Annotated in this window: 54 protein-coding genes and 1 tRNA gene (2 of these 55 only partly in view); 30 read left to right on the top strand and 25 right to left on the bottom strand. The window is 62.4% G+C overall.

The window, feature by feature from the left end:
• Together ACGYLI_RS01925 and ACGYLI_RS01930 are read right to left on the bottom strand one after the other, a co-directional pair.
• Window positions 1-1,220, bottom strand: the 5' portion of a protein-coding gene (locus ACGYLI_RS01925) for a TolC family outer membrane protein (protein ID WP_394416676.1). The gene continues 217 nt to the left of window position 1, outside the view; the window shows 1,220 of its 1,437 coding nt (coding positions 1-1,220); its start codon is at window positions 1,218-1,220; the stop codon falls past the left edge of the window.
• Window positions 1,221-1,341: 121 nt separating this feature from the next.
• Window positions 1,342-1,995 (bottom strand): methyltransferase domain-containing protein, encoded by a 654-nt coding sequence (locus ACGYLI_RS01930; RefSeq protein ID WP_322328189.1) that lies wholly within the window; start codon window positions 1,993-1,995, stop codon window positions 1,342-1,344.
• A 143-nt stretch (window positions 1,996-2,138) separates the two neighbouring features.
• Between ACGYLI_RS01930 and ACGYLI_RS01935 the strand changes: the two genes are divergently transcribed.
• Window positions 2,139-2,212: transfer RNA gene (locus tag ACGYLI_RS01935), tRNA-Cys, on the top strand.
• A 570-nt stretch (window positions 2,213-2,782) separates the two neighbouring features.
• Window positions 2,783-3,565, top strand: a complete 783-nt coding sequence (locus ACGYLI_RS01940; RefSeq protein ID WP_394416679.1) for a hypothetical protein — start codon at window positions 2,783-2,785, stop codon at window positions 3,563-3,565.
• Between the two features lie 25 nt (window positions 3,566-3,590).
• Here ACGYLI_RS01940 and ACGYLI_RS01945 read toward each other — a convergent pair whose 3' ends face one another.
• Together ACGYLI_RS01945 and ACGYLI_RS01950 are read right to left on the bottom strand one after the other, a co-directional pair.
• Window positions 3,591-4,310, bottom strand: coding sequence for a hypothetical protein (locus ACGYLI_RS01945; protein ID WP_394416681.1), 720 nt, complete (start codon window positions 4,308-4,310; stop codon window positions 3,591-3,593).
• Window positions 4,311-4,521: 211 nt separating this feature from the next.
• Window positions 4,522-6,150 (bottom strand): alkaline phosphatase family protein, encoded by a 1,629-nt coding sequence (locus ACGYLI_RS01950; RefSeq protein WP_394416683.1) that lies wholly within the window; start codon window positions 6,148-6,150, stop codon window positions 4,522-4,524.
• A 197-nt stretch (window positions 6,151-6,347) separates the two neighbouring features.
• Between ACGYLI_RS01950 and ACGYLI_RS01955 the strand changes: the two genes are divergently transcribed.
• Window positions 6,348-7,370: an NAD-dependent epimerase/dehydratase family protein gene (locus tag ACGYLI_RS01955; protein WP_394416685.1), complete on the top strand. Its 1,023-nt coding sequence runs from the start codon at window positions 6,348-6,350 to the stop codon at window positions 7,368-7,370.
• Window positions 7,371-7,379: 9 nt separating this feature from the next.
• Here the strand turns inward: ACGYLI_RS01955 and ptsP are convergent, their stop codons facing one another.
• The 5 genes from ptsP to ACGYLI_RS01980 form a co-directional block, all read right to left on the bottom strand.
• Window positions 7,380-9,623, bottom strand: a complete 2,244-nt coding sequence (gene ptsP, locus ACGYLI_RS01960; RefSeq protein ID WP_067263814.1) for a phosphoenolpyruvate--protein phosphotransferase — start codon at window positions 9,621-9,623, stop codon at window positions 7,380-7,382.
• 161 nt (window positions 9,624-9,784) lie between these two features.
• On the bottom strand, window positions 9,785-11,023 hold the full coding sequence (locus ACGYLI_RS01965) for an aspartate kinase (protein ID WP_394416687.1): 1,239 nt from the start codon (window positions 11,021-11,023) through the stop codon (window positions 9,785-9,787).
• An 87-nt stretch (window positions 11,024-11,110) separates the two neighbouring features.
• Window positions 11,111-11,755, bottom strand: a complete 645-nt coding sequence (locus ACGYLI_RS01970) for an SDR family NAD(P)-dependent oxidoreductase (RefSeq protein ID WP_394416689.1) — start codon at window positions 11,753-11,755, stop codon at window positions 11,111-11,113.
• A 26-nt stretch (window positions 11,756-11,781) separates the two neighbouring features.
• The gene (locus tag ACGYLI_RS01975; protein WP_394416691.1) at window positions 11,782-12,249 is read right to left on the bottom strand and encodes a DUF1178 family protein; all 468 of its coding nucleotides are present in this window, start codon (window positions 12,247-12,249) and stop codon (window positions 11,782-11,784) included.
• 94 nt (window positions 12,250-12,343) lie between these two features.
• Window positions 12,344-12,811 (bottom strand): NUDIX hydrolase, encoded by a 468-nt coding sequence (locus ACGYLI_RS01980; RefSeq protein ID WP_067267814.1) that lies wholly within the window; start codon window positions 12,809-12,811, stop codon window positions 12,344-12,346.
• A gap of 110 nt (window positions 12,812-12,921) precedes the next feature.
• Here ACGYLI_RS01980 and modA point away from each other — a divergent pair, with 110 nt between their 5' ends.
• Genes modA through modC form a run of 3 tightly spaced genes read left to right on the top strand, consistent with a single transcriptional unit; the run spans window position 12,922 to window position 15,426 of the window.
• Window positions 12,922-13,659, top strand: coding sequence for a molybdate ABC transporter substrate-binding protein (modA, locus tag ACGYLI_RS01985; protein ID WP_394416693.1), 738 nt, complete (start codon window positions 12,922-12,924; stop codon window positions 13,657-13,659).
• A complete protein-coding gene (modB, locus tag ACGYLI_RS01990) occupies window positions 13,649-14,341 on the top strand; it encodes a molybdate ABC transporter permease subunit (protein WP_394417127.1) in 693 nt (230 codons plus the stop codon). The genes modA and modB overlap by 11 nt, the downstream gene beginning before the upstream one ends.
• Window positions 14,341-15,426: a molybdenum ABC transporter ATP-binding protein gene (modC, locus tag ACGYLI_RS01995; protein WP_394416695.1), complete on the top strand. Its 1,086-nt coding sequence runs from the start codon at window positions 14,341-14,343 to the stop codon at window positions 15,424-15,426. Before modB ends, modC begins: the two co-directional genes overlap by 1 nt.
• On the opposite strand, the gene ACGYLI_RS02000 is transcribed toward modC, so the two are convergent.
• Together ACGYLI_RS02000 and ACGYLI_RS02005 are read right to left on the bottom strand one after the other, a co-directional pair.
• Window positions 15,427-16,194: an EcsC family protein gene (locus ACGYLI_RS02000; RefSeq protein WP_394416697.1), complete on the bottom strand. Its 768-nt coding sequence runs from the start codon at window positions 16,192-16,194 to the stop codon at window positions 15,427-15,429.
• A gap of 51 nt (window positions 16,195-16,245) precedes the next feature.
• Window positions 16,246-16,725, bottom strand: coding sequence for a GNAT family N-acetyltransferase (locus ACGYLI_RS02005; RefSeq protein ID WP_209219127.1), 480 nt, complete (start codon window positions 16,723-16,725; stop codon window positions 16,246-16,248).
• Window positions 16,726-16,830: 105 nt separating this feature from the next.
• On the opposite strand from ACGYLI_RS02005, the gene ACGYLI_RS02010 reads away from it, so the two are divergent.
• Complete coding sequence (locus ACGYLI_RS02010) at window positions 16,831-17,436, top strand: flavin reductase family protein (protein WP_394416699.1); 606 nt, start codon at window positions 16,831-16,833, stop codon at window positions 17,434-17,436.
• 247 nt (window positions 17,437-17,683) lie between these two features.
• On the opposite strand, the gene ACGYLI_RS02015 is transcribed toward ACGYLI_RS02010, so the two are convergent.
• On the bottom strand, window positions 17,684-19,315 hold the full coding sequence (locus ACGYLI_RS02015; protein ID WP_394416701.1) for a SulP family inorganic anion transporter: 1,632 nt from the start codon (window positions 19,313-19,315) through the stop codon (window positions 17,684-17,686).
• Window positions 19,316-19,581: 266 nt separating this feature from the next.
• On the opposite strand from ACGYLI_RS02015, the gene ACGYLI_RS02020 reads away from it, so the two are divergent.
• Both ACGYLI_RS02020 and ACGYLI_RS02025 read left to right on the top strand, forming a co-directional pair.
• Complete coding sequence (locus ACGYLI_RS02020; protein WP_394416703.1) at window positions 19,582-20,454, top strand: S-methyl-5'-thioadenosine phosphorylase; 873 nt, start codon at window positions 19,582-19,584, stop codon at window positions 20,452-20,454.
• Between the two features lie 167 nt (window positions 20,455-20,621).
• Window positions 20,622-21,152, top strand: a complete 531-nt coding sequence (locus ACGYLI_RS02025) for an adenine phosphoribosyltransferase (RefSeq protein ID WP_271693186.1) — start codon at window positions 20,622-20,624, stop codon at window positions 21,150-21,152.
• On the opposite strand, the gene ACGYLI_RS02030 is transcribed toward ACGYLI_RS02025, so the two are convergent.
• The 10 genes from ACGYLI_RS02030 to coxB all read right to left on the bottom strand — a co-directional run bounded on the left by ACGYLI_RS02030 (window position 21,149) and on the right by coxB (window position 30,212).
• A complete protein-coding gene (locus tag ACGYLI_RS02030) occupies window positions 21,149-22,564 on the bottom strand; it encodes an FAD-binding oxidoreductase (RefSeq protein ID WP_394416705.1) in 1,416 nt (471 codons plus the stop codon). The genes ACGYLI_RS02025 and ACGYLI_RS02030 overlap by 4 nt on opposite strands.
• A gap of 135 nt (window positions 22,565-22,699) precedes the next feature.
• Entirely contained in the window at window positions 22,700-23,284 is a 585-nt protein-coding gene (locus tag ACGYLI_RS02035) for a GNAT family N-acetyltransferase (protein ID WP_067267819.1), read from the bottom strand.
• Window positions 23,281-24,543 carry a pitrilysin family protein gene (locus ACGYLI_RS02040; protein ID WP_271693184.1) on the bottom strand — a complete coding sequence of 421 codons (1,263 nt, stop codon included), beginning with the start codon at window positions 24,541-24,543 and terminating at the stop codon, window positions 23,281-23,283. Before ACGYLI_RS02040 ends, ACGYLI_RS02035 begins: the two co-directional genes overlap by 4 nt.
• On the bottom strand, window positions 24,540-25,928 hold the full coding sequence (thrC, locus tag ACGYLI_RS02045; RefSeq protein WP_394416707.1) for a threonine synthase: 1,389 nt from the start codon (window positions 25,926-25,928) through the stop codon (window positions 24,540-24,542). Before thrC ends, ACGYLI_RS02040 begins: the two co-directional genes overlap by 4 nt.
• A gap of 4 nt (window positions 25,929-25,932) precedes the next feature.
• Complete coding sequence (locus ACGYLI_RS02050) at window positions 25,933-26,619, bottom strand: SURF1 family protein (RefSeq protein WP_394416709.1); 687 nt, start codon at window positions 26,617-26,619, stop codon at window positions 25,933-25,935.
• 95 nt (window positions 26,620-26,714) lie between these two features.
• The gene (locus tag ACGYLI_RS02055; RefSeq protein ID WP_394416711.1) at window positions 26,715-27,521 is read right to left on the bottom strand and encodes a cytochrome c oxidase subunit 3; all 807 of its coding nucleotides are present in this window, start codon (window positions 27,519-27,521) and stop codon (window positions 26,715-26,717) included.
• Between the two features lie 35 nt (window positions 27,522-27,556).
• Window positions 27,557-28,132, bottom strand: a complete 576-nt coding sequence (locus tag ACGYLI_RS02060; RefSeq protein ID WP_394416713.1) for a cytochrome c oxidase assembly protein — start codon at window positions 28,130-28,132, stop codon at window positions 27,557-27,559.
• Window positions 28,132-28,299, bottom strand: coding sequence for a cytochrome C oxidase assembly protein (locus ACGYLI_RS02065; RefSeq protein WP_271688021.1), 168 nt, complete (start codon window positions 28,297-28,299; stop codon window positions 28,132-28,134). The genes ACGYLI_RS02060 and ACGYLI_RS02065 overlap by 1 nt, the downstream gene beginning before the upstream one ends.
• Window positions 28,299-29,234 carry a heme o synthase gene (gene cyoE, locus ACGYLI_RS02070; protein WP_209219111.1) on the bottom strand — a complete coding sequence of 312 codons (936 nt, stop codon included), beginning with the start codon at window positions 29,232-29,234 and terminating at the stop codon, window positions 28,299-28,301. The genes ACGYLI_RS02065 and cyoE overlap by 1 nt, the downstream gene beginning before the upstream one ends.
• Before the next feature lie 60 nt (window positions 29,235-29,294).
• Complete coding sequence (coxB, locus tag ACGYLI_RS02075) at window positions 29,295-30,212, bottom strand: cytochrome c oxidase subunit II (RefSeq protein ID WP_276153844.1); 918 nt, start codon at window positions 30,210-30,212, stop codon at window positions 29,295-29,297.
• 179 nt (window positions 30,213-30,391) lie between these two features.
• Here coxB and tldD point away from each other — a divergent pair, with 179 nt between their 5' ends.
• The 6 genes from tldD (at window position 30,392) to ACGYLI_RS02105 (ending at window position 38,139) form a co-directional block, all read left to right on the top strand.
• A complete protein-coding gene (gene tldD, locus ACGYLI_RS02080; protein ID WP_394416716.1) occupies window positions 30,392-31,813 on the top strand; it encodes a metalloprotease TldD in 1,422 nt (473 codons plus the stop codon).
• Between the two features lie 96 nt (window positions 31,814-31,909).
• Window positions 31,910-33,064 (top strand): DNA-processing protein DprA, encoded by a 1,155-nt coding sequence (dprA, locus tag ACGYLI_RS02085; protein WP_394416718.1) that lies wholly within the window; start codon window positions 31,910-31,912, stop codon window positions 33,062-33,064.
• 243 nt (window positions 33,065-33,307) lie between these two features.
• A complete protein-coding gene (gene topA / locus ACGYLI_RS02090) occupies window positions 33,308-35,977 on the top strand; it encodes a type I DNA topoisomerase (RefSeq protein WP_394417129.1) in 2,670 nt (889 codons plus the stop codon).
• Between the two features lie 151 nt (window positions 35,978-36,128).
• Window positions 36,129-36,716 (top strand): L,D-transpeptidase, encoded by a 588-nt coding sequence (locus ACGYLI_RS02095; RefSeq protein WP_394416720.1) that lies wholly within the window; start codon window positions 36,129-36,131, stop codon window positions 36,714-36,716.
• 95 nt (window positions 36,717-36,811) lie between these two features.
• A complete protein-coding gene (locus ACGYLI_RS02100; protein WP_394416722.1) occupies window positions 36,812-37,516 on the top strand; it encodes a CoA transferase subunit A in 705 nt (234 codons plus the stop codon).
• Window positions 37,516-38,139, top strand: coding sequence for a CoA transferase subunit B (locus ACGYLI_RS02105; RefSeq protein ID WP_394416724.1), 624 nt, complete (start codon window positions 37,516-37,518; stop codon window positions 38,137-38,139). Before ACGYLI_RS02100 ends, ACGYLI_RS02105 begins: the two co-directional genes overlap by 1 nt.
• A 43-nt stretch (window positions 38,140-38,182) precedes the next feature.
• On the opposite strand, the gene ACGYLI_RS02110 is transcribed toward ACGYLI_RS02105, so the two are convergent.
• On the bottom strand, window positions 38,183-38,998 hold the full coding sequence (locus ACGYLI_RS02110; protein ID WP_394416726.1) for a lytic transglycosylase domain-containing protein: 816 nt from the start codon (window positions 38,996-38,998) through the stop codon (window positions 38,183-38,185).
• Window positions 38,999-39,357: 359 nt separating this feature from the next.
• Here ACGYLI_RS02110 and ACGYLI_RS02115 point away from each other — a divergent pair, with 359 nt between their 5' ends.
• From ACGYLI_RS02115 to ACGYLI_RS02185, 15 genes are all read left to right on the top strand, one after another.
• Window positions 39,358-39,558 carry a Flp family type IVb pilin gene (locus tag ACGYLI_RS02115; RefSeq protein ID WP_394416728.1) on the top strand — a complete coding sequence of 67 codons (201 nt, stop codon included), beginning with the start codon at window positions 39,358-39,360 and terminating at the stop codon, window positions 39,556-39,558.
• A gap of 434 nt (window positions 39,559-39,992) precedes the next feature.
• The gene (gene cpaB / locus ACGYLI_RS02120; RefSeq protein WP_067267253.1) at window positions 39,993-40,853 is read left to right on the top strand and encodes a Flp pilus assembly protein CpaB; all 861 of its coding nucleotides are present in this window, start codon (window positions 39,993-39,995) and stop codon (window positions 40,851-40,853) included.
• Window positions 40,854-41,057: 204 nt separating this feature from the next.
• A complete protein-coding gene (locus tag ACGYLI_RS02125) occupies window positions 41,058-42,485 on the top strand; it encodes a type II and III secretion system protein family protein (protein WP_067267251.1) in 1,428 nt (475 codons plus the stop codon).
• A gap of 4 nt (window positions 42,486-42,489) precedes the next feature.
• Window positions 42,490-43,167 carry an OmpA family protein gene (locus ACGYLI_RS02130; protein ID WP_394416730.1) on the top strand — a complete coding sequence of 226 codons (678 nt, stop codon included), beginning with the start codon at window positions 42,490-42,492 and terminating at the stop codon, window positions 43,165-43,167.
• Between the two features lie 289 nt (window positions 43,168-43,456).
• Window positions 43,457-44,701 carry a CpaE family protein gene (locus ACGYLI_RS02135; protein ID WP_394416732.1) on the top strand — a complete coding sequence of 415 codons (1,245 nt, stop codon included), beginning with the start codon at window positions 43,457-43,459 and terminating at the stop codon, window positions 44,699-44,701.
• A 24-nt stretch (window positions 44,702-44,725) separates the two neighbouring features.
• Window positions 44,726-46,195 carry a CpaF family protein gene (locus ACGYLI_RS02140; protein ID WP_394416734.1) on the top strand — a complete coding sequence of 490 codons (1,470 nt, stop codon included), beginning with the start codon at window positions 44,726-44,728 and terminating at the stop codon, window positions 46,193-46,195.
• Between the two features lie 11 nt (window positions 46,196-46,206).
• Entirely contained in the window at window positions 46,207-47,169 is a 963-nt protein-coding gene (locus ACGYLI_RS02145; RefSeq protein ID WP_271693166.1) for a type II secretion system F family protein, read from the top strand.
• Between the two features lie 10 nt (window positions 47,170-47,179).
• Window positions 47,180-48,157 (top strand): type II secretion system F family protein, encoded by a 978-nt coding sequence (locus tag ACGYLI_RS02150; protein WP_271688038.1) that lies wholly within the window; start codon window positions 47,180-47,182, stop codon window positions 48,155-48,157.
• The gene (locus tag ACGYLI_RS02155) at window positions 48,157-48,756 is read left to right on the top strand and encodes a tetratricopeptide repeat protein (protein WP_394416736.1); all 600 of its coding nucleotides are present in this window, start codon (window positions 48,157-48,159) and stop codon (window positions 48,754-48,756) included. Before ACGYLI_RS02150 ends, ACGYLI_RS02155 begins: the two co-directional genes overlap by 1 nt.
• Before the next feature lie 27 nt (window positions 48,757-48,783).
• Window positions 48,784-49,635: a tetratricopeptide repeat protein gene (locus ACGYLI_RS02160; RefSeq protein ID WP_394416738.1), complete on the top strand. Its 852-nt coding sequence runs from the start codon at window positions 48,784-48,786 to the stop codon at window positions 49,633-49,635.
• A gap of 3 nt (window positions 49,636-49,638) precedes the next feature.
• Complete coding sequence (locus ACGYLI_RS02165) at window positions 49,639-50,133, top strand: prepilin peptidase (protein ID WP_394416740.1); 495 nt, start codon at window positions 49,639-49,641, stop codon at window positions 50,131-50,133.
• A gap of 129 nt (window positions 50,134-50,262) precedes the next feature.
• Complete coding sequence (locus ACGYLI_RS02170; RefSeq protein WP_394416742.1) at window positions 50,263-51,570, top strand: ATPase; 1,308 nt, start codon at window positions 50,263-50,265, stop codon at window positions 51,568-51,570.
• Window positions 51,571-51,614: 44 nt separating this feature from the next.
• The gene (locus tag ACGYLI_RS02175; protein ID WP_394416744.1) at window positions 51,615-54,068 is read left to right on the top strand and encodes a ligase-associated DNA damage response DEXH box helicase; all 2,454 of its coding nucleotides are present in this window, start codon (window positions 51,615-51,617) and stop codon (window positions 54,066-54,068) included.
• A 286-nt stretch (window positions 54,069-54,354) separates the two neighbouring features.
• Window positions 54,355-55,026, top strand: coding sequence for a ligase-associated DNA damage response endonuclease PdeM (gene pdeM / locus ACGYLI_RS02180; protein WP_394416746.1), 672 nt, complete (start codon window positions 54,355-54,357; stop codon window positions 55,024-55,026).
• Window positions 55,026-55,448: a PaaI family thioesterase gene (locus tag ACGYLI_RS02185; protein WP_394416748.1), complete on the top strand. Its 423-nt coding sequence runs from the start codon at window positions 55,026-55,028 to the stop codon at window positions 55,446-55,448. Before pdeM ends, ACGYLI_RS02185 begins: the two co-directional genes overlap by 1 nt.
• Here ACGYLI_RS02185 and folD read toward each other — a convergent pair.
• On the bottom strand, window positions 55,445-56,335 hold the full coding sequence (gene folD, locus ACGYLI_RS02190) for a bifunctional methylenetetrahydrofolate dehydrogenase/methenyltetrahydrofolate cyclohydrolase FolD (RefSeq protein WP_394416750.1): 891 nt from the start codon (window positions 56,333-56,335) through the stop codon (window positions 55,445-55,447). The genes ACGYLI_RS02185 and folD overlap by 4 nt on opposite strands.
• Window positions 56,336-56,409: 74 nt before the next feature.
• On the bottom strand, window positions 56,410-56,735 hold the 3' portion of the coding sequence (locus tag ACGYLI_RS02195) for a formate--tetrahydrofolate ligase (RefSeq protein WP_394416752.1). 1,351 nt of this gene lie beyond the right edge of the window; only the last 326 of its 1,677 coding nucleotides appear in the window; its start codon lies beyond the right edge, outside the window — the gene reads right to left on this strand; its stop codon occupies window positions 56,410-56,412.

Below are 56,735 nucleotides of genomic sequence, written 5' to 3' on the forward strand. Positions count from 1 at the left end.
TCCAGCAGCGATTGCTCTGCATCCAGCACGTCCAAGGTGGTGCGCGCGCCGAGGGTGGCTTCCTCGCGGACGCCGCGGAAGGCGATACGCGCAGCCCTAATCTGCCGGTCGGAGGCTTCCAACTGCGCCCGCGCCGAGGCCAGCGCGGCATAGGCGTTGCCCACTTCCTGCTCGACATCTTGGCGCACCACATGCAAATTCGCGCGCTGCGCGTCTCGCTGCGCCATCGCGCTGCGCACGGCCGAGGACAGCGCCCCGCCCTGATAGATGGTCTGACCGACCTCGACCCCAACGCTGCCGCTGCGGGTATAGGCTTCGCTGTCGAAAGTCTCGTTCAGACCATATTGCCCGTTCAGCGTAATCCGCGGGGCCATGGCGGCCTCATTGGCTTCGACGCTGAGATCGGCTGCCGCCACCTGATGCTGTGCGGCGATGATCGACGGGTGAGTGCGCACAGCCAAAGCCTTGGCCGAGGCGAGGTTGCCGCCGACATTCGGCAGGCTCGGCGGTTGGCTAAGGTTGCCCGGGGCATGGCCCACGGCATTGCGATATTCCTCGACCGCGCGCAGCAGCACGCCTTCGGCGCCCGCCAGCCCGCTGCGGGCATTGGCAAGCTGCGCTTCGGCCAAGGCCACATCGGTACGGGTAACTTCGCCCACGTCGAAACGATCCCGCGCGGCGCGCAATTCCTGCGTCAGCAGCCGCAGGTTATTGTTGCGCAGCTCGACCGTTTCCGAGGCTTCGATCACGCCCATATAGGCCGCAACCGCGCGCAGCAGGACTTGTTGTTCTAGGTTGACCAAGGCCTGACGGGTGGCCAGCACGGTCTCTTTTGCCGCCTCCACCCGATAGGCGCTTGCCCCGAAATCATAGAGCAAAAGCTCGCCAATCAGGCTAATCGACGCTTTTAGGCTTTCCGTCGACTGCGCCGGCAGAAGAGAGGAACTGCGCGTGGTGCCAAAGCTCTGCGTCAGCGCGGCGGCCCACCGCAGCACGGGTTTCAGCGCCGATTTCGCCGCGGCCACATCCTCATCGGCGGCACGCAAAAGCGCGCGGTTCTGCTCCAGCAGACCGGAATGCTCATAGGCCCCCACCAGCGCATCGGCCAATGTCTCGGCGGCAGCCACACGCGGCAGGGCAGCGCCACTGGCGAGGACAAGGCTCACCGGCACGGCGATGGCAAAACGTTTGAGGGATTTCGTAAAACTGTTCGCGCTCATGGCTCAATGCCCCTGAATGGCTTTTTTAGACCTTTGGACCGGCCCGTAGGCCGATCGGGGCGGGTGCCCCTCCCCTGAAGGCGAAGTGGCGCGCGGTATGATCGGCGCGCCATCCTGTCGCTTACAGCTGGAATTCTGCCTGACGTTCAAAGCCACGCAGCACCGGCGCACCGGCGTTGAATTCGGGCCGCCAAGACACCTGACCGCCGCGTTTATAGCCCACGCGCACCTCGCCCAGACCCCGATCCATAAAGAGACAAGCGATCCGCCCGCCCTCTTTCACCTGTTCCACCAGCGCTTCGGGCAGCTCACCTACCGCACCCTGGACGATGACTACATCATAGGGCCCATGCTGCGGCGCGCCTTCGGTCAGCGGGGCGACATGGACGATCACATTGTCCGCGCCCGCCTGCGCCAGCGCCTCTTGCGCCTCGGCGGCCATGGCTTCGTCTTCCTCAACGGCGACGACGGCCTCAGCCATATGCGCGATCACGGCACTGGAATAGCCCATGGCGCAGCCGATATCGAGCACGAGTTCCTCATTGGTGATGTCGAGGTGATCGAGCATCTTGGCCAATGTCCGCGGGTCGAGCAGCACCCGGTCCTGCCCCAGATCGAGGTTTTCACCCAGATAGGCAGCCTCGCGCTGTGCCGCCGGCACGAAGTCTTCGCGCTGCACGGTCAGCATCGCGTCGATGATTGGAAACTTGGTCACATCCGAAGGACGAACCTGCGTATCTACCATGGTTACGCGGCGGGCGGCGAAATCACTCATCAGCTAAACTCATTCGTTCAGGGTGTCTGAAGAGTGATGTGCCACATTGCCGGGCCAGCGGCAACGCCCTGACCGCATTTTCGCGCGCATATGGGACTTGCGGCCTCCTTCGTGATCCGTTAGCAGTGCGCCAACCACCGGTCGGCGAGTTGGCGGAGTGGTTACGCAGCGGATTGCAAATCCGTGTACACCGGTTCGATTCCGGTACTCGCCTCCATTTCTCTTCTAGCACTTAGCCTTTTTTGCGCACGCTAGTTGCGTATAAATTTCCATTAGAAATTTGGGGATTGCCCCATAAACCCTTGAGGAACCGAGGTAAGCCCAGGAAAAAGGGGGCGATGACAAACTTTCGTCGTGCTTATAGATATAATCACGCGAATACAGAAGATATCAATTACTGAAGCTCAACAAGCGGTGATAGAAGTGGTCAGGCATCTTATATGAAGCCTTGACGAAGTCATTCTGACGGTGGACATGAACAATCGAAACGAATAGGCCTTCCCCTCGCCGGGGGAGCCAAAACTCACTCACTAGTTCGGTGTGCGCGTGCAAACTGCCTCAAAAGGCACATAGACATTATTGAGGCTAACTTGGGCTGTCGAACTAGAGATGGCAAGACAGGCCCTATCCTTTCCCACCTCTTCTGGCATAACGAGCAAGCTATTCACCCCTTACGAGATAGAAACGACAAAGGCAAAGTTTTATGGGGCTATTGAGACTACCTTTCTATTGCAGAAAAGGCCCGATCCGCATGCTATCTCGGAATAAGGTCCTTCATCAATTGGGCTTGGATATCTTGGAGGGCTTATCGGATAGCGATTTACAGAACCTACCAAACACCATCGTTATAGTGGGGTGCCACCATTCATTCAGTCATTCACTTATTCGCGTTCTAGCGCGCAAATCAAATTTTGTTGTAGCCATTCAGACGGAACAGTTTTTTGATGCGAATCAAAGGCCGTTATGGGGTTCTCCGACATCTAAAAATGCTACCGATACCCTTTTGCAAAACCTTAGATTTGTAGATACTTTATTAGATCTAAGCGAAAACAATAAGAAATGGTATGAAGATTTAGGGTTATCTCAAAGCGAATTAAAAAAATTACATTTTGGACCCTTCGTCTTTCCCACGGAGAAGAGAAGTATATCCAGCGGGTCAAGAGGGAAGCATATCTTCTTCGGTAATCTGAACGAAAGGCGGCGTCAGTTCCTAAACAAACTTGGCGATGGGAAGATTGCGATCGTGCAGGACGGCACGTACGGCGACCGGCTTGCGGACGAGCTAGCCAAATCGAAAGGTGTGCTAAACTTACACTATTCGGAAGGGGTGTATACCGAAGTGCCAAGGCTGCTAACTGCCTATCTTTCTCGGAAACCAGTCGTATCAGAAAAACTTGCAACTCCGTTTGTGGCAGGGGTCCACTATATTGATGTTAATGAAAAGTGGGCTGACATCGATAGACACGTTTATGATAACTTTAGCGACCTAGTGACAAAACAGTTTTCGTTTGCGGCATTCCTGAGAGCCGCGGTTCGCGAGAACCGGCGGCGAAGCTCGTTCTATATATAGCTACCTGAACCCCCTCGATACTCCTTTACTGCAGCTTGTGTCGCTGGAAAGCTGATACGCCCAAATGCAGCGCCAAAGCGCTCGGCCCGAACTGAGGGTCGCGGTAGTGGCGGGTCATGAGTTGTAGGGCTCGTTCGATGATCTGCCCACAGGCATCCAAGGTCTGGCTGCGCCGCTCGTGGAAATAGGCACCCATCAGACCATAAAAGGCTTCGCTTAACTGCGTGCCCGCGTCGGGCGGAGCATGCATCATCTTGTAGAGCCCGGCGCGCAGCGCAAGCCACAGCGGATCATTGCGGTCAATCGCGACCCCGCCATCACAAACGCCGCCGAACCTCCCGATCATCTCGTCTCTGGGGAGGTGCACGGAAATCTGATGCGCCAACTGCCCCTCATATACGAATTTCGAGGGACGGGTCGCGTCCACGATGAACATGTCGCCGGGCCGCAACAAAGCGGATGCGCCGCTTTGTTGCACCACGCATTCGCCGACATCCTGCACCAGCATAAAGAAATATTCGCCCGGATCGCGCCGAATGCAGGCCTGCGTACGGATCGCTTCCTGCGCATCGAGCGAGACCAGCGCCGCGTCGAATCCCCCCATCTCCCGCTTGCGCGCCCGACCGTGCGACAGCCCCTCCCGGCGCGCTGGCTCCACCTCGAAAGCGCCGCAGATTTGCAGGATGTCGTTGCGCAGAACTTCGATGGGGGTGGATTTCGTGGAAATACGGCTCAGTGCTTTCACGATTTCATACCCCCCATCCATTTGCATGCATCAAGCGTGCTGCGGCCTTGAGGACGGGGGGCGCTTCGGGTCGCGCAGGTCCGCGCGGCCAACGAGGCGCCCGCGCGCAAACGCACCGTAGACGCGTTACAATAGATCTTTGAACACCCCGAAAAGCTCACGTTGCGATGAAATCCCGCCCTGCGCGGAGGTCAGTCCGAAGGACCAATCCTCAACCCCCACCACTTTTCCCCGCCGCCGCCAAAACCTCGCGCAACTCATCCTCATTCCGGTAGCCGATCAGAATACCCGCCGTCGCCTCGCCCATCGTGGCATCGCTCGCTCCGATCTTGGCGTCGGAGATGGTGGTGCGCTGAGCGGTGCGGCGCGTCCAGCGGAACAACAGTTGCTTCAGCCGGGCGCGCTCAGGCGCATGAGCGGGGTCGCCCCCCAGATCGTCCAACTCGTCGGGGTCGCTCTCAAGGTCGAACAGCATCGGGCCGAACCCTTCGGCAAAAACGTATTTCCACCGCCCGTCGAAGAGCATCGTCAGCTTGGCGTCCTTCACCTCGACCCCCAAGCGTTTGCGCACGTCGCGCTGCGCGTAGTCGTATTCCGAGACCACGAAATCGCGCAACCGCTCGGCCTTGCCATGTAACAGCGGCAAGAGGGATCGGCCTTCGATGATATGCGGCACGGCGGTGCCGCCGAAATAATCAAGGATGGTGGGCACCACGTCGATCGCCTCGACCAGTGCCGAGGATTTTGCGCCGCGGGTCGCATCGGCCTCGGGGCGGGGATCAACGACGATCATCGGGATGCGCGCGGAGGGGTCGTGAAAGAGCTCTTTCTCGCCCATCCAGTGGTCGCCAAGGTAATCGCCGTGATCCGAGGTGAAGACGATCATCGTATCATCCGCGACCCCCTCTTCGGTCAGGAACGCCATCAGCCGACCGATCTGGTCGTCAAGCTGTTTGATCAGCCCCATATAGGCAGTCAGAACCCGGCCTCGGGTCGCGTCATCGGAAAAGGCTTGCGAGACGCGCTCCTGCATGAATGCGCCATAGACGGGATGCGGGTCGCGCTTCTCCGCCGCGCTGCGCACCGGGTCCAGATGGCTCTCGGGCCCATAGAGATCATGGTAGGGTGCGGGGACGATATAGGGCCAATGCGGTTTGATATAGCTCAGGTGCAGACACCACGGCTGATCGCCGGCATCGCGGATGAAATCCATGGCGCGGCCCGTGATATAGGGCGTCTCGCTCTCCTCATCCGCCGCGCGGGCCGGTTTGTCGGCATGGTCCAAAAACCAGCCGCTCAGGATATTGCCCTCTGCGTCCTCGGCGCTGTTGGCGACGGAATGCCAAGGGTTCTCATCCTGCCACCCGCGGTCCTTCATATGCGCGTCATAGGCGGGGTTGCGGGCGTAGGGTCCGCCGTCGGGGTGCAACCCGTCGTCCCGCTCATAGGGCTCGAACCCGCATTCCGAGATCAGCACGCCAATCTCGCTGTCGGGCGACAGGCCAAGGCGGCGCAGCCCTTCGATATCGGCGGCCATATGGGTCTTGCCGCAAAGCGCTGTGCGCACGCCCAAGGGGCGCAGATGGTCGCCCAGTGTCATCTCCCCCACCTTCAGGGGGATGCCATTCCAAGTCGACCCATGCGAACTGACATAGCGGCCCGTGTAGAACGACATGCGCGAGGGGCCGCAGATCGGAGACTGCACATAGGCGCGGTCAAAAAGCACCCCGCGCGCGGCCAACGCATCGATATGCGGCGTGTGCAGATGCGGATGGCCGGTGCAGGAAAGGTAATCCCAGCGAAGCTGGTCACACATGATGAAAAGAACGTTCTTGGGCATGAGCCGCTTTCCCTGTGATGGTCCTTCGCGCGCCCTGCCCGCGAAGCGTTTCGTCGTGCCGCGACTCGATTTTGGCCCGCCTGACAGTGCTTTGCAGTTTCCGGCCCAAATTTAACCAAATTTTTAGCATTCACGGCCCAACCTTCACCAGGACGATGGGAAAGGCAACTCAAGCCGCGCAAAGCGAGGATGCCAGAATGGACAGCACGCAAAGGATACTTGTCACCGGCACGGGCGGTTTCATCGGCTTTCACCTTGCCCGGCTGTTGCTGGCCGAAGGCGCGCGGGTGCAGGGCTATGATGGGATGACCGATTACTACGATGTCGCCCTGAAACAACGCCGCCACGCGATGCTGCTGCAGCATGAGCATTTCACCACCAAAGAAGCCCTGCTGGAAGACCGCGAGACCTTTGACGCGCTGGTCGATGACTTTGCCCCCGACATGATCGTGCACCTTGCCGCACAAGCGGGTGTGCGTCACAGCATCGACCACCCCCGCGCCTTTCTGGAGGCGAATATCACTGGCACCTTCAACGTGATGGAGGCTGCTCGGCGGTTGGAGGTGAAACACCTGCTCATGGCCTCCTCCTCGTCAATCTACGGCGCCAATACCGATATGCCTTTCGCCGAGGCCGGGGCCACCGACCGGCCCCTGTCGATCTACGCCGCCACGAAAAAGGCGAATGAGGGGATGGCCCATGCCTATGCCCATCTGTGGAATCTGCCGACGACGATGTTTCGGTTTTTCACCGTCTACGGGCCTTGGGGTCGGCCCGACCTTGCGCTGAGCAAATTCGTCGACGCGATCCTCGATGGCCGTCCGATCGACATCTACAACCACGGCGAGATGTACCGCGATTTCACCTGTGTCGACGATCTGGTGCGCGCCATTCGGCTGCTGATGGATTGCGTTCCGCCGCAACCGGGCACGGCGCCACCGCCGCCGGACTGGGATTCGCTCTCCCCCGCGGCCCCCTACCGTGTGGTGAATATCGGCAATTCCGAAAAGGTGCGCCTGCTGGATTTCGTCGAGGCGATCGAAGCCGCTCTCGGCAAGCGGGCGGTCCGCAATTACATGGGGATGCAGATGGGTGATGCCCCCGCCACATGGGCCGATGCGACCCTGCTACATAGGCTCACCGGCTACCGCCCACAGACCGACATTCACGAAGGCATCGCGCGTTTCGTCGCTTGGTTTCGGGATTATCACGGCAGATAGCCGCAGCGCTTAGTGCTGGTGTTGCTGGCGGACGTAGTCCATCACCGCGCCCCTGACCGACATCTCGCCCTGCTCTCGTGCGGCATGGATGACCGCGCGCACGTCATCGAGATTGCAGCGCCGCAGCAGGCTTTTGACCGGCCCGATCGACGCCGGGCGCATCGACAGGGTCTTGAGCCCGATGGCCGCGAAACACAGCGCCTCGACCGGGCGGCCCGCATCCTCCCCGCAGAAAGACAGCGCAGTATCTGTTTCGGCGCAACGTTCTACGATGCCCTCAAGGAAGGTCAGGAAAGAGACGTTTAGCGTGTCATAACGCCGCCGCACCCGCTCATTCTCACGGTCGGCGGCGAAAAAGAACTGCTTTAGGTCATTGCCCCCGATCGACAGGAACTCGACCTCTTCAAAGAATTTCTTCGGCGCGAAGGCGAGACTGGGCGTCTCTAGCATAGCGCCAACCTCTAGCTTTTCGGGCAGGACATGGCCTAGAATACGCTCACGCTCCATCGCCTTGTCGACCTCGGCGCGCGCGGCGCGGAATTCTTCGAACTGGGCGATAAAGGGAAACATTACCGCCAGCGGGCGGCCCGCGGCGGCGCGGATCAGGGCCTGCAACTGCATCCTCATGACACCGGGCTTGTCCAGCCCCACCCGGATCGCGCGCCAGCCCAAAGCCGGGTTCGGCTCATCATGGGGCTTCATATAGGGCAGCACCTTGTCCGACCCGATGTCGAGCGTGCGAAAGACCACGCGGCGGCCATGGGCGGCATCGAGCACGCGGGCATAAAGCGCGGCAAGCTCGGTCCGGCGGGGCATCTGGTTGCGCACCAGAAACTGCAATTCGGTGCGGAAGAGCCCGACCCCTTCGGCGCCAGACCCTTCGAGCGAGGGCAGATCGGCCATCAGCCCGGCGTTCATCTGTAGGCTGATGATCCGCCCGCATTTCGTCTCAGCCGGTTTGTCGCGGATCGAGGCATAGCGTTCCTGCGCCGCCGCCTGCATCGCGATCTTGTCACGAAAGGCCGTGGCCACGGTATCGTCCGGGCGAAGATGCACCACGCCCTGCTCACCGTCGACCATGATGTGATCGCCGTTCAGCGCATCATTGGTCACGCGGCTGGCATGGACGATCAGCGGAATCGCCAGTGCCCGCGCGACGACAGCGGCATGCGAGCCGACCGAGCCGCCCTCTAACACAATGCCGCGCAACGACCGCCCGTAATCCAGCAGTTCCGCCGGGCCGATGTTGCGCGCCACAAGGATCGGATCGACCGGCATCTCGGCCCCGGTATCGCTGCCCTGCCCCGTCAGATTGCGCAGCAAGCGGTTCGACAGATCATCCAGATCCGACAACCGCTCGCGCAGGTAGGCATCATTGACCTGCCCCAGACGGGCGCGGGCCATAGATTGCTCTTTCTCGACCGCGGCCTCAGCACTCAGCCCGCTTTGAATATCCTCCACCATGCGCCGCATCCAGCCTTTGGAATTGGCGAACATGCGGTAGGCTTCGAGCACCTTCTGCTGCTCTTTGTCGGCGGTAAGGCTTAACAATTGGTCAACGCTGAGCCGCAATTGCTCAACCGCTTCGGTCAGCCGCTCCGTCTCGCGTTCAGGGTCATCGGCAATGGGGTTTGAGACCACCACCCGCGGCTCATGCAGCCAGACGTGCCCCTCGGCCACGCCCTCCTGCCCTACGGTACCGCGCAGCAGCACCGGCTGGCTATGCCGGGCCGACATCGCAGCCCCCTCGCCGACAAAGGCGCCAAGCTCGGCCATTTCGGCCAGCACCATCGCGACGACCTCAAGCGCATAGACCTCATCGGCGGAGAACTCCCGCGCGACCTTGGACTGCACCACCAGCACGCCCAGCGTCTCACCCAGACGTTGCACCGGCACCCCAAGGAAGGAGGAATAAATCTCCTCCCCCGTCTCGGGCATGAAGCGGAAACCGGCGGCTTGGGGCGCATCGGGCGTGTTGATGACCGTGCGCCTCTTGGCGACCCGACCGACCAGACCTTCGCCCAGTTTCATGCGCGTTTCATGCACCGCCGCTTCGTTCAGACCTTCGGTGGCACAAAGCTCAAGCGTGTCTTCGTCGCGGAACAGATAGATCGAGCAGACTTCGCAGCCCATGGAATTGGCGATCAACTGGGTGATCTTGTCCAGCCGCGCTTGGCCCGCCACATCGCTGGCCATCGCATCACGCAGCCGCCCCAGCAGCTTGCGGCTTTCTGTCTCAACCCGTTCGGCCATATGCTCCGGTCCCTGTCCCTCTGGAGCAGGGTTTAGCGCACTCGCGCAAGGATAGAAATGCTATTCGCGCCATACCCTACATCCTCGACCAGCATATCGGCGGGATGCTGCAGATTTACGCAAGGGGTCACCTTGCGTAAAACCCGTGTCATCGGAAGTGTTTAGGCCGCTTTATCAAGCCCGAAAGCGTCGTGCAGGGCTTGCACGGCCAATTCCATATACTTGCGGTCAATCAACACGCTGATCTTGATCTCGGAGGTGGTGATCACTTTGATGTTGATCCCCTCGTCCGAGAGCACCTTAAACATCTTGGCGGCCACGCCGGTGTGGCTGCGCATGCCGATCCCCACCACGGAAACCTTGGCCACAGCCTTGTCGGCGATCAACTCCTGATAGTTGATGATCCCCTCTTCATGGGCCTTTTCCATCGCCTTTTCTGCGCGGATCACCTGGTCGACGGGGCAGGACCACGTCATATCGGTGCGCCCCTCTTCCGAGATGTTCTGAACGATCATATCAACGTTCACGCCGCCCTCGCTGAGCGCGGTAAAGATCGTCGCCGCGATGCCGGGGCGGTCCGCCACGGACACCAAGGTCATCTTTGCCTCATCACGGGAAAACGCGACCCCGGCCACCACATTGCTTTCCATGATTTCCTCCTCATCGCAGACGAGCGTCCCGGCGTCGTCAGATTGTTCTTCGAAACTGCTCAGCACCCGCAGTTTAACCTTGTAGCGCATCGCCAGTTCGACCGAACGGGTCTGCAAAACCTTCGCCCCGAGAGAGGCCAGTTCCAGCATCTCTTCAAAGGAAATCTTGTCAAGTTTGCGGGCCTTGGATTCGACCCGCGGGTCGGTGGTGTAGACACCATCGACGTCGGTATAGATATCGCAACGCTCCGCGCCAAAGGCGGCGGCAAAGGCGACGGCGGTCGTATCAGACCCGCCCCGGCCCAGCGTGGTGATCCGGCCCTGCGGGCTGATGCCCTGAAAACCTGCGACCACGGCCACCTTCATGCCTTCGCCGAACTTGGCATTGATGTTGTCGGTGGGGATCTCTTCGATCCGCGCGGCGGAATGGGCATCGGTGGTGCGCACCGGCACCTGCCAGCCCTGCCAAGACCGCGCGGGCACGTCCATTTCCTGCAAAGTAAGCGCCATGAGGCCGGCGGTGACATTCTCCCCGCTCGACACGATGGCGTCATATTCGCGCGCATCATAGAGTGGCGAAGTCTCATTGACGAAGCCCACCAGCTTGTTCGTCTCACCCGACATGGCGGATACGATGACGATCACGTCATAGCCCTTGGCCACCTCGACGCCGACGCGCTTTGCCGCGCGGCGGATACGGTCCAAAGTGGCAACCGAAGTCCCACCGAATTTCATAACCAGAACAGGCATATTGTCCCCCGCGCAACAGTCCAGCGCGGTCTAAGCCCACGGCACGGCAAGGGCAAGCCTATTTAACATGACGTTATGTAGCGCCGCTTAGAACGGATGCGCGCGGCCATCCCATGTTTCGAAACAACCCGTCTGGGCGATGTCCAGCGCGGCGATCCGCCCAGCGAGCCCCTGCGCCGAATCCTCAACGCTGATCTCGCCCTGATCGCCGCCCATATCGGTGCGCACCCAGCCGGGGTGGTAAATGCCCACCGCGATGCCCTCTGACTTCAGGTCCACCGCCAGATTGCGCCCCAGATTGATCGCCGCCGCTTTGGAAGCGCGGTAGATATAGCTGCCCCCCGGCGCCCGCGTTTGCGACCCCATCTGCGAGGCGATGATCGCGATTTTCGCCCCCTGCGCCGCACGCAGGTTGGGCAGCAGGGATTGCACGGTGAGGAAAACCCCGGTCACATTGGTCGCAAAGCTCTGCGCCCAGAGGTCGGGGCCAAAGCCGGTATCCAAGTCATCGCCCTTGTCGAGATACACACCCGCATTGCAGATCAGCAGGTCCAGCGGGCGGTCTTGCAGGCTTGCGGCGAAGGACGCGTGGCTTGCCGGGTCGGTCACCTCCAGCACGGCCTGCGCGCCTGCGCCGCGTGCGGTGCCGATCACCTCTTCGCCCGCGTCTTCATACTGGCGGGCCAGCGCCGCGCCAATGCCGCGGCTGGCGCCTGTGATAACGATGGTCATGGGCGATCCTTTATGAAAATGGGCCTTTAGGAAAGTTGGCGTTTGGGTTTGAACGGAAGCGGCATCAGGGGCACACCCTCTGCCACCAATTCCCGCGCTTGATCCAGCCGCGCTTCGCCATAGATCGGGCGCTCGGGGCTGCGCCCTGCGTGCATGTCCCGCGCCTCGCGCACGAAATTCTTGCCGACGTAATCGGAGGTGGATTCGACCTTTTTGCGCAGGGCGGTCAGGGCCTTTTCCACATCACTTGCCGGATTGGACAGGGCCGGGGCGGGTGTCTCGGCAGGTTGCGGTTTTTCTGCTGCGTCCGGTACAGCCGGGGCGCTGCCGCCCGAGGTGACCCGCGGGGCCATCAGCGATTTACTCACCTCCGTCGATCCGCAGACCGCACAGCTCAGATGGCCTGCACGGGCAAGGCTGTCAAAGGCTGCCGCGGATTGGAACCAACTTTCGAAACCATGCCCGGCCTCGCATTTCAGTGCATAACGGATCATTCGCCCGGTCCTCAAACTCTCTGCTTTAAATGGGCTGCGGCGCGAAAGAGGTCAAGACAAGCGCGGGCGCGGCGCGGATCGCAACGCGGCGCGGTCAGCCCGCCAAACCACCGCTGCGCGGATCGAAATCACGGATCAGCCGCGCCAGATCGGGGGCCTCCACCAGCCGGGCGGCCTTGCGGCGCGAACACCACATCCGCTTGCGCTGTCCCTTCTCGGGGAAGTGTTTGGCCAGCGCCTTGACCTTTACCGGGTAGAGCATCGCCAGACAGGGCAAGGTCCCATCCGCGCCGGTTTTGGCATAGCTGTAGACGCCCAGACATTGCCCCCGCGCCTGCCCCACGACGCCGCCTTCCTCCCAAGCCTCGACCAAGGCCGAGGCGGCGGGGGTCTTACCCTCCATCGGCCAGCCCTTGGGAATGATCCAACGTTTGCTCCCGCGCGAAGTGATCAGCAGGATCTGCAACTTGCCCCGTTTACGACGCCAGCAAAGCGCCGCGAATTGAATGCGCAGCTCATCCTTCTGTCCGCCGTTCAAGGATATCGGAGCCTGTTTCACCATCCGTTGCAGCTGCGCCCCTTGGCAGGTTGTTTCCCCTTGACCCTAGCGCGGCGATCCCCGTCTGGCCATATCCCCTTGCCCCCTTTCATCGCATCAAAGATACTACCAAAATGATAAGATTTTCCGCTCTTCTGACAGTGCTTTGCAGCCTTGCCCTGCCCCTTCGGGCCGAAGCACCCGTGACGGTCTTTGCCGCCGCCAGCCTGCGTGGCGCGTTGGAGGAGGTCACGGCGGATTTCCCCGCGCCGGTGGTGCTGTCTTACGGCGGGTCGGGCACGATGGCGCGGCAGGTCGCCTCCGGGGCGCCCGCCGATGTGGTCTTGCTTGCCAATAGCGACTGGATGACATGGCTCGCGGACAAAGGCGTTGAGGGGGCCGGGAATGCGCAGATCATCGCCCGCAACCAGCTCGTGCTGATTGCCCCCGCCGACAGCGCCCCACTTGCCGATCCCGCCGAGCTGCCCGCCCGGCTTGGCCCCGAGGGGCGGCTCGCCATGGGGCAACGCGATGCCGTTCCCGCAGGCAGCTATGCCCTTGCATGGCTCACCCATGCAGGGCTTTGGCAGCAGCTGCAAACCCAATTGGCCGAGACCGACAATGTCCGCGCCGCACTGGCGCTGGTCGCGCGGGGCGATGCGCCACTTGGCGTGGTCTATGCCAGCGATGCGCAGGCCGAGCCGGAGGTGCAGACCATCTACGAGGTCCCTGCCGAGGCCCATGCCCCGATTACCTATCCTGCCGCGGCGCTGACGGCCAAGGGCAAGGCACTGGTCGATTTTCTGACCACCGACGCGGCTCAGGCGATCCTTGTTGACCACGGGTTCCTTCGGGCCGATCATGGATCTTGACGCCGCCGCTTGGGCCGCGCTCTTGCTGTCGCTGCGGGTGGCGAGCGTGGCGATGCTTTGTTCGCTGCCGCTGGCGCTCTGGGTCGCGTGGATTCTCGCCCGGAAAGAGTTTCGCGGCAAAGGCGTGCTGAGCGCGCTGGTCCATCTACCGCTGGTGCTGCCGCCCGTGGTGACGGGCTATCTGCTGCTGCTCGGCTTTGGCCGCAATGCCCCTTTGGGCCGCCTGTTGGAGAGCCTGGGCATCGGTCTTGCCTTTCACTGGACGGGCGCGGTGCTGGCGGCGCTTATCATGGGGTTCCCGCTGATGGTCCGCGCCATGCGATTGGCGATCGAAGCGGTAGACCCGCGGATCGAGGAGGCCGCCGCCACCCTCGGCGCGCCGCGCCTGAGCGTATTTTGCCGCGTCACCCTGCCGCTGATCTTTCCTGGCATCCTCGCCGGGGCGGTGATGGGCTTTGCCAAGGCGATGGGCGAATTCGGCGCCACGATCACCTTTGTCGCCAATATCCCCGGCCAGACCCAGACCCTGCCAAGCGCGATCTGGACGGCCTTGCAGGTGCCGGGCGGTGAAAACCGTGCGCTGGCCATGGCCGCGCTGACCGGGTTGGTAGCGCTGGCCGCCGTGCTGCTCTCCGAAGCCTTGGCACGGCGGGTCGCGAAACGCATTTCGGGGGCGCGCTGATGCTTGAGGTCACGCTGCGGCATGGGTTCGACGGCTTCGATCTGGACCTGTCTTTCACCACCCAAGGCGGGATTACCGCGCTCTTTGGCCGCTCCGGCGCGGGCAAGACGACGGTGATCAATGCACTCGCCGGATTGCTGCGCCCCGATGTCGGGCGCGTGGTGCTGGACGGTGAGGTGCTTTTGGATACACAGCGCGGCATCTGGGTGCCGCCACATCGCCGCAGGCTGGGCTATGTCTTTCAAGACGCGCGGCTTTTTCCCCATTTGGACGTGCGCGGCAACCTGACCTTCGGCGCGCGCTATGCGCCCCGCGGCAGCCAAGGCGCGGGTTTTGCGGATGTCGTGGCGCTGCTGGGGCTATCGCCCCTGCTCGACCGAGCGCCGGCAACGCTTTCGGGCGGAGAAAAACAGCGCGTCGCCCTTGGCCGGGCGCTGCTGTGCCATCCGCGTATGCTGTTGATGGACGAACCGCTGGCCAGCCTCGATGGGCCGCGCAAGCAAGAGATCCTGCCCTATCTCGAACGGCTGCGCGACGGGGGGTTGGGCCTGCCGATCCTCTACGTCAGCCATGCGGTGGACGAGATCGCCCGCCTCGCCGATCGCTTGGTGCTGCTGCAAAGCGGACGGTTGAAGGCCCAAGGCGCCCTGTTTGACGTGATGGCCGACCCTGCCGCCGTGCCGCTGCTGGGCGTGCGCGAAGCCGGCGCGGTGCTGGAGGCCGACGTCATCGCCCATGCCGAAGATGGGCTCTCGACCCTCGCCGTGCGGGCGGGGCAGTTGGAGCTTCCCGGCGTGCAAGCCCCGGTGGGCGCGCGGGTGCGGCTGCGGGTCTTGGCGCAGGATGTGATCCTGTCGCGCGCGCGGCCCGAGGGGCTGTCTTCGGTCAACATCCTGCCCGTCCGGGTCGAGGCCGTGCAGCCGGGCGACGGGCCCGGTGCGGCCATCGCGCTCGACGCTGGCGGAGACCGCCTTTTGGCGCGGGTGACGGCCCGGGCGGTCCGCGACCTTGATTTGCGCGCGGGCATGGGCTGCTATGCCATCCTCAAGGCCACCACCGTGGCCCCGGGCAGCATCGGGCGCTGATCACAGTTTGGGCGGCGTCCTGCCCATTTTCTTTCGTAGGCGGGTGACCAGTTCGTCTTGAGGGATATCGGCCTCTATCGCCAGTCGGCGCAGGCCGAAATGCACATGGGCCATGTCTTGGTAATAGCTGGTATAGGCATAGTTCGTCGCCGCCCCAGCCACGGCCCCCAAGACCGGCACCGCCTGCGCGGCAAGTTTTTGGCCCATCACCAATGCCAGCCGTGGCGCCACGCGCGCAATCACCGCATTCATCGCGCGGCCCGTGAGCGCCATGCGCACGGTAAGAAACCCCAGATCGGCGCTATCGTCATCCGCCAGCGGCCCGGCGGCGGTAAAGACATGCACGCAGTCGAATTGCACATTCTCCGCCGATGGATCGAACCCATGTTCCGCCGCCACCCCTTGGATGACCCGCAACAGCAGCGTGGTGGTCACCGGCAGTTCCGCCAAGGCGGTCGGCAGCCCCCCGGCCCCGCCTGCGGCGCCCATCGCGGTCGAGACGGCTTGGTTCAGCCAGCCCTGTTGGTCTTTCACATAGCTGCGGCTGGAATGGGCGGCCTGCATGGCATGGCCAAGTGCCTTCATCGTCGCCCCTTCGAGGTTGCGGCGCACCGCCCCCGGCAAACGGTCGATCAACCCATCCGCACTGCCGCCGATAAGGTTGAGCACATGGATGCCCACGCCACCCGCCTGTTTGTAACGGCGGGCGATCTCATCTAGCCGGGCATCGACATCAATGGTGCTGGGCAGGTTGCTTTCGATCTGCATGGGCGTCCCTCTTTGAGCTTAGGCTCAATGTGGGTCGCGGGCGGGGTAAAATCAATCGTGCCAGCGGCGAACCTTGCCCGTCACCCCGGCCCAAGCCCCCTCGGTCAAGGCGCGGCCCAAGATGCGCGCGGGGTTCGTGGGCGGCGGCATCTCGACCCCTTGCAACAGGGCAAAGCCGAAGCGGTTGTAATAGGGCGCATCGCCCACCAGCATCACCCGTTCCCAGCCCAGCGGGGCCGCCTGCGCAAGCGAGGTCTCGATCAGCCCCGCGCCCAGCCCTTCGCCCTGCCTTGTGGGGTGCACCGCCACCGGCCCCAGCAAAAGCGCCTTCGCCGCGCCGATGCGCACGGGCCAATAGCGGATCGCCCCGGCCAGAATCCCACCGCTATCGCGCGCCACATGGTTCAGCCCCGCCACCGGCGGCACGCCATCGCGCAGACGGTAAGACGACAACGCCTCGCGCCCCGGCGCGAAACAGGTGTCATAGAGCGCTTCGACCTCCCAATGGTCGGCGGGCACCTCCGGGGTCATCTTGTAGGGCGTCTGATGCAAGGCCGGAGGCTTTCAGGAGCAATTGCGGGTGGCGCTGGACGTAGCATGAGGCTAGCCATGGGTGCAAACCTTCAAGGAGTGTACATGTTCTATCGTCCCGAAGACGGCCATGGTCTGCCGCATAACCCGTTCAACGCCATCATCAGCCCCCGCCCAATCGGCTGGATCTCTACCCGTGATGACGCGGGTCGAGACAACCTCGCGCCCTATTCCTTTTTCAATGCCGTCGCCTATGTGCCGCCGCAGGTGATGTTCGCCTCGACCAGCGCCAAGGAAGACGTGGACGGCACAAAGGACTCCGTCGCCAACATCCGCGAGACCGGGGTGTTTTGCGTGAACGTGGTGGAATATGCGGCGCGCGACGTGATGAACGTGAGTTCCGCCATGCTGCCTCATGGCGAGGATGAATTCGCCCGCGCCGGGATCGACAAGGCCGAATGCGAACAGATCTCCTGCGCGCGGGTGGCGAATGCGCCCGCGAGCCTCGAGTGCAAGCTGACCCAGATCGTGCAACTGCCGGGCGAGGCGAATTTCGCGGTTTTCGGTGAGGTCGTGGGCGTGCATATGCGCGACGATTGCGTGGTCGACGGGCGGTTCGACGTGACGCGGTTCCAGCCGCTGTCGCGTTTGGGGTACCGCGATTACACGGTGGTGCGGGATGTGTTCGAGTTGAAGCGGCCTGATGATTGAGGGTTGAGGACCGCAGTCGAGATGCGAGGGCCAGCGCCTGTCCGCGGGTCGGCGATCTAACGGCGCTGCGTGCCACTTTATGGCTCAACCATGATGTGCGGTCCGCAGGCTCGCGCCCAGCCTCTCTTAATCGCCTACCCGTCCGGGCGGGCAGGCGATGGCCCGGCGCCTGCGGCTTGATTCCGGGCCGGTGGCAAACTCGACCAGAAACAAAAAAACCGGCACCTCTCGGCGCCGGGTTTTCCATTCAATGCCCGCCCAGAACCCCGGTACGCACATCGTAATCAACCGCCAATTCGTAATCGGGGTCGTCATCGCTATCGACCATCAAATGCCCCGCCTTGTTCAGCAGACGGTGACAATCCCGGCTGAGGTGGCGCAGTTGCAGACGTTTGCCCGCGGCCTCGTATTTCGCAGCCATCGCCTCGATCGCCTGTAGCGCGGATTGATCCACCACCCGGCTGTCGGCGAAATCGACGATCACCACCTCGGGGTCGTTCTCCACATCGAAAAGCTCGGCAAAGCCGTCGGAAGAGCCGAAGAACAGCGGCCCGTGAATCTCATAGACCTTGGCGCCCTTCTCGGTCACCGATTCCCGCGTGGTCGCGTGGATGCGCCGGGCGTTGTTCCATGCATAGGCCAGCGCCGAGACGATCACGCCGACGACCACCGCCACGGCGAGGTCTTCCATCACGGTCACCACGGTCACCAGAATGATGACGAAAGCGTCCATCAGCGGCACTTTGCGCAGGATGGTGAGGGAGTTCCACGCGAAGGTGCCGATCACCACCATGAACATCACGCCCACCAGAGCGGCCAGCGGAATAAGCTCGATCACCGAGGAGCCGACGAGGATGAAGAGCAACAAGAACACCGCCGCCGCGATCCCGGCGACACGGGTGCGCCCGCCGGATTTCACGTTGATCATCGACTGGCCGATCATCGCACAGCCGCCCATGCCGCCGAAGAAACCGGTGACCGTATTGGCCACACCTTGCGCGATACATTCTTGGCTCGCGCCGCCGCGCTTGCCGGTGAGATCCCCGACGAGGTTCAGGGTCAGCAGGCTTTCGATCAGACCGATGGCCGCGAGGATGACGGCGTAAGGCAGAATGATCTCAAAGGTCTCCCAAGTCAGCGGGACCATGGGGATATGCAAGCTCGGCAAGCCACCTTGGATCGACGCCAAGTCACCCACCCGCGGCACGTCGAGGCCGAAACCGATCACCACGGCGGCAATCACGCCGATGCCCGCAAGCGGCGCGGGGATGACCTTGGTGATGCGCGGGGTGATCCAGATGATCGCCATGGTCGCCGCCACCAGCGTCAGCATGAGGTAGAGCGGCTGGCCCGAAAGCCATTCACCACCGCCCACGCCATGACCGGTGTCGACCATGGTGCCGGGCACTTTGAACTGACTCATCTGGGCGAGGAAAATCACGATGGCGAGGCCATTGACGAAGCCCAGCATCACCGGATGCGGCACCAACCGGATGAACTTGCCCCATTGCATGACGCCCGCGAAAATCTGCAACAGCCCCATCAACACGACGGTGGCAAAGAGGTATTCGACTCCGTGCTGCGCCACCAGCGCCACCATGACCACGGCGAGCGCCCCGGTCGCGCCAGAGATCATCCCGGGCCGACCACCGATCAGCGCGGTGATGAGGCCCACGAGAAAGGCGGCATAGAGCCCGACCAGCGGGTGCACCCCGGCGACGAAGGCAAAGGCCACCGCCTCGGGCACCAGCGCCAGCGCCACGGTCAGCCCTGACAGCAGTTCGATCCGCAGCCGCCCGATGGAGAAACCGTCATCCGGCATCCAACGCAGATCGGTCACATCGAGGTTCTTGGCGAAATTGTGCAGCGTGGCGCGCATGGGGGCGTCCTTTGACTTTCGGAAAACGGGTATAGCGTCCTGACCGCGGATGCGGGGCGCTTTTGGCTGCACCTAGAGGAATTTCGCCGCAAAGAAAAGCGCCTTGGCAATGGGGCCACGGAAGTTGCTGCAACGCAGAAACACTTTCACCCCCTCCCCTGGCGCAGTCGTGTCTTGCCTCTCGGCAAAAACACTTGATCCCCGTGGCATTCTATGAGGTTCTTTGACCCTTACCCGCAACCATCCAAGGCACAGGCTTACCCCTCATGACAGATACGAAAATCGCCGTGATCGGCGGCTCCGGCATTTACGACATCGACGGGCTTCAGGATGCCGATTGGGTCACCGTGGAGACCCCATGGGGCGCGCCCTCGGATCAAGTGCTGACTGGCACGCTGGATGGGGTCGCCATGGTCTTTCTGCCGCGCCATGGCCGCGGGCATGTGCATACGCCGACCTCCGTCCCCTACCGCGCGAATATCGACGCGCTGAAACGGCTCGGCTGCACGGATGTGATCAGCGTCTCGGCCTGCGGGTCGTTCCGCGAGGAGATGGCCCCGGGCGACTTCGTGATCGTCGACCAATTCATCGACCGCACCATGGCGCGCGAAAAGAGCTTCTTCGGCCCCGGCTGCGTGGCCCATGTCTCGGTCGCCCATCCGACCTGTCCGCGCTTAGGGGACGCCTGCGAGACCGCAGCACGAGACGCGGGCATCAACGTGCACCGGGGCGGCACCTATCTGGCGATGGAGGGGCCGCAGTTCTCAACGCTTGCGGAATCCAAGATGTACCGCGACAGCTGGGGGGCGGATGTGATCGGCATGACCAATATGCCCGAGGCGAAACTCGCCCGCGAGGCGGAGCTTTGCTATGCCAGTGTCGCGATGATCACCGATTACGACAGCTGGCACCCGGACCACGGCGAGGTGGATGTGACGCAAATCATCGCCACGCTGATGGGCAACGCCGACAAGGGCCGCGCCATGGTCTCGCGCCTGCCCGCGCTTCTGGGGGCCGAGCGCGCGCCCTGCCCGCATGGCTGTGACCGGGCCCTGGAATTTGCGATCCTGACCCAGCCGGATGCGCGGGATCCGGAATTGCTGTCCAAGCTGGATGCGGTGGCGGGGCGGATGCTTTGACCGCAGGCGGCGGCTTTGCTTGGCTGAGTGCGGAAGGTATTTAAGAAAGGATGAAGGGAGGGGGTTGGCGCCCCTTCCTGGATGTTGTGCGGCGGGCGCAGATGGGGGGTTCGCCCGGGCGGCGCGTTGCGCTAAGACGGGTCCGGTCAAACACGCGGAAGGGCGGCATGAAACAGGTTCAGGACTATATTCGCACGATCGTAGATTTCCCCCATGAGGGGATCATGTTTCGTGACGTGACAACGCTTTTTGCCGATCCGCGGGGGTTTCGCATGGCGATCGACCAGATGCTGCACCCCTATGCGGGGATTGCGATTGATAAGGTCGTGGGGCTGGAGGCGCGGGGCTTTATTCTTGGCGGGGCGATTGCGCATCAGCTGAGCGTGGGTTTCGTGCCGATCCGCAAGAAGGGCAAGCTGCCCGGCACGGTGATCAGTCAGGAATATCAGCTTGAATATGGCGAGGCCATTGTCGAGCTGCATGATGATGCGATCAAACCGGGCGAGAAGGTTCTGGTTGTGGATGATCTTTTGGCCACCGGCGGCACGGCGGAGGCCGGGATCAAACTGATTGAGCGTTTGGGCGGCGAGATCGTTTCCTGCGCCTTTATCATTGATCTGCCCGAGTTGGGCGGGCGCAAGCGGTTGGAAGCGCTTGGCAAAGAGGTGCATGCGCTCTGCGCTTTCGACGGGCTTTAAGCCCTTAGGACGGCGCCGGGGTTCATGATGCCTTGAGGGTCGAGCGCCGTTTTGATGGCGCGCATGGCGGTGAGTTTGGCGGGGTCGCCGTAGCGTTCGAGGTCGTCGACCTTGATGCGGCCCACGCCATGTTCCGCGCTGAACGAGCCGCCAAGGTCGTGGACAAGGTCGTGCACCAGGCGTTTCACGGCGTCGCGCTTGTCTTCGTAATCGGCGCGGCTTTTGCCCTTTGCGGGGAAGACGTTGTAGTGCAGGTTGCCGTCCCCGACATGGCCGAAACAGTTGATGCGAAAGTCGCCGAGGGCCGAGAGCGCATCGGTGGCGCGGGTGATGAACTCGGGGATCGCGCCGAGGGGCACTGAGATGTCGTGGCTGGAGACCGAGCCGATCAGGCGGTTGGCCTCGGGGATGGTTTCGCGGATGGTCCAGAAGTCTTGGGCCTGTTGGGCGTTCTGGGCGATGAGGCCGTCGGAGACGAGGCCGGCGTCGAGGGCTGCAGCGAATAGGGCCTCTAGGGCGTCGTCGGTATCGATCTCTCCGGGGGTGCCGATGTCGATCAGGACGCACCATTGCGGGGTTTCGGCGAAGGGTTGGCGGATGTTGGGCAGGGTTTCGTTCAGGAAATCGAAACCTCTTCGGTGCATCAATTCGAAAGCGCTGATCATTTCGCCCAAGTGATCGCGCGCGAGAGAGAGGAGCGCCAATGCGGCGGCGGGGCTCTCGACCACCATGAGTGCGGTGCCGCTGCGGGCGGGGCGCGCGTAGAGCTTGAGGGCCGCGGCGGTGATCACGCCGAGGGTGCCTTCGGCGCCGATCAGCAGGTTGCGCAGATCGTAGCCGGTGTTGTTTTTGCGCAGGCGGGTCAGCCCGTGCCAGATTTGGCCGTCAGGCAGGACGGCTTCGAGGCCGAGGCAGAGGTCGCGGGCATTGCCGTAGCGCAGCACGCCGGTGCCGCCTGCGTTGGTCGAAAGCGTGCCACCGATGCGCGCGGTCCCTTCGGCGGCGAGGGACAGGGGGAAGAGGCGGTTTGCCTCTTCGGCGGCGGTTTGGACATCGGCGAGGATCGTGCCTGCTTCGGCGACCAGCACATTCTCTTTGGGCAGGACAGCCCGGATGCGGTTCATGCGTTCGAGGGAGAGGATCAGAGGTGCCGGGCCATCGCTGCTGACCTGGCCGCCGACAAGGCCGGTGCCGCCGCCATAGGGCACGATCGGCACGCGGGCGGCATGGGCAGCGCGGATCAGAGTGGCCACCTCTTCGGTGCTGCGCGGCAGGGCCAAGACGCCGCCCAGCCCCGCGTAGCGGCCGCGGGGTTCTTCGAGGTAGCGCTGCTCTGGGTCGCGCAGCACATCGTCTGGCAGTTGCGCGCGCAGGGTGTCGATGAAGGCGGTGTCGGCGGGGTTCAGTGTCATGGGCCTTTGATCCTGCGCGGGGCGCGCGGATGCAAGGGCAAAGCGCCGGACCGGCGGGGAGAATGCGGGGCGTGAGGCGGGGCGATCATGCCCCGGCGATGCTTATGTTGTCAGCGAGGCGTTTCGCCTTGAGGCTTAGCCTACGTCCGTGCGACCGCGCCGGTCTTTGCGCAGGGAGGCGTAGAGCACATGGGTCCGCCAGCGGCCATCGATTTGCAGATAGCTCTGCGCGACGCCCTCGTATTTGAAGCCCGCCTTTTCGAGCAGGCCGCGGGAGGCTTGGTTTTCTGGCAGGCAGGCGGCCTCGATGCGCGACAGGTCGAGCCGGGTGAAGGCCTGATGCACCGTCGCTTCGATCGCCTCGCGCATGTAGCCTTGGCGGGCGAAGGGCTCACCCGTCCAATAGCCCAAGGTGCCGGATTGGGCCGGCCCGCGACGGATGTTGTCGAGGGTGATCGCACCGACAAGGTTTTGATCGCTGCGCCGGATCAGGAAGAGCGGCATGGCGTTGCCCGAGGAGACCGAGCGCTGCGCCCAGTAGACACGGTTTGTAAAAGCCTTGCGGGTCAAATGATCCTCGGCCCATGTCGGCTCCCACGGGCGCAGGTAGTCGTTGCTGGCGCGGCGCAGGGCCGCCCAGGCGCGGAAATCGGCATGGATCGGCGGGCGCAGGGTCAGCCGTTCCGTTTCAATCCGCAGTTTGCGTCGCCCCAGCATCAGGCGGCGCGTCTGTTGTGAAGGTCGTCCAGCGTCGGGGCGGCATCGACCGGACCGTAGAGCGCGAGGGCCGCAGGGGCTTGCGTGGCCATGCGTTCGGCGAAATCACGCACGTCGCCGGTGGTCACCGCGTCGATCTGGGCGACGGTTTCTTCCAGCGGCGGCACGCGGTCCCAAATCTGGATGAGCCGCGCCAGACGTTCGGCACGGTTGGAGGGGCTTTCCAGCCCCATGAGTAGCCCGGCTTTCATCTGCGCCCGGGCGCGGGCGACTTCGGCGGGCGACATGTCGGAGGCGGCGCGCTTCATCTCGTCGATGGTGATATTGGCCAGTTCGGGAAGCTGCTCGGCGCTGGTGCCAGCGTAGATCGTGGTCATGCCGGTGTCGGCATAGGCGCCTGCTTGGGCGAAGATCGTGTAGCAGAGGCCGCGGTTCTCGCGGATTTCTTGGAACAGGCGCGACGACATGCCACCGCCCAAGGCGGAGGCGTAGATTTGCGCGATGTAGATGTCGTCGGAGCGGTACCCGGGGCTTTCAAAGCCAAGCGCGAAATGGGCCTGTTCCAGCTGTTTGACCTGTCGATATTCGCCGCCGCCGAAACGGGCGCTGTCGATCTGGTAGAGTGTCTTGGCGGGCATGTCGCCAAAGAGGCTTTCGGCGAGTTTGACGATTTTGTCGTGGTCCACCGCACCGGCAGCCGAAAGGATCATCTGCTCGGGCCCGTAGTGATCGGCGATGAAACGTTGCAGGTCGTCGCGCGAGAAGGCCGAGACCCGCTCGCTCGGCCCAAGGATCGTGCGACCGATGGGCTGATCCGGGTAGGCCTGCTCTTGTAGCCAGTCGAAAATCACATCGTCGGGCGTGTCGAGCGCTTGGCCGATCTCTTGCAGGATCACGCCGCGTTCGACTTCGACTTCCGAAGGGTCCAGCACCGGGTTGCGCAGGATGTCGGCGATCACGTCGAGGCCGAGCGCCACATCGTTTTCCAGCACGCGGGCATAATAGGCGGTGACTTCGCGCGAGGTATAGGCGTTGATATAGCCGCCCACATCCTCAATCGCCTCGGCGATTTGCAGCGAAGAACGGGTCGCCGTGCCTTTGAACGCCATATGTTCGAGGAAATGCGCGATGCCGTTTTGCTGCGGGGTCTCGTGGCGCGCGCCTGCGTTGACCCAGACGCCGATGGCGGAGGAGGCAAGCCCCTCCATATGTTCGGTAACGATGCGAAAGCCGTTGGGCAATGTAGTCTGTTGAAGGCTCACGCGGAGAGGTTTCCTTTGATATGCGCTTTGAGCGCGTCGAGGTCGTTAGGCAGCCGGGTGAAACGTTCTTCCCGGTCGAAAAGGTCCGCCATGCGGGGCGGCAAGGCAGGGCGAATGCCGGTTGCGGCTTCCACCGCGTCGGGGAATTTTGCCGGATGGGCGGTGGCGAGGGTGACCATCGGCGTGGCCGGATCGCGCAGATCATCCGCGACTTTCACGCCGACAGCGGAGTGCGGGCAAAGCAGCTCACCCGTGGTCCGGCGACGGTCAGCGATGGTGGCGGTGGTTTCCTCTTCGGAGACGCGGCCCGAGCGGTAGATGTCTTGCAGCGCTTGCATCGCCCCTTGGGAGACGTCGAAACCGCCCTGCCCCAACTCGTCCATCAACTGCGCCACGGCACCGGCATCGCGATCATAGGCATCAAAGAGGGCGCGTTCGAAGTTCGAGGAGACCTGAATGTCCATCGAGGGGCTGATTGAGGGGGTCACGCTCCCCTTGTGATAGCCTTGACCCGAGAGGCAGCGGTGCAGGATGTCGTTCTGGTTCGTGGCAACGACCAGATCGGCGATGGGCAGGCCCATGCGCTTGGCGATATAGCCTGCGAAAATGTCGCCGAAATTGCCGGTGGGCACGGTGAAGCTGATCTCACGCAGGGGCGCGCCAAGGCTCGTAGCGGCGGTGAAGTAATAGACCACCTGCGCCAGCACCCGGCCCCAGTTGATCGAGTTTACGCCCGCCAGCCGCACGGAATCGCGGAAGTCGAAATCGTTGAACATGTCCTTAAGGCGCGCTTGGCAATCGTCGAAATCACCGTCGATGGCCAACGCGTGCACGTTGGATTCCGCGGGCGTGGTCATCTGGCGGCGCTGCACGTCAGACACGCGGCCATGAGGGTAGAGGATGAAGACATCGACATTGTCGAGCCCTTTGAAGGCTTCGATCGCGGCGGAGCCGGTGTCACCCGAGGTGGCGCCCACGATGGTCACCCGCTCGCCCTTGCGGCCCAAGGCGGCCTGGAACATCTGGCCGATGAGCTGCATGGCGAAATCTTTGAACGCCAGTGTCGGCCCGTGGAACAGCTCAAGCAGGAAGTGGTTCGGGGCGAGTTGCACCATGGGCGCACGGGCGGCATGGCCGAAACCCTCATAGGCGCGGGCGATGATGGCGCGGAATTCTTCATCCGTAAAAGTGTCACCGATAAAGGGGCGCATAACGGTGAAGGCCACCTCTTCGTAGCTTTGGCCCTGCATGGCCGCGATCTGTTCCGCGCTCAGCGTCGGGATCGTTTCGGGGACGTAGAGGCCGCCGTCACGGGCAAGGCCGGTCAGCATTGCCTCTTCGAAGGACAGAACAGGGGCGGAGCCACGGGTAGAGATATAGCGCATAGGGTCAGTCGACTTTCGGCGTTGCAGGGGCGCGGCGGCGGCGCAGGAAAAGGACGGTCATCGCCAGCCAGATGGCGGCGAGGGAAAACCAGGTGATCGCATATTGCAAGTGATCGTTGGGGATGCGGGCGGTATCGACGGGCAGCGGGGTGATCTTTGGGTCCGGCCCGGCGCCTTCGCGCATGACGATCAAAAGCGGTTCGGTGTCGAGGGTTTCGGCCATGACCTCAACATCGCGGGCGAACCAGATGTTGCGATCCGTGTCGGCCTCCGGTGTGAAACTGTCGACCTCCTGAGGCCATTGCAGGTTGCCGGTCAGAGTGGCGGTGCCTGCGGGGGCGATGGCGTCTTTGTTCGATGTGGCGGTAAAGCCGAGGTCGATGAGCACGCGCCGCCCGCCTTCCAGCGCCATAGGCGCGATGACGCGGTAGCCCGCCCCTTTCTGCTTTTGGCTGACCAGTACATGCAGCGCCTGCCCCCCGATCTCTCCGCTGACGGTGACGGGCAGATAGGCGTCGGCTTCCGGGTCAGGATCGGCGGGCAAGGCGACGGGCGTGGCGGCGATGCGGTTGTTGATGTCGGCGATGATCGCCTCTTTCCATGCCAGCCGCTGCACCTGCCAGACCCCGAGTGCGACGAGGATGGCTGCCCCGCCAAGGCCGACGATGATGAAGAACAGGCTGCGCCGCATTCGAATCTCTCTGGCTGAAACGACAAACGCGCGAAGAGGGCTTCGCGCGTTTGGGTTTTACGGGTGTGGGGCGCGGATGCAACCCCGCCCTATGGTCAGGGCTGGCCCCACATGTAGACGGCGAAGAAGAGGAACAGCCAGACCACGTCAACGAAGTGCCAGTACCACGCCGCCGCCTCGAAGCCGACATGGCGTTCGGGGGTAAAGTGGCCACGCATGGCGCGCAGCAGGCAGACGAAGAGGAAGATCGTGCCGATAATCACATGGAAACCGTGGAAGCCGGTCGCCATGAAGAAGCTGGAGAAATACATGTCGCCGCCGAATGTCCAATCGTCATGGACCAGCAGTTCGTAGTATTCGTAAGCCTGCAGCGCTGTGAAGAGCACGCCGAGGATCACCGCGATGGTCAGGCCCGAGATCAGGTCTTTGCGGTTGTTCTCATGCGCCAGCGCGTGGTGCGCCCATGTCACGGCGCAGCCCGACAGCAGCAGGACCAGCGTGTTGATCAGCGGCAGGTGGAAAGCGTCGACCGCGTGAATCTCGGGCTGGACGTATTCCGTGCCGACATATTCGTACATCGGGTAAAGGGCCTGTTTGAAGAAGGACCAGAACCACGCGACGAAGAACATCACTTCGGACATGATGAAGAGGATGAAGCCATAGCGCAAGCCGATCCGCACCACGCCGGTGTGATCGCCCACTTCGCTTTCCGAGACGACTTCGGCCCACCAGCCGAACATGACATAGAGGGTGGCGACCAGACCGCCCAAGAAGACGAAGGGCGTCATCCCGTGCATCCACAGGACAGCGCCCGCCAGCATGACAAATCCGCCTACCGACCCCAGCAGCGGCCAGGTCGAGGGGGGGAGAATATGGTAGTCGTGGTTTTTTGCATGGGCCATGGTTGCGGGTCCCTCACCTTTGTTCAATCAGGTCGTTAATTGGTTGTTGTGACGCTGTCCTGATCAAGGGCGGCATAGCCCTCGGGCAGGTCAATTTCGTAGAATGTATAGGACAGAGTGATGGTATGTACAAACTTCCCATCACGGTCTTCGACCATTTCCGGGTCGACGAAAAAGCTTACCGGCATCTGCACGCGCTCGCCTGGGGCCAGCACCTGTTCGGTAAAGCAAAAGCAGTCGATCTTCTCGAAGAAGGCCCCGGCGGTATACGGGGTGACGTTATAGCTCGCCTGCCCCGCTACCGGTTTGTCGGTCGGGTTGTACGCCTCGTAGAAGGCCAACCCGGTCTCGCCGATGCGGATCTCCATTTCGCGGACCACGGGCTTGAATTCCCACGGCATACCGTCGTTCAGGGAGCCGTCGAAACGGACCTTGACCGTCTTATCCAGCACGTCGGCGCTGGCGGCAGAGACCTGCCCCGGCGTGCCGCCAAAGCCGGTGACGCGGCAGAACCAGTCGTAAAACGGTACCGACGCCCAAGCGAGGCCGCCCATAAGCACCACCACGCCGACGGTTTGCATCACTGTTTTCTGAGGACCGGAAAGCGCCATTACTGTGTCACCTCACGTTGCTCCGGGGGGAGTTCGAAATCGGTCTGGGTGATCTTGACGTAGGTCAACGCCATAATCAGCACCACGAAGGCACCCAGCATCAGGCCCACGCCGATGTTGCGGCCGCGGCGGCGATTGTGAAGCTCATGCTCTGGTCGGATGCCCATTACCAGCCCCCCAAGCCAAAGGTGCGCAGAGCCGCTTCGCCCAAGATCGCGCCGAAGTGCAAAAAGAGATAGGCCAGCGACAGGCGGAAGAACTTGCGCTCTTCGGCATAGTCGTCACCCTCGGCCATCACCTCATCCCGCTTCCAGATACGGTAGGCCCCCAGCAGGAAGGCGGCGTTCAGCACCAGCGCCACGGCGAAATAGAAGATGCCGCCGATGGCCGTGAAGGCCGTGCCAATGGCCAGAGCGGCCAGAAGGACGGTGTAGACGAGGATATGCAGCCGCGTGGCCGGGCGGCCATGGGTCACGGTCAGCATCGGCACCTTCGCGTCGTCGTAATCCGAGCGCATGAAGAGCGCCAGCGCCCAGAAATGCGGCGGTGTCCACATGAAGATCAGAGCGAACATCAGCCATGCCTCAACCGAGAAGCTGCCCGTGGCCGCGACCCAGCCGATCACCGGCGGGAAGGCCCCCGCGGCACCGCCGATGACGATGTTCTGCGGCGTCAGACGCTTGAGCCACATGGTGTAGAAGACGGCGTAGAATAGGATGGTAAAGAGCAACATCCCGCCCGCCAGCAGGTTGGTCGCCAGCGCCAGCATCATCACCGACAGGCCCGAGAGCGCCACGCCAAGCGTCAGCGCCTCTCCGGGTTGGACCCGGCCCGAGGGGATCGGACGCCCGCGCGTGCGGCGCATCACCGCGTCGATATCGGCGTCCCACCACATGTTCAGCGCGCCCGAGGCACCGCCGCCGATGGCGATGAACAGGATCGCGCAAAAGCCGATGACGGGATTGACCGAAACCGGCGCGGCCAACAGCCCCACGAAGGCCGTGAAGACGACCAACGACATGACGCGCGGCTTCAGCAGGGCGAAGTAATCCCCCAGCTGCGCGTCGTATTCACTTGTTGGCGTATTGGTGATGTCAGTCATCCCGAACCTTCCAAGGGTAAACACGGGGCACGGGCCTGCGCCCTGCCCCGTGGCACTGGCTTACTTAGAGGCGACGGTCAGCGGCTGTTCGATGCCGGCATATTCCGCCTTGGCGTTGCCAAGCCATTCCGCATAGGCCTCTTCCGAAACCACTTTGACGGTGATCGGCATATAGGCGTGCGCCTGACCGCAAAGCTCGGAACACTGGCCGTAGTAGACGCCTTCCTGCTCGGCGGTGAACCACAATTCGGCCAGACGACCCGGCACGCCATCCTGTTTCACGCCGAAGGCGGGGATGGTCCAAGAGTGGATCACGTCGCTGGCGGTGACCTGCACGACGATGGTCTTGCCGACGGGGATGACGACCGAAGTGTCGGTGGCCAGCAGGAAGTCATCGCGGCTGTAGCCTTCGTCTTCGAGCTTGGCGACCATCGCGTCATTCAGCACGAAGGGTGTCACGTCCTCATCGCCATCGCCCAGCGTGGCCGGAGCGCCGATCATGTAGCTGTCAAAGGCGATCTCTTCGTCGACGTATTCATAGGTCCAGTACCACTGGTTGCCGATGGCCTTGATCGTGATGTCCGCTTCGGGGATTTCCTGCTGACGGAACAGGATCGGCAGCGAATAGGCACCGATCAGCACAAGGATGAGAATCGGCCCGATCGTCCAGGCGATTTCGATCGGGGTGTGGTGGGTAAAGGACGAGGGGTTCGGGTTCCGCTTTTTGTTGTAGCGGATCATGACCCAGATGATCAGGCCGGTCACGAAGACGGTGATCGCGGCGATGATCACCAGAATCAGGTGATCCAAATCATGGATATCCCGCGCCAATTCGGTAACGGCGGGTTGAAAGCCTGTCTCGCCGTCAACAGGTCTGCCGATGACATCAAGCCCGTCAATGCGCAGGCTGTCCTGTGCCAATGCAGGCAGGGCGGCAAGGCTGGTCAAAAGACCGGAAAGGGGGAGTAGATGTTTCATATGTCGTCCTGATCTTGTGACCATTAAGAAGCCGATAAGCACCCCAAACCGCGGCTGCGATCCGGTGCCGTTGTAATCCTGGGTGCTTACAATCATATTCTGCCTACAAGATAAAGTCACATGCTTGCGTCATAGAGCCGCGCGAGACAGTTTTGTGACAGCAAGCAAGGATACCCCCGATGAGCCGCGCGCATTTCACCCCCTTCGAGGCCGATCTGGACCGAGAAACCGCTCTGAGCGTGCTGCGCGAGGCCGTGGCCGGTGCCGATGACGGCGAATTATTCCTCGAACGGCGCCGCTCTGAGGCGCTGGTTTTCGACGACGGACGCCTCAAAACCGCCAGCTATGATGCCGCCGAGGGCTTTGGCCTGCGCGCCGTGCGCGGTGAGGTGGCAGGCTACGCCCATTCGACCGAGCTGAGCGAGGCCGCCCTGCGCCGCGCGGCGGAAACGGCGCGGCTGGCGGTGGGCGATGGCGGCGGCACTTGGGCGGATGCGCCTCAGGCCAGCAACACGCGTCTCTATACGGACGAAGACCCGATCGCGGGCCACGCCTTCCCGGTGAAGGTCGATACCCTGCGCGAGATCGACGCCTATGCTCGAAGCCTCGATTCCCGTGTGGTTCAGGTGAGCGCCACGATTGCCGCAAGCATTCAGGAGGTCGAGATTCTTCGCCCCGAAGGGCATTCGGTGCGCGACGTGCGCCCCATGACGCGGGTCAATGTCTCGGTCATCGTCGAGCAGGATGGCCGCCGCGAAAGCGGCGGTGTCGGCGGCGGCGGGCGGATCGGGCTGGACGGCATGCTGGCCCCCGAAGATTGGCAGGCGAAGGTCCGCGAAGCCCTGCGCATCGCTTGCGTGAACCTCAAAGCCGTCCCTGCCCCGGCGGGCGTGATGGACGTGGTGCTTGGCCCCGGCTGGCCGGGCATCCTGCTGCACGAAGCCATCGGCCACGGGCTTGAGGGCGATTTCAACCGCAAGGGCTCCAGCGCCTTCGCCGGGCTGATGGGCCAACAGATCGCAGCCAAGGGCGTGACCGTGCTGGATGACGGCACGATCCCCGACCGGCGCGGCTCGATCTCTGTCGATGACGAGGGCACCCCCTCGGCGCGCAATGTGCTGATCGAAGATGGTAAGCTGGTCGGCTATATGCAGGACCGTCAGAATGGGCGGCTGATGGGCAGCGCCTCAACGGGCAACGGGAGGCGGCAATCCTATGCGCATATCCCGATGCCGCGCATGACCAACACCTATATGCTGGGCGGCGAGGCGGCACCGGGCGATATCGTGGCTGATCTCAAGGACGGGATCTATGCCGTGGGCTTCGGCGGCGGGCAGGTCGATATCACCAATGGTAAATTCGTCTTCTCCTGCACCGAGGCCTACCGCGTGCAGAACGGCAAGATCGGCGCGCCGGTCAAAGGAGCGACCTTGATCGGCGATGGGGCTACGGCCTTGCAAAAGATCCGCGCCATCGGCAATGACCCGACGCTCGACCCCGGCATGGGCAACTGCGGCAAGCAGGGGCAGTGGGTGCCGGTGGGTGTCGGACAGCCCACTTTGATGATCGGCGGGCTGACCGTCGGCGGCGCTGCGACCTGACAGCACGCTGGGGTTGAATTAAATACGCGGGGAAATGTTCATAGGTTGTTAAGCACTAAATCCTATACCTGATTCTGCAACGGACGGAGTTTCGGGATGACTGACAAGGACCTACATCCTTCTTCCACTCACCCCCCACTCCCACCCACCCAGGAAGATGAACAGTTTGCCCGGCTTCGTCTGTTGCGCTCTCGCCGCGTGGGTATTTCGACCTATCGGCGCCTGCTGGATGAACATGGCTCTGCCCAAGAGGCGCTGAAGGCGCTGCCGGAAGTCGCGCGTGCCGCCGGGATATCAGACTACCGCATCTGCCCCGAAGGGGTGGTTCAGGCGGAACTCAACGCCGCCCGCCGCGCCGGGGCGCGGCTACTGGTTGAGGGAGAGGCGCCCTACCCGCGCCTGCTCAGCGACCTTCCCGATGCGCCGCCCTTCCTATGGCTGATCGGCGACCCGGCATTGTTGGGCCGACCGATGATCTCCCTCGTGGGCGCGCGAAACGCCTCTTCGCTTGGGCTGCGCATGGCCCGCAGCCTCGCCGCCGAATTGGGGGAAGCTGGCTTTGTCGTCGTCTCCGGCCTAGCCCGGGGGATCGACGCGGCGGCGCATGAGGCCGCATTGCCCCGCGGCACCATCGCCGTGCAGGCGGGCGGGGTCGACATTATATACCCTAATGAGAACACTGCGCTGGCCCGTCAAATTGCCGCGCAGGGGCTGCGGCTGTCAGAGCAACCGATGGGGCTACAACCGATGGCCCGGCATTTCCCCCGCCGCAATCGCATCATCTCGGGCCTGAGCCGTGCAACGGTGGTGGTTGAGGCGGCGGCCCGCTCAGGCAGTTTGATCACCGCCCGAGATGCGTTGGATCAGGGCCGCGACGTGCTTGCGGTCCCCGGCCATCCGATGGACGCCCGCGCGGCAGGCTGCAACATGCTAATCCGCGACGGCGCGGTGCTGGTGCGCTCTGCCGCGGATGTGTTGGAGGTTTTGCCGGATGAGAAAACTCAGCCCCCGCCACCCCGCAGCAAGCCCCCCGCGGCCCCGCGCCCGGAAACGCCGCCGCGAAACCAAAGCCCTGTCGCTAAGCTCCATGCACAGATCCTCTCTCGTCTCGGCCATGCGCCGGTTGCGGAGGATCAATTGATCCGCGACTTGCAAGTGCCCAGCAGCGATGTCGCCCCCGCGCTCCTCGATCTTGAGATGGAGGGGGAAATTCAACGCCAACCCGGCGGGCTGCTCAGCCGCTCTGCCTGACGCCGCGAAGGAGCGCGGCCCGGTCAAAGCGCCGCGAAACCGGGGACCAACCGCGCGGCACTTGGTCGGGCCGAGCAAGCCTCGAATGCCGAGGGTCGATGCCGCCGAAACGGCACATCCGGCCTGCGAAACCGCTGCGCCGCAAACCCGTGTTACGCAGCAGCTGCATTGACAAACACCCCTGCAATCCCACATGAGACAGCGCAAAGCCGCCCCCGTTTTTGATCTAAGGTGCCTGTATTTATGCCCGTCGTCGTCGTCGAATCCCCAGCCAAGGCCAAAACGATCAACAAATATCTGGGCGACGATTACACCGTTCTCGCCTCTTACGGTCACGTCCGTGACCTGCCGCCGAAAGATGGCTCGGTAGATACCGACGCCGATTTCGACATGAAATGGGAGGTCGCCAGCGACAGCAAGAAACACGTCAAGGCCATCGCCGATGCGCTGGCCCAAGACAACGCATTGATCCTCGCGACTGACCCCGACCGCGAAGGTGAGGCGATCAGCTGGCACCTGCAAGAGGCGCTGACCAAGCGCAAATCGATCAAGAAAGACACGCCCGTCAGCCGCGTGGTCTTTAACCAGATCACCCAGAAGGCGGTGACCGAGGCGATGCAGAACCCGCGTCAGGTCGACATGCCGCTGGTTGAGGCCTACCTCGCCCGCCGCGCGCTGGACTATCTGGTGGGGTTCAACCTCTCCCCCGTGCTCTGGCGCAAGCTGCCGGGCGCCAAGTCTGCGGGCCGCGTGCAATCCGTCACCCTGCGCCTCATCGTCGAGCGCGAGATGGAGATCGAGGCGTTTCGCGCCCGTGAGTATTGGTCGGTAAAGGCGCTGCTCGCCACCCCGCGCGGTCAGGAGTTCGAAGCCCGTCTCGTCTCGCTCGCCGGCAAGAAGCTGGAGCGGTTCGATCTCGCAGACGCCACGCAGGCCGAAATGGCGGTGCAGGCGATCACCAGCCGCGCGTTGAAGGTGATGAATGTCGAGGCGAAACCGGCCAGCCGCAACCCCTCGGCCCCCTTCATGACATCGACCCTGCAGCAGGAGGCGAGCCGCAAATTCTCCATGGGTGCGCGCCAGACCATGTCGACCGCGCAGCGCCTCTATGAGGCCGGGCACATCACCTACATGCGGACCGACGGTATCGACATGGCGCCCGAGGCCGTCTCGATGGCGCGCGACGCGATCAAGGATCGGTTTGGCGCCGATTACGTGCCGAAAGAGCCGCGCATTTACAAGAATAAGGCCAAGAACGCGCAGGAAGCCCACGAATGTATCCGCCCGACGGATATGACCAAGGACGCCAAGGCGCTGAAGCTCGACGCCGATCAGGCGAAACTCTATGACCTGATCTGGAAACGCACCCTCGCCTGCCAGATGGAAAGCGCCCGGCTGGAGCGCACCACCGTCGAGATCGGCAGCGACGACGCGCAGGTCGGGTTGCGCGCCAATGGTCAGGTCGTGCTATTCGACGGTTTCCTGCGGGTCTACGAAGAAGGCCGCGACGATGTCGTCGACGAGGACGACAAACGCCTGCCCCAGATCAGCCAAGGCGACGCGATGGACAAGCGCAGCGTCACGCCCGAGCAACATTTCACCCAGCCCCCGCCGCGCTACACCGAGGCGACGCTGGTCAAGAAGATGGAAGAGCTCGGCATCGGCCGCCCCTCGACCTATGCCAGCATCGTCACCACGATTCAGGACCGCGAATATGTTCGCAAGGATGGCAACCGCCTGATCCCCGAGGACAAGGGCCGTCTGGTGACCGCCTTTCTTGAGAATTATTTCCGCCGCTACATCGGCTATGACTTCACCGCCGATCTGGAGGATCAACTCGACAAGGTCAGCGCCGGGGATGCCGCCTATAAAGAAGTGCTGCGCCTCTTCTGGCGCGATTTCTCGGCCGCCATTGCCGAGACATCCGAGCTGCGCATCACCGAGGTGCTGGAAAAGATCAACGAGGTGCTGGAGCCGCATCTCTTCCCGCCCACCGAAGACGGCAGCGACCCGCGGCTTTGCCCCAATTGCGAGATTGGCCGCCTGTCGATGCGCACCGCGCGCTCGGGCGGTGCCTTCATCGGCTGTTCGAACTACCCCGAATGCCGCTATACCCGCCCCTTCGGCCCACCAGACCCGGAGGCCGAAGCCTCCGCCATTCCGCCCGACGGCAAGCTGCTGGGTGAGGATCAGGGCGACGAAATTCGCGTTTTCAAGGGTCGCTTCGGGCCTTACGTCCAGCGCGGCCCGGTGACGGAAGAGAACAAGAAACCCCCGCGCCAGTCGATCCCCAAGGATTGGGTGCCCGAGGATCTGACGCTGGAACAGGGCGTGATGCTCCTGTCGCTCCCGCGTGAGATCGGCCCCCACCCCGAGGATGGCGTCATGGTCTGGGCCAACATCGGGCGCTATGGGCCTTACATCAAGCACGCCGAAAGCACCTCGCATCGGGGCGGCACCAATGCCAATCTCGAAGGTATCGATGAGGTTTGGACCGTCGGCATGAACCGCGCGGCGCAGTTGTTGGCCGAGAAAGTCGCCAGCCGCGGTGGCCGGGGCAAGGCCGCGAAACCGATCCGTGAGATGGGCGAGCACCCGGATATGGGCGGCGCGGTCAACGTCATGGAAGGCAAATACGGACCTTATGTGAAATGGGAAAAGGTCAACGCCACGATCCCCAAGGAGATCGAACCGGCAGACCTGACCATGGAGCGCGCGGTGGAGTTGATCGAAGAGAAGCTTGCCAAATCCCCCGCCAAACGCAAAGCGGCGACAAAGAAGGCACCGGCCAAGAAGACGGCAGCCAAAAAGCCCGCGGCGAAAAAGACGTCCACCAAAAAGGCCCCGGCAAAGACGGCGACCAAGAAACCTGCGGCCAAGAAAACAACCGCGAAAAAAGCCGACGGCGCGTAAGCCGCGCCTAGGCACAGCAACCGCGCCGGGGGATCGGCGCGGTTCCGCCTGTGGCCTGCCTTTATATCCAGCATCATGAATATGTGATTTGCCATTCGCCTTCGATTTTCGGATCAGGGGCGGCGGCAAGACCACTATGAAAGGCAGATCAATGTCAGGCATGAAATTCACCCGGCGCGGGCTTATCGCCGCAAGCGGCGCGGCGCTGATGACGCCGCAGATCCTGCGCGCGCAGGAACCCGGCCAAGCGCCCCGCGAATATTCCGCCGAACCTCCGGTGTCGCGCAACACGTCGAGCTTTGCCACCCAGCGTTGGCGGGACCATTTCGACAGCCTTGGCAAAGGCGCGATCGTGGCCGACACCACCAGCCGAGCGCTGCATTACTGGAGCGCGGACGGTCAGACCTATAAGGTCTACCCCACCTCCGTGCCCGCCACCGAAGAGCTGACCAAACGCGGCTATACCGAAATCGTGCGCAAGAAAGTCGGCCCCGATTGGACGCCCACCGCCTCGATGATGGAGCGTTTCCCGCATTACAAATACATGCCACCGGGCCCAGACAATCCGCTCGGCACCCACGCGATGTATCTTAGCTGGCCTGCCTATATCATCCACGGCACCCATGACACGCGCAAGATCGGGCGGCGGTCCTCGGACGGTTGCATCGGGCTTTATAACGAGAAGATCGAAGAACTTTTCGGCCTCTGCCCCGTGGGCACGCAGGTGCGCATCATCTGACCTTCCGGGCGGCCTTTCCTGCGTAGCACCACGTAATTGACACTGCCCCGACGCAGGGTCACATATGGCGCAGCGAAACTGTAGGGAGGTCGCCCGTGAACAAAATCTATGGATCCGCCGCCGAAGCGCTGGAAGGCGTTCTGTCGGATGGCATGCTGATCGCCGCCGGGGGCTTTGGCCTTTGCGGCATTCCGGAATTGCTGTTGCAGGCGATCAAGGAAAACGGGGCCAAAGACCTCACCTTTGCGTCGAACAATGCGGGCGTCGATGACTTCGGCATCGGCATTCTGCTGCAATCGCGGCAGGTGAAAAAGATGATCTCCTCCTATGTGGGGGAGAATGCCGAATTCATGCGCCAGTATCTGTCGGGCGAACTGGAATTGGAATTCAACCCCCAGGGCACCTTGGCCGAGCGCATGCGCGCTGGCGGTGCGGGCATTCCCGGCTTCTACACCAAGACCGGCGTCGGCACCCAGATCGCCGAGGGCAAGGAAGTGAAGCAGTTCCACGGTGAGGATTACATCCTCGAAGAAGGCATCTTTGCCGATCTGTCGATCGTGAAGGCATGGAAAGCCGACGACACCGGCAACCTCGTCTTCCGCAAGACCGCGCGCAACTTCAACCCGCCCGCGGCCATGTGCGGCAAGGTCTGCATCGTCGAGGTCGAAGAGATCGTCCCCCGCGGCAGCCTTGACCCCGACTACATTCACCTGCCGGGCATCTACGTGCATCGCATCATCCAAGGCGAGCACGAGAAACGCATCGAAAAGGTCACGACACGAAAGCGGGAGGAAGCCTAATGCCCTGGGATAGAGATCAGATGGCGGCGCGGGCCGCAGAGGAACTCGAAGACGGCATGTATGTGAACCTCGGCATCGGTATTCCGACGCTGGTGGCGAACTATGTCGGCGACAAGGACATCACCCTTCAGTCGGAAAACGGCATGTTGGGCATGGGCCCCTTCCCTTATGAGGGCGAGGAAGACCCCGACCTCATCAACGCCGGCAAGCAGACCATTACCGAGCTGAGCCGCACCGCCTATTTCGACAGCGCCATGTCTTTTGGCATGATCCGCGGCGGCAAGATCGCAGCGGCGATCCTCGGCGCGATGGAAGTGGCCGAGAACGGCGATCTGGCAAACTGGATGATCCCCGGCAAGCTGGTCAAGGGCATGGGCGGCGCGATGGACCTTGTCGCCGGTGTGCGCAAAGTGATCGTTGTGATGGACCACCAGAACAAAGCCGGTGAATCGAAGGTCTTGAAAGAATGCACCCTGCCGCTGACCGGCAAGGGTGTGGTCGACCGGATCATCACCAACCTCGGTGTGCTGGATGTGGTCGAAGGCGGGTTGAAAATCGTCGAATGCGCCGATGGCGTGACCGAGGATGAGCTGCGCGCGGCGACCCAAGCGACCATCGTTTAACTATGGCTCCCGGCGGCATCCGCCGGGGGCATGCCCGTCGCGATCAGTTCATCGCGGCAAAAACACAGCCATCGCTGATCAGCTCTGGCGGTGTCAGGCAAAGCCCCTGCGCCACTTGAAACGCCGCCAGCACCTTGGGCACATAGTCGCGCGTCTCAGCAAAAGGCGGCACGCCCGCATGTTTCCGCACCGACCCCTCCCCCGCGTTATAGCCCGCCAGCACGAGAATCGGATCGCGGTCGAACTCCCCCATCAGCCAGTCGAGGTATTTGACCCCGCCTGAGATATTCTCGGCCGCGACCATACTGTCGCGCACGCCAAAACGGGCGGCGGTATCGGGCATCAGTTGCATCAGGCCAGCCGCCCCCGCCCGGCTCACCGCATCGGCCCGGCCTGCTGATTCCACGCTGATCACCGCCAACACGAGCGCCGGAGAGACCTTGGTGCCCACGGTGGCGCGCAAGATGTCCACCCCATTGCTGCGCGCGATATCTTGCATATGTTGCAGGCGCGGTGCGGGCACTTTGCCGCCCGAAAGCGCCGCCATCGCGGGGGCCAATCGCCCTGCCCCGCTCCGCTCAGCCGCGGGAGAGATTTTATCCCAGAACCAATCGAACTGCCCGGCGTTCAAAGGCGCGATCGCGCCGCTCGGGGTCGCGGCGACCGCGGGGCCTGTGTCCACCTCCGCCGCTACCGCGGCGCGGGCCGCCGAATCGATTTGCACGGTGATGCGTTTGGCCCCCTTCTTGGGCGGGCCGACCCGTTTGGCCGAGAACTCAGGGAACGGTTTCGGCCCTTCTGCCATAGCGGCAGGGGCCATGAGGGCCGTGACCAGCGAGAATGCCAATATGCGATACATGCCTGCTCTACCTTGCGTCTGACGCGCCTTTGCGCGGCAATATCACACGAATCGTGGAATCGGGCCAGCGTTTGAGGCGGGGATCATGGCAATTTCGCCGCAATTGCGGTGTTCGACGGTGGGGAAGCGCAGACGGAAGGCCCAATACGGGAATTAAAACGCCATTAAACAGAGGGTTAACATGTTTCCGCAAGAAAAACGCGGACAGTCTGGAAAAGGCACGTTTGCTGCCAAATTCGCGCCCCAATCTGACGGCTATATAGGGTCATACCAAGTCGGACAGCCTCAAATGAGAGAACGAGGCACACCGGACGGCGAGGTTAATACCTTTTACTCACTGATCCTTGGAGGGACATGACATGATGAACTTTATCAAAAACTTCCGCAAAGACGAAGACGGTGCCGTGACAGTTGACTGGGTCGTTCTGACGGCTGCGATCGTTGGCTTGGCGGCTGTGGCCTACGGTTCAATTTCGGACGGGGTAGATGGCCTTAGCGAAGGCATTGCGACAGATCTGCGAAGCCATAGCACTAATAGCACTAATAGCACAACCCCGTAACCTTGTAGCCGCACCCTCACATTAAAACAGTTGTGTAGCGGGGCCGTTTGTCAACCACGAATGGCCCCGCCTAGACATTATCAAAATTTGGCGTGAAACTCACGGAGGTGAACTTGGTCAATACGTTAAAAACGTTCTGCCGGTCGGAAAAAGGTGCCATTACCGTAGATTGGGTCGTTTTGACTGCGTTAATCGTCGGGCTTACGGGAACTGTTGTTGTTTCCATCCACAATGGATCGGCAAGTGTGGGTGAACACACAGGCGAACGTATCAGCAGTCACCCAGTTGGTGGGTAAGCTCCAAGACCATAGCAAGCTAACTTTGCACTGCAAAGGCCCATAAAGACGCTGCGGCCTAACCTTTTAGCTTCGAACGAACACCACTTCTCTGGCGGGCAGCAATTAACCCGCCCAACCCAGCATGAGGTAAAACTAATGCGAGCCGTATTCGGATTGGTTCTTTTGGTAGGTGTCGCACTTGCCGGCGGGGCCGTTTATCTGGCGAAAGACCGGATTTCACAGTATCAAGCCGCCAACGCGCAGGCCCAAGCCGCGCTGGCGCAGGTCGTGCCAACGAAGACCGTTTGGGTGGCCGACAAGCCCTTGAAATACGGGCAGCCCCTCACCCGCGAGGACGTTCGTGCGGTGAAATGGCCAGAGAATGCCATTCCCGAGGGCAGTTTCGTCGAAGAAATCGCCCTTTTCCCGGAGAACACCAAAGAACAACGCATCGTGCTGCGCAACATCGAGAAAGATGAAGCGATCATGGCCGTAAAGGTGACCGAGCCGGGCGAAGATTCCGGTCTCACCTCCCGTTTGGCCCGCGGCACGCGTGCCTTTACCATCAAAGTCGACGTCTCTAGCGGCGTTTCGGGCTTCCTGCGCCCCGGGGACCGGGTTGACGTCTATTGGACGGGCCGCGTGAACGTGGGCAACCAATCCAGCAACGGCGATGTGACCAAACTGATCGAGTCTGGCGTACAACTGATCGCCATCGACCAGAGCGCCGATGCGCTGGTGATGGAAGAAGCCTCGATCGCCAAGACAGTGACGGTGGCCGTGAAGCCGCAACAGGTGGCCGCCCTTGCCCAGGCGCAATCGACCGGCAAACTCTCCCTCGCTCTCGTCGGCACGAATGACGACACCGTGGCCGAAGCCATCGAAGTCGACCAACGCTCGCTTCTGGGAATCGAGGCACAAGAGACCATCGCCGAAGTTACCAAAGAGAAGGTTTGCACGATCCGCACCCGCCGTGGGGCCGAGGTGGTCGAACTGCCGATCCCCTGCACAAACTGACCTGAAAACAACCTCTTGCTAAGTTAATGAAGGCGCCGCACTCCCATGCGGCGTCTTTCATTTTTGCAGCTATGTTGCGCATAGCCCACATGCACAGCGCCCGCGAAGAGCTTGATTCTTGCAATAAATTTGGAATTGCCGCAGAGTGTTGCCAAACGAGGGCGAAAAGACCCATCCCGAGGCGTGATCAAAAAGGCAGGTCACATGAAAATCGATAGATTTCTGAAAGCGGCCCTGCTGGGGCTGACACTGGGCGCAATGCCGATGGCATTGACCCTGCCCAGTTCAGCTGGCGCCGATACGCTGCGCGTTGTCAAACGCGGCACTAATTCCAGCCTCGACGTCCCGATGAACCGCGCCGTGGTGGTGGAAAGCGACATTCCCTTCGCGGAACTCAGCATCGCCAACCCCGGCATCGCGGATATTTCCTCTCTGTCTGACCGCACGATCTATGTGTTGGGCAAATCGCCGGGGCTGACCACGCTCACGCTGCTCGACGCGGCGGGACAGCTGATCACCAATGTCGATGTCCGCGTCGCGGCGGATGTCTCTGAATTCAAAGAACGGCTGCGTCAAATCCTGCCGGGTGAGAAGATCGAAGTGCGCACCGCCAATGACGGTATCGTGCTGTCGGGCATTGTCTCTTCCACACAGCGGCTGCAACGCGCGCTCGATCTGGCCGAACGCTACGCTCCCGAACGGGTCAGCAACCTGATGAGCGTGGGCGGCATCCAGCAGGTCATGATGAAGGTCCGTTTTGCCGAGATGCAGCGCAACGTGTCGAAATCGCTCGGCTCTTCGCTGGCAATCAACGGCGGCTCCGATTTCAGCGCGGGCACCGGCAGCACCAATACGTCAGGCGGGGTCGCGACCTCGCTTGGTGGGTCGATCCCGTCGGCAAACCAGAACGCGGGCGCGGTGCTTTTCGGTTTCAACGCAGGCTCTACCCAGGTGGGCATCCTGTTGGAAGCATTGGAAGAAAAAGGCGTCGTCCGGTTCTTGGCAGAGCCGAACCTCGTGGCGCTTTCGGGGCAAGAGGCTAAGTTCCTCGCCGGGGGCGAGTACCCGATCCCAGTCGCCCAAACCAGTGATACGGTATCGGTGGAGTTCAAACCCTTCGGCGTAGAACTCGCCTTTATCCCGCGCGTCGTGGACAAGGATATCATCAACCTTGAGATGAACGCCGCCGTTTCGGCCATCGACGCAAGCAACAGCATTTCATTGGGCAACGGCATCGAGATATCCGCCTTCACCCGGCGCGAAACCTCGACCACGGTCGAGATGCGTGACGGCGAAAGCTTTGCCATCGCGGGCCTTTTGACCGACGACTTCACCGACAGCACGCGGCAACTGCCGTGGATTGGCGATGTGCCAGTGCTGGGCGCGCTGTTCCGTTCGGCGGATTACCAGCGCAGCCAGACCGAGTTGGTCATCATCGTCACCGCCCATCTGGTCACCCCGACCCGAGGCGAAGCGCTGGCTCTGCCCACGGACCGCATCAAGCCGCCCTCTGAGAAAGACCTGTTCCTGCACGGGCGCACGGCGGATGGCACCCGCACCCCCAGCCGGGGCGCTGCGGGCGAAGTGGCCAAGCAGGACTTCCGCGGTTCCTACGGTTATGTACTGGATTGATCCGATGACACGCAGACATATCACGTTGATCGCGGGCACCGCGGCCCTTGCCGGGCTCGCCGCCTGCGCGCCCAGCAACGATCCGGTCTATACGCAGTTCTACCGCGAGGCGGGGTCGATCGTCGACACGGGCCAATTCGGCAATGCCACGCTGCACAACCGCCAAGTCATGACCGGCGAAAAGCGTGTGACCTTTGATCTGGCGAACCGTTTCTCGAACGAAGTCCGCTCGACCGTCACCTTCGCCTTCAACTCGGCCCGTCTGGACGCGAATGCGAAAGCCATTCTGCGCCAGCAAGCCAGCTGGATTCGCCAATTCCCCGAGATTCGCTTCCGCGTCTATGGTCACACCGATCTGGTCGGCTCGCAGGCCTATAACCGCGCCTTGGGGCTGCGCCGGGCGCAGGCCGTGGTGCGCTATCTCTCGACCTTGGGAATCAGCCCCAGCCGTTTGGAAGCCGTTGTTTCCTTTGGCGAAACGCAGCCGCTGATCGTGACCCAGGGCCGCGAGCGCCGCAACCGGCGCACGGTGACCGAGGTCAGCGGCTTCGTCCACGGCCACCCGATGCTGCTGGACGGCAAATATGCGCAGATCATCTACCGCGAATATGTAGCCAGCGCCGTGCCCGCCTCTCAGCTAAGCTCCGGTGCCACCGAAGCAGGTGGCGGCGGCGGGGAGTAAGGGTAAGCCCTTCTTTCGCATATAAAATATCCCCCCGCGCCTTCGGGCCGCGGGGGTTTTCGTCTCTGAAAAGCCATGTCCAATCGGGCGCGAATGGACGTATCGTTTCAAGATACCCAACAATAGAGGCTTTTTGGCCCCAATCTCGCCCCAGTTTGGGGTGATATTCGACGCAGAAGGATAAATGTGCCCGGCTCAAGCGCCGCGCATAAGGCAGAGGTTAGAGCGTTCGCGGCGACAGAATATCGCCGCCCTCCGGCCAAACCGTTGATGTAAAGGACAAAAGGTCATGAGCAGCACTATGCCACAACCCGAAGCAGCGCCGATCGTTGCCTGCACAATCAGCCGTGATGTACAGAACTTCGACCTCTTGATCGAAGATATGGAAGCCACTTTGGGCGAAAGCTGGGGCGATCTGGGATTCGCCGAGGCGCTGGCATTCTTCAGCCAACCCGAAGCCGAGGCGATGGAATTCGTCGCCCTCGCCATGGATGAGACCGACGAGGACAACCTCGTTTTGATGAGCGAAATCATCACACAGGCCAAGGCGCGCGACATCCGGGTGATCCTGATCGCCGAAGACATGACCCCCGCCGCGTTGCATTCGCTGCTGCGGAAGGGGGCGGATGAGTTCGTCCCCTATCCGCTGCCCGAAGGCGAATTGGCACAGGCCATCGCCCGCGTCCGCGCCGGAGAGAACGCCCCCCCTGCCCCCGCAGCCGACAGCAGTGCGCCGCAGTTGAAGGCCGGTGCGCAAAAGGATGGCGCACTGATCGTCGTGCATGGTTTGGCTGGCGGCACCGGGGCCACGACCCTTGCCGTGAACCTAGCTTGGGAACTGGCGAATGCCGACAAGAAAAACCCGCCCTCGGTCTGCCTGCTGGATTTCGACCTGCAATATGGCTCGGTCGCGACCTTCCTTGATCTGCAACGCCGCGAGGCAGTCTATGAGATGATGTCCGACACGGAATCCATGGACGAAGAGATCTTTGGCCAAGCGCTGCAAACCTTTGAAGACAAGCTGCATGTGCTGACCGCCCCGGCAGAGATGCTGCCGCTCGATATCGTGACCAACGAAGATATCGACCGCATCCTCAACATGGCGCGCAACCAGTTCGACTATGTCATCGTCGATATGCCCTCGACGCTGGTTCAATGGTCCGAGACGGTGCTGACCAGCGCGCATGTCTACTTTGCCATGCTGGAACTCGACATGCGCTCGGCCCAGAACGCGCTGCGCTTCAAACGGGCACTGCAGTCTGAGGAACTGCCCTTTGAAAAGCTGCGCTATGTGATGAACCGCGCGCCGAAATTCACCGATCTCAGCGCCAAGAGCCGGGTCAAGCGCATGGCCGAATCGCTGAGCATTTCGATCGACGTGCAGATGCCCGATGGCGGCAAGGCGGTGACGCAGGCCAATGACCACGGGCTGCCGCTGGCCAATGCCGCGCCGAAAAGCCCACTACGCCGCGAAATCGCCAAACTGGCAAGCTCCATCCACGATCTCAAGGGCGAGCAGGCCAAAGCCGCCTGAGCCCCCTAGCGAAAGAGCGTACCGATGTTCTCGAAATACAAGAAACCAGCCTCTGCCACCCCGAAAGCCGCCGCCCCGGCGCCGGCGCGTGAGGCCAAGCCAGCCAAAGCCGCCCAGCCCGCCCCCGCGGCACCTGCGCCCGCACCGGCGGCCAAACCGGTTTCAATGCGCCGCGCGGTCAAACCCGCCGCCGCCTCCCCCGAGGACCGTGAGGTCAAGCGCAAGCAGCGGATGAGTGAGATCAAACTCGAATTGCACCGCGCGCTCTTGGACAACCTCAACCTCGCCGCGCTGGAACATGCCTCGGAAGCTGATTTGCGGCAGGAAATCAACGATATCGCCGTCGAGATCCTTTCGGAAAAGAGCATCGTGCTCAACCGCGAAGACCGCATGACGCTGAACTCCGAGCTTTATAACGAGGTCACCGGTCTTGGCCCCCTAGAGACGCTGCTGAAAGACGACAGCGTCAACGATATTCTGGTGAACGGCCCGCAGCAGATTTTCGTCGAACGCGACGGCAAGCTGCAATTGACCGACATCACCTTTAAAGACGAAAAGCACCTGCTGCGGATCATTGACAAGATCGTCTCGGCGGTGGGGCGTCGGGTGGATGAAAGCAACCCTTACGTTGACGCGCGTCTCAAGGATGGCTCGCGTTTCAACGCCATGGTGCCCCCGGTGGCCGTCGATGGCTCGCTCGTGTCCATTCGTAAGTTCAAGAAAGACAAGCTGGGCATCGACGATCTGGTGAACTTCGGCGCCTTCTCGGAAGAGATGGCCGCCTATTTGCAGGCCGCCGTGGCCACGCGTCTCAACATCATCGTGTCGGGCGGTACGGGCTCGGGTAAGACCACCACGCTCAACGCGCTGTCGTCTTTCATCGACAATGCCGAACGCATTCTGACCATCGAAGACACCGCCGAATTGCAACTGCAACAGACCCATGTGGGCCGGATGGAAAGCCGCCCGCCCAACGTCGAAGGCAAGGGCGAGGTCTCCCCCCGCGACTGTCTGAAAAACGCCCTTCGGATGCGCCCCGACCGCATCATCGTCGGCGAGACGCGCGGCGAAGAGGTCATCGACATGTTGCAGGCGATGAACACCGGCCACGACGGTTCCATGACCACGATTCACGCCAACTCGGCCCGCGATGGCATCAGCCGTCTGGAAAACATGATTGCCATGGCCGGGATCGAAATGCCGCTCAAGGCGATGCGCAGCCAGATCTCCTCGGCTGTGAACCTGATCGTGCAGGCCAGCCGCTTGCAAGACGGCTCACGCCGGATGACCTCGATCACCGAGATCACGGGCATGGAGGGCGAGGTCATCTCGATGCAAGAGATCTTCCGCTTCCAGCGCGTCGGCCTGACGCCCGAGAACAAGATCATCGGCCATTTCACCGCCACCGGCGTGCGTAGCCACTTCTCTGAGCGGTTCCGCATGTGGGGCTATGACCTGCCCGCCTCTATCTACGAACCCGTGGCGGCCCAGTAAGGATTGATGCAATGAGTGCCGAACCAATCATCTATGGTCTGATCTTCATCGGCGTTCTGGTGCTGGTCGAGGGGCTGTACCTTGTCGCATTCGGCAAATCCATTAGCCTCAACAGCCGCGTGAACCGCCGCCTTGAGATGCTGGAGAAAGGCGCCCGCCGCGAAGAGGTGCTCGATAAGCTGCGCAAGGAAATGCAGCAGCATATGAACGCCAAGTCGATCCCGCTCTACTCCCTGCTGTCAGAACGTGCGCAGAAAGCCGCGATTGCCTTCACGCCGCAGCAGTTGTTGATGATCATGGCCGGGTTGGCCGCCTTGGCCTTTCTGGGGCTGACCATCGGCACCGATACCTCCGTGTCGGTGCGCGCGCTGATGTCCATCGCCATGGGCGTGGGCGCGGTGTTCTTCTGGGTGTCGCATAAGGCCAGCAAACGCATGGCGATGATCGAAGAACAGCTTCCCGATGCGGTGGAGCTGATGGTGCGCAGCCTGCGGGTGGGGCACCCTTTCTCCAACGCGATTTCCATCGTGTCGAAGGAAATCCAAGACCCGCTCGCCTCGGAATTCGGCGTGATCGCCGATGAGGCCGCCTATGGCCGCGATCTGGGCGAGGCGCTGAAAGATATGGCCGAACGGCTCGACATGCAGGATTTGCGCTTTCTCGCCGTCGCCGTGACCATTCAGCAGCAATCGGGCGGCAACTTGGCCGAGATCCTTGCCGGTCTGGCCAAGGTGATCCGCGCCCGCTTCCGCCTGTTCCGCCGGGTCAAAGCCATCACGGCCGAGGCGAAATGGTCGGGCAAGTTCCTATCGGGCTTCCCGCTGGCCGCGCTGGTGGTGATCAACCTCGGCGATCCGCATTACTACGACGAGGTGCGCGATCACCCCTATTTCATTCCCGCCTGTTTCCTTGTGGGGATCTTCCTTGTGCTGAACCTTTTCGTGATGCGCATCCTTACCAATATCAAAGTCTGAGAGGCCGGTGATGGAATTTTTCAATCAGCTTAACGATCAGATCAACCAAGCCTTGGGGCCGATGGGGCTGATCATCATCATCGGCACTTTGGGCGTCGCCTTGGTGGCGATCACGCTGGTCTTGATGCTGCGCCAGCCCGAAGACCCGCTGACCAAGCTCAAGCGCACCAGTTCTGCCCCGACGGGGGACAGTTCGCGTGAAAAGCTGCGCCAATCGGATCAAAACGCGCAGTTGCAGAAATTCGCCAAGTTTCTTGAGCCTGAGGACGTGGCCGAACTCAGCGCCAAACAGTTGATGCTGCGCCAAGCGGGCTATCGTTCGCGCGATGCGGTGCGGCTTTATTACTTTGCCCAATTTGCCCTCGGGATGCTTGGGCTGGTCGGCGGCCTGGTCTATACCAATGTCTTGGGCGGCGGCGAAGGGCTGACAACGCAGCAGACCATGATGTGGGCCATCGGCCCCGGCGCCATTGGTTACTACCTGCCGAAATACTGGGTCCGCCGCCGGGTCGATTCCCGCAAAGAAGAGATCACCCGCGGCTTCCCCGACGCGCTGGATATGATGCTGGTCTGCGTCGAAGCCGGGCAATCGCTGGACCAATGCATCGTCCGCGTCGCCCGCGAGCTGCGCGCCTCCTACCGCGCCCTCTCCGAAGAGTTCGAGATGGTCGCTTATGAGATGAAAGCGGGTAAGGACAAGGTATCGGTGCTCAACGACATGGGCGAGCGTTGCGGCGTGCAGGATGTCTCCTCTTTCGTGACCGTGCTGATCCAATCGGCAGCCTTTGGTACCTCCATCGCCGACGCCCTGCGCGTCTATGCCGCCGAGATGCGCGACAAACGTGTGATGCGGGCCGAGGAAGCGGCAAACAAGTTGCCAACCAAGATGACCCTTGCCACTATGGGCCTTACCGTGCCGCCGCTGTTGATCATTCTGATCGGCCCCTCGGCGCATGGCATCTCGCAACTGGGTCAGATGGGGAATTAATGAAAAAGGAAATTCGGCGCAGCCTCCTCCGCGCCGTTTTCACCGGGCCGATCTTGGGCCTTGCTCTGGCCGCCTGTTCGACAGGCGGCTTTTCCGCGTTGCGCGGGGATCAGACACCCGAAAACCTCTATGCCCCCGGCGTGAACCAACGGGCCGAGGCTGTCGACGGGGTCGAAGTAGGGCACCGGCTGATTGCGGCGGGGCAATATGAACTGGCCATCAAATCCTTCAACCGCGCCGCGCTGGAGCATGGGCTGACCGGGGAAATCCTCTCGGCCCTCGGCAGCGCGAACCTTGGGCTTAGGCGTTTGGGACAGGCGGAAACCCTGCTGCGCCGCGCCGTTGAGAAAGACGCCGCCGAGCCGGAAGTCTGGAACAACCTTGGCGTCGTGCTGATGGAAAGCGGCCAGACCGCCGAGGCCGAGCAGATTTTCCGCAAAGCCTATGCGCTCGACAATGGCGAAAGTGACGCAATTCGGGACAATCTGCGCTTGGCGCTCGCAAAAACGGAAAAATCTGTTATAACAGAAGTCAATGAGGATAATTACAAATTGGTGCGGCGCGGCAGCGGGGACTACCTGATACGTCCGACACCATGACCCGGCAGAGCAGTAAGAGGACGCAAAATGCGCCATCCAATCATTCTGGCCGTCTGCATGGCAGGCGTCACCGCCCTTGCGGGCTGCGGTGAAAAAGACGCGAACGCCACCGTTGAACGGGCCTTCAAGGACGTCAACGTGGTGGATGAGACCAACCTCTCCGACGTGATGCTGACAGTGGCCGACCCGAATGAGGCGGTGAGCTATTTCGCGCGTTCGGTCAAGGAAAGCCCCGACCGGATCGACCACCAGCGCGGGCTCGCTACGTCACTGGTCCGCGCCAAACGCACGACCGAGGCCGTGAGCGAATGGGACAGGGTCACCAAGATGGAAGGCGCCACCCCCGAAGACAGCGTGCAATTGGCCGATGCGCTGATCCGCTCGGGCAACTGGGCGCGGGCCGAAACGGTGCTCAACAGCATCCCGCCCACCCACGAGACCTTTGCCCGCTACCGGCTTGAGGCCATGGTCGCCGACAGCAAGGAACAGTGGGACCGCGCCGACAGTTTTTACGAGATCGCCGTCGGCCTGACCACGACCCCCGCCGCCGTGATGAACAACTGGGGCTACTCCAAACTAACCCGCGGCGATTACCCCGAAGCCGAGCGTCTGTTTGGCGAGGCGATCCGTCAGGACAACACGCTTTTCACCGCCAAGAACAACCTGATCATGGCCCGCGCCGCGCAGCGCGACTACACCCTGCCCGTGATGCCGATGGAGCAATCTGAGCGCGCCCAGCTTTTGCACACGATGGCCCTCTCGGCGATCAAACGCGGCGATGTGGAGACCGGCAAGGGCCTGCTGCGCGAAGCGATCGACACGCACCCCCAGCATTTCGAAGCCGCCGTTCGCTCTCTGCGCGCATTGGAAAACGGCTGATCCATGGCGATCTCTGCCACGGCGGCCCTGTGGTTTCTGCCCTTCGTCCTGCCGATCTGCTTCTATGTCGCCTTCACCGACATGAAGCAGATGCGCATTACCAATCAGGCGGTCTTGGTGCTGACCGCGATCTTTGTGCTACTGGGGCTGTTTCTGCTGCCCTTTGACACCTATCTCTGGCGCCTGCTGAGCCTTGTCGTGGTTCTGGTGGTCGGCATCGTCCTGAACGCCGCCGGGATCATGGGGGCCGGTGACGCAAAATTCGCCGCCGCCGCCGCGCCCTATATCGCATGGGGCGATCTGCGTCTCTTAATGATGCTTTTCATGGTCACCCTTCTCGCCGCGGCAGCCACGCACCGCGGGGTGAAATACACCCCCCTGCGCCGTCTCGCGCCCGATTGGCAAAGCTGGCAGGAAACCAAGAAATTCCCCATGGGCCTCGCCCTTGGGACCACGCTGGGGCTCTATCTCATCCTGGGCGCGCTCTACGGGGGCTGAACGCCCCCGCCCTGCCGCAAACTCTCTTTTCAGCGGGCAAATGCGTCCACATTCACGCCATATTCAAGATTTACCGTCCAGTCTGACCGACAAGCCGCACCGCCGCATGACTTTCCAAGGAAGCCATTGATGAACGCCCCGACCAGCACCGTGCTTGCCCCGCCGCCCCCCAAGCGGTTGGAGGATATGAAGCTGCCCATCGTGATGATGCGCGATATCCTTCTGAAAACGATCTTTCGCAAGAACGTCGAGATGGTCAGCGATCTGGCCCAAGCGCTCTGCCTGCCGATCCCGGTCACGCAGGAGATGGTGGATCAAGCTCGCAGCCAGCGCCTGATCGAAGCCACCGGCACGCTCAGCGCCACCAGCGGCAATGAGATGGGCTATCAACTGACCGACGCGGGCAAGGCGCGCGCATTGGATGCACTGGCGCAGTCGGAATATTTCGGCGCCATGCCCGTCCCGCTTGAGGTTTATCGCGAGCAGGTCAAACGCCAATCCGTGCGCAATCTGCAAATCACCCGTGACCAGTTGACCGGCGCCATGGGCCATTTGGTGCTGCCCGACAGCCTGCTGGATCACCTCGGCCCCGCCGTCTCTGCCGGGCGGTCGATCCTGATGTACGGCCCGCCGGGAAACGGTAAATCCAGCATTTCCAATGGCATACGCGACGCGCTTGGCGATCGGGTCTATGTCCCCCGTGCCATCGAATACGCAGGCCAAGTCATCACCGTCTATGATCCGATCGTTCATTCCGCCGCCGAGGCCGAGGTGCAAGACCCAACCTCCTTGCGCCGGATCACGCGCTATGACGCCCGCTATGTCTGCTGCGAACGCCCCACCGTCATCACGGGCGGCGAGTTGACGCTCGACATGCTCGATCTGGTCTACAACCCCACGGCGCGGACCTATCAGGCGCCGCTGCAACTCAAGGCCACGGGCGGCATCTTCATCGTCGACGACCTTGGCCGCCAAAAAGAGCCGCCGCAAAGCATCATCAACCGCTGGATTGTCCCGCTGGAGGAAAGCAAAGACATCCTCGCCCTGCAATCGGGCGAGAAATTCGAGGTGCCCTTCGACACGCTGGTGATCTTCTCTACCAACTTCCACCCGAACGAGATTTTCGACCAAGCCGCCCTGCGGCGTATCTTTTTCAAGATCAAGATCGACGGGCCGGACCAAGAGAACTTCCTCAAGATCTTCGCCATGGTCGCCCGCAAACGCGGCATGCCGCTGGACGAGGCGACGCTGGTTCATCTGCTCAAGGTGAAATACCCCACCATCGACAATGTCTATGCGAATTATCAGCCGAATTTCCTGATCGACCAGATGATCGCGATCTGCGATTTCGAAGGCATCCCCTATCAGATGAACCCCGATCTGGTGGACCGTGCATGGGCCAATATGTTCGTTCGCGATGAGGTGATCGTTAAATAGCCTTCGCCGCTGGCACCGCGCCCTGCCGATACTACATTGGGTGCATGCGCGCCCTACCCCCAAAATTCGCCGATTGGTTCGCCCAGAACGGCTGGTCTTTGCACCCGCACCAGCAAGAGATGCTGGACCGTGCCGAGGCCCCCGCCCTGCTGCTCATCGCCCCCACAGGGGGCGGCAAAACGCTGGCCGGTTTCCTGCCAACCCTCGTCGATCTGGCCGAGAATGATCACGAGGGGATGCACACGCTCTACATCTCGCCGCTCAAGGCGCTCGCGGCGGACATCAAACGCAACCTCACACGCCCGGTCGAGGAGATGCGCCTGCCGATCCGCATCGAAGACCGCACCGGCGACACCTCGCAATCGCGCCGCCGCCGCCAACGCGCCGACCCGCCGCATATCCTGCTGACCACCCCCGAAAGCCTCGCCCTGCTGACCTCCTATGAGGACGCCGCGCGCACCTTTCGGGGCCTCAAACGCGTGGTGATCGACGAGATCCACGCGCTGGCCGAAAGCAAACGCGGCGACCAGCTGATGCTGGCGCTGACCCGGCTGCAAGCGCTGTGCCCCGATCTTAAGCGCGTGGGCCTCTCGGCCACCGTCGAAGACCCTTCGGCCATCGCCCACTTGATGGCCCGCCACCCCGACCCCTGCGAAGTGCTCTTGGCCGATCCCGGCCCCGCCCCCGACATCCAGATGCTGCGCACCGAGGAAGCTCCGCCCTGGGCCGGCGGCGGCGCGGCCTATGCGATCCCCGCGGTCCTCGAACAGGTGCGCCAACACAAGACGACGCTGATTTTCCACAACACCCGCGCGCAGGCCGAGATCTTCTTCCACAAACTCTGGCTCGCCAACGAGGACGCCCTGCCCATCGCCATCCACCACGGCAGCCTCGACCGCGCGCAGCGCGAGAAGGTCGAGGCGGCGATGGTACACGGCGATCTACGCGCCATCGTCTGCACCGGCACGCTTGATCTGGGGATCGACTGGGGCGACGTGGACCTCATCATCCAGATCGGCGCGCCGAAGAACGTGAAACGTCTGGTCCAGCGCATCGGCCGCGCCAACCACCACTACAATGCGCCCTCCAAGGCGCTTCTGGTCCCCGCCAACCGCTTCGAAGTGGTGGAATGCGTCGCCGCCCTAGAGGCGGTTCTCGAGGGCGCGCTCGACGGCGACCCAAGGGGGGACGGCCCGCGCGACGTGCTCTGCCAACACATCCTCATCACCGCCTGCGCCGGCCCCTTCGACGCCGAGGACCTCTTTGCCCAAATCCGCACCGCCGGCGCCTATTCCAACCTCTCGCGCGCCGCCTTCGACGCCTGCCTCGACTTCTGCGCCACGGGGGGCTACGCGCTGCGCGCCTACGACCGCTGGCAAAGGCTGCTGCAACGCCCCGATGGGCAATGGCAACTGCGTGACCCCCGCGCCGCGCAACGTATCCGCATGAACATCGGCACCATTCAGGACACCGACAAGCTCAAGGTCCGCATGAAACGCAACCGCGGCGGTAAGCCCCTAGGCGAGATCGAAGAAGGCTTTGCCGCCACGCTGACCAAAGGCGACACCTTCCTGATCGGCGGGCAAATCGTGCGCTACGAAGGGCTGCGCGAAACCGTGGTCGAGGTCAGCCGAAATGCCGCCAAAAAGCCGAAAGTGGCGACCTTTGGCGGTACGAAATTCGCCACCTCCACCCAGCTTTCGGCCCGCGTGCAACAAATGTTCACACAAGACAGCTGGCCCGAACTGCCGCCCCACACCGCCGAATGGCTCAGCCTGCAACGGGAGGTCAGCCAACTGCCGCAGCCCGGCACGCTGCTGGTGGAAAGCTTCCCCCATGACTTTGCCGAACAGACGGTGTTCTACGGCTTTGCCGGACGCAACGGCCAACAAACGCTCGGCCTTCTGCTCACCAAACGCATGGAAGACCTCGGCCTGCGCCCCTTGGGCTTCGTCGCGACGGACTATGCCACGCTGATCTGGGGGCTCTCCCCTGTCGACGACCCGGCACCGCTGCTTGATCCGACAGTGCTGCACGAAGGGCTCGACAGTTGGCTCGCGGGCAATGCCGTGATGAAACGCACGTTTCGCGCCGCCGCAACCATCGCCGGGCTGATCGAGCGCAACAGCCCGCAGGCGCGCAAATCCGGACGGCAAACGACCTTCTCCAGCGATATCCTCTACGACACGCTGCAACGCTATGAACCGGACCACCTAATGCTCGACATCACCCGCGAAGAAGCCCTCAGCGGGTTGGTGGATTTCGGCAGAATCGAAGAAATGCTCGGGCGAATTGCCGGGCGGATCACCCATCGCAAGCTCTCCCGCGTAAGCCCCCTGGCCGCGCCGCTGTTTCTCGAAATGGGCCGCGTTCCGGTCGAAGGCGCCGGGCAGGATCGTCTGTTGGCAGAAGAGGCGGAACGTTTGATGGAAGCATCCGGCCTCGCGCAACTCACCCCGCCGCCCTCGGATCAGCCGCCATGGCGGGATGGTCGTTGAACATGAGCGTTTCGCGGGCGGAGAGGTTCTGCAAGGTATTTGAAAAAGGATGAAGATGATTAAGGGATCTTTAACTAAGGTGGCGCATCCTCCTCTCGCGGTACAGGCCGAGGAGCCGATGACCGCAAAGGATGAAGGCGCGTCTCCGGTCCGGTGACCACCCGATCGCGGGGCGCGCTTTCTGCAATTCATCCTTTCTTAAATACCTCTGCGCTGACCTTTCCATCTGCGCAACCTTCGCGTTTGGCCCCTTGCCAAATCAGTGCCGATCTCAGATGAACAAAGGATGAACGGACTTGAATTTTCATTCGCCGGGGCCGGGCTGACTGCGCTTGGTTCTGGCGCGCTTTGGTGGGGCGAAAGGGATTTGCTTTGTGTGAGCGACCTTCACTTGGGCAAGTCGGAACGGATCGCGCGGCGCGGCGGGTCGGCGTTGCCGCCTTATGAGACGCGCGATACGTTGAACCGGTTGGCGGCCGACCTGTCTTTCACGCAGGCGCGGCATGTGATCTGCCTTGGCGATAGTTTCGATGACCTTGGCGCGGCGCGGGCACTGCCAGAGGAAGAGCGGCTTTGGATTCTCGGCCTGCAGGCCGGGCGGCGGTGGGATTGGATCGAAGGCAATCATGATCCGGGCCCGGTTGGGTTGGGCGGTACGCATTTGGGTGAGTTGGCGCTCGGCCCGCTGACCTTTCGGCATATTGCGGCGGAGGGGACCTCCGGCGAGGTGTCGGGGCATTATCATCCCAAGGCATCGATCCGCGCGCGGGGCCGCAGCATCTCGCGTCCGGCGTTTTTGTTTGACAGCAAGCGGCTGATCCTGCCTGCATATGGCACCTATACCGGCGGGCTGCGCAGCCAGTCGCGGGTACTTTGTGATTTGATGGGGCCAGAGGCCTGTGCGGTGCTGACGGGGCCGCACCCTGTGGCGATCCCCATGCCCGGAAAGATGCGATGATGGACGATCAGATTGAACGCCGGGTGCGGGAGAGTTTTGCCAAGCAGACCATGATGCAGACCTTGGGGGCCGAGATCATCGAAGTGCAGTCGGGTCTGGTCAGGGTTGCCGCGCCGGTCCTGCCGGGCGCGATGCAGCAGCAGGGTTTTGGCCATGCGGGGCTGACCTTTTCCATCGGCGATTCCGCGGCGGGCTATGCGGCCTTGAGCATGTTGCCGCCGGAAATGGATGTCGTGACCTCGGAGATCAAGATCAACCTTCTGGCTCCCGCTCGGGGAGACCGGCTGATTGCCACGGGCCGGGTGGTGAAACCGGGCCGGCGGCTTTGTGTGGTCACGGCGGAGGTGCATGCGGAAACGGATGGCGCGGCCAAGCTCATCGCCATCCTGCAGGGCACCATCGTGCCGGTGCCAGGCGCTTAAGCGATCAGCCCTTCGGGTTCTGCCAACCCGTTGGCACGGCAGCAAGCGGTGACCGTATTGGCCAGCAGGCAGGCGATCGTCATCGGCCCGACCCCGCCGGGCACCGGGGTGATGGCCCCGGCGCGCTGGCTGGCGCTGTCGAAGTCCACGTCGCCGACCAGTTTGGTTTTCTCGCCGGTCTCGATCCGGTTGATGCCCACGTCGATCACCGTGGCGCCCTCTTTGATCCAATCGCCGGGCACCATCTCGGGGCGGCCAACGGCGGCGACCACGATATCGGCGCGGCGCACCACTTCGGGCAGATCGCGGGTGCGGCTATGCGCGATGGTCACCGTGCAGCTATCGCCCAAGAGCAGCTGCGCCATCGGTTTGCCGACGATGTTGGAACGGCCAATGACCACCGCGTTCATACCCGTCAGATCGCCGTGATGGTCCCGCAGCATCATCAGGCAGCCCAGCGGGGTGCAGGGCACCATGCTTTTCTGCCCTGTGCCCAGCAGGCCGACGTTGGAGATGTGGAAGCCATCCACGTCCTTGGCGGGCGAGACGGCATTGACCACGCGGGTTTCGTCCAGATGATCCGGCAGCGGCAGTTGCACGAGGATGCCGTGGATCTCGGGGTCGTTGTTCAACGCGTCGATCAGCTTGAGCAGGTCGTCCTGATCAACGGTCGCGGGCAGCTTGTGTTCGACCGACTTCATGCCGACTTCGCGGGTCATCTTGCCCTTGGAGCGGACATAGACTTGGCTTGCCGGGTCTTCGCCGACCAGCACCACGGCGAGGCCGGGGGTGACACCGTGATCCGTCTTCAGCCGGTCGACATGGCCCGCGACCTTCTCACGCACCGTTGCTGCAAAGGCTTTGCCATCTATGATTGTCGCTGCCATATCCGTCTCACTTTCGCTCGCTGCAGGTTGAACATGCTCTACATCACCGCGACGGCGGGTCATTGCAACCCGCCTTAGAACAATCCCTCCACATCGCCATCGGCGTTGAGCTTGATTGCCTCGGCAGAAGGCACCCGCGGCAGGCCCGGCATGGTCATGATCTCACCGCAGATGACGACAACGAAGCCCGCCCCTGCCGAAAGGCGCACCTCGCGGATGGGTACGCTGAAACCGGTGGGCGCGCCGCGCAGGTCGGGATCGGTTGAGAAACTATACTGGGTCTTGGCCATGCAGACCGGCAGATCGCCATAGCCCTGCGCCTCCCAATCCTTCAACTGGTTGCGCACCTTTTGGTCGGCCAGCACTTCATCGGCACGGTAGACACGTTTGGCGATGGTCT

Origin of the sequence: Sulfitobacter sp. 1A13421, from assembly GCF_043557285.1 — a bacterium.
Classification (GTDB): Bacteria; Pseudomonadota; Alphaproteobacteria; order Rhodobacterales; family Rhodobacteraceae; genus Sulfitobacter; species Sulfitobacter faviae.

Coding starts and splice junctions, on each gene's coding strand:
- ACGYLI_RS01930 (WP_322328189.1), bottom strand. CDS start 1,995: ATGAGTGATTTCGCCGCCCGCCGCGTAACCATGGTAGATACGCAGGTT.
- ACGYLI_RS01950 (WP_394416683.1), bottom strand. CDS start 6,150: ATGCCCAAGAACGTTCTTTTCATCATGTGTGACCAGCTTCGCTGGGAT.
- ACGYLI_RS01955 (WP_394416685.1), top strand. CDS start 6,348: ATGGACAGCACGCAAAGGATACTTGTCACCGGCACGGGCGGTTTCATC.
- ptsP (WP_067263814.1), bottom strand. CDS start 9,623: ATGGCCGAACGGGTTGAGACAGAAAGCCGCAAGCTGCTGGGGCGGCTG.
- ACGYLI_RS01965 (WP_394416687.1), bottom strand. CDS start 11,023: ATGCCTGTTCTGGTTATGAAATTCGGTGGGACTTCGGTTGCCACTTTG.
- ACGYLI_RS01970 (WP_394416689.1), bottom strand. CDS start 11,755: ATGACCATCGTTATCACAGGCGCCAGCCGCGGCATTGGCGCGGCGCTG.
- ACGYLI_RS01975 (WP_394416691.1), bottom strand. CDS start 12,249: ATGATCCGTTATGCACTGAAATGCGAGGCCGGGCATGGTTTCGAAAGT.
- ACGYLI_RS01980 (WP_067267814.1), bottom strand. CDS start 12,811: ATGGTGAAACAGGCTCCGATATCCTTGAACGGCGGACAGAAGGATGAG.
- modA (WP_394416693.1), top strand. CDS start 12,922: ATGATAAGATTTTCCGCTCTTCTGACAGTGCTTTGCAGCCTTGCCCTG.
- modB (WP_394417127.1), top strand. CDS start 13,649: ATGGATCTTGACGCCGCCGCTTGGGCCGCGCTCTTGCTGTCGCTGCGG.
- modC (WP_394416695.1), top strand. CDS start 14,341: ATGCTTGAGGTCACGCTGCGGCATGGGTTCGACGGCTTCGATCTGGAC.
- ACGYLI_RS02000 (WP_394416697.1), bottom strand. CDS start 16,194: ATGCAGATCGAAAGCAACCTGCCCAGCACCATTGATGTCGATGCCCGG.
- ACGYLI_RS02005 (WP_209219127.1), bottom strand. CDS start 16,725: ATGACCCCGGAGGTGCCCGCCGACCATTGGGAGGTCGAAGCGCTCTAT.
- ACGYLI_RS02010 (WP_394416699.1), top strand. CDS start 16,831: ATGTTCTATCGTCCCGAAGACGGCCATGGTCTGCCGCATAACCCGTTC.
- ACGYLI_RS02015 (WP_394416701.1), bottom strand. CDS start 19,315: ATGCGCGCCACGCTGCACAATTTCGCCAAGAACCTCGATGTGACCGAT.
- ACGYLI_RS02020 (WP_394416703.1), top strand. CDS start 19,582: ATGACAGATACGAAAATCGCCGTGATCGGCGGCTCCGGCATTTACGAC.
- ACGYLI_RS02025 (WP_271693186.1), top strand. CDS start 20,622: ATGAAACAGGTTCAGGACTATATTCGCACGATCGTAGATTTCCCCCAT.
- ACGYLI_RS02030 (WP_394416705.1), bottom strand. CDS start 22,564: ATGACACTGAACCCCGCCGACACCGCCTTCATCGACACCCTGCGCGCG.
- thrC (WP_394416707.1), bottom strand. CDS start 25,928: ATGCGCTATATCTCTACCCGTGGCTCCGCCCCTGTTCTGTCCTTCGAA.
- ACGYLI_RS02050 (WP_394416709.1), bottom strand. CDS start 26,619: ATGCGGCGCAGCCTGTTCTTCATCATCGTCGGCCTTGGCGGGGCAGCC.
- ACGYLI_RS02055 (WP_394416711.1), bottom strand. CDS start 27,521: ATGGCCCATGCAAAAAACCACGACTACCATATTCTCCCCCCCTCGACC.
- ACGYLI_RS02060 (WP_394416713.1), bottom strand. CDS start 28,132: ATGGCGCTTTCCGGTCCTCAGAAAACAGTGATGCAAACCGTCGGCGTG.
- ACGYLI_RS02065 (WP_271688021.1), bottom strand. CDS start 28,299: ATGGGCATCCGACCAGAGCATGAGCTTCACAATCGCCGCCGCGGCCGC.
- cyoE (WP_209219111.1), bottom strand. CDS start 29,234: ATGACTGACATCACCAATACGCCAACAAGTGAATACGACGCGCAGCTG.
- coxB (WP_276153844.1), bottom strand. CDS start 30,212: ATGAAACATCTACTCCCCCTTTCCGGTCTTTTGACCAGCCTTGCCGCC.
- tldD (WP_394416716.1), top strand. CDS start 30,392: ATGAGCCGCGCGCATTTCACCCCCTTCGAGGCCGATCTGGACCGAGAA.
- dprA (WP_394416718.1), top strand. CDS start 31,910: ATGACTGACAAGGACCTACATCCTTCTTCCACTCACCCCCCACTCCCA.
- topA (WP_394417129.1), top strand. CDS start 33,308: ATGCCCGTCGTCGTCGTCGAATCCCCAGCCAAGGCCAAAACGATCAAC.
- ACGYLI_RS02095 (WP_394416720.1), top strand. CDS start 36,129: ATGTCAGGCATGAAATTCACCCGGCGCGGGCTTATCGCCGCAAGCGGC.
- ACGYLI_RS02105 (WP_394416724.1), top strand. CDS start 37,516: ATGCCCTGGGATAGAGATCAGATGGCGGCGCGGGCCGCAGAGGAACTC.
- ACGYLI_RS02110 (WP_394416726.1), bottom strand. CDS start 38,998: ATGTATCGCATATTGGCATTCTCGCTGGTCACGGCCCTCATGGCCCCT.
- ACGYLI_RS02115 (WP_394416728.1), top strand. CDS start 39,358: ATGATGAACTTTATCAAAAACTTCCGCAAAGACGAAGACGGTGCCGTG.
- cpaB (WP_067267253.1), top strand. CDS start 39,993: ATGCGAGCCGTATTCGGATTGGTTCTTTTGGTAGGTGTCGCACTTGCC.
- ACGYLI_RS02125 (WP_067267251.1), top strand. CDS start 41,058: ATGAAAATCGATAGATTTCTGAAAGCGGCCCTGCTGGGGCTGACACTG.
- ACGYLI_RS02130 (WP_394416730.1), top strand. CDS start 42,490: ATGACACGCAGACATATCACGTTGATCGCGGGCACCGCGGCCCTTGCC.
- ACGYLI_RS02135 (WP_394416732.1), top strand. CDS start 43,457: ATGAGCAGCACTATGCCACAACCCGAAGCAGCGCCGATCGTTGCCTGC.
- ACGYLI_RS02140 (WP_394416734.1), top strand. CDS start 44,726: ATGTTCTCGAAATACAAGAAACCAGCCTCTGCCACCCCGAAAGCCGCC.
- ACGYLI_RS02145 (WP_271693166.1), top strand. CDS start 46,207: ATGAGTGCCGAACCAATCATCTATGGTCTGATCTTCATCGGCGTTCTG.
- ACGYLI_RS02150 (WP_271688038.1), top strand. CDS start 47,180: ATGGAATTTTTCAATCAGCTTAACGATCAGATCAACCAAGCCTTGGGG.
- ACGYLI_RS02155 (WP_394416736.1), top strand. CDS start 48,157: ATGAAAAAGGAAATTCGGCGCAGCCTCCTCCGCGCCGTTTTCACCGGG.
- ACGYLI_RS02160 (WP_394416738.1), top strand. CDS start 48,784: ATGCGCCATCCAATCATTCTGGCCGTCTGCATGGCAGGCGTCACCGCC.
- ACGYLI_RS02165 (WP_394416740.1), top strand. CDS start 49,639: ATGGCGATCTCTGCCACGGCGGCCCTGTGGTTTCTGCCCTTCGTCCTG.
- ACGYLI_RS02170 (WP_394416742.1), top strand. CDS start 50,263: ATGAACGCCCCGACCAGCACCGTGCTTGCCCCGCCGCCCCCCAAGCGG.
- ACGYLI_RS02175 (WP_394416744.1), top strand. CDS start 51,615: ATGCGCGCCCTACCCCCAAAATTCGCCGATTGGTTCGCCCAGAACGGC.
- pdeM (WP_394416746.1), top strand. CDS start 54,355: ATGAACGGACTTGAATTTTCATTCGCCGGGGCCGGGCTGACTGCGCTT.
- ACGYLI_RS02185 (WP_394416748.1), top strand. CDS start 55,026: ATGGACGATCAGATTGAACGCCGGGTGCGGGAGAGTTTTGCCAAGCAG.
- folD (WP_394416750.1), bottom strand. CDS start 56,335: ATGGCAGCGACAATCATAGATGGCAAAGCCTTTGCAGCAACGGTGCGT.